Below are 57,671 nucleotides of genomic sequence, written 5' to 3' on the forward strand. Positions count from 1 at the left end.
GTCATATCTCATTTTATATGACTTCTTATAACTACCGCATAATTCAGTTAACAGCGGCGATTAAACCTTCATTAAAAATCGACCATAAACAGTGATAATAATGCACTTTATCGCAAATAAGTCCTTAAAGTGATGTAAGCAGCATTTTTGAAAGAAATCCAAGTTCTACTGTACGCACAATTAAGCACACAATTAAGCGCATAAGTTAAGCACATAAGTTTATGTGCAGGTTTCAGCAATTAATTTCAAACACAAGTTTAGAAGAGACAACTTAGCACACATGAGTTCAGAGGGAGGGTTGTGAACCTAACTCAAGCAGCAAAAGATGCTGAGAATGAATCAAACTAGAGCAAATAAAGTACACTCAGCCAGCCCATTTACTCGAAGCGAATCAAGGGAAAACAAGGTAAAAAACCTTAATCAAGAAAGGTGAAAATTATTTATATCTAAAACAGAATAGCAGTGATAAATTGCTGATGTTGGCACAGTGGTATTAAGAGAATGCTTCTTAATCTGTGGTTGGCAATACATAACTAAAGGAAATAAAATGAATAAGTTATCAGCTGTTTTTACTCTATTGGCATTAGTAAGTTTCACTTCCTTTGCTGACGACTCCTCTTTACCGCCTGCACCAGCAGCCGATCTCGCTCAGCTGAAAGAAGTGTGCCAGCAGATGGCCTCTGAAGATCAAGTCGAAAATGCTGAGCTAAAACAATATGTGCTTGATTGTGTAAACGATCAATTGACAGAAATGGGCTACAAGTCAGTTACTGAGGTCAATTAATCTTCATTCTAATCTCTGTGTTATTACCGCAAAGTAGGTTATTCGGCTTCAGTCTGTGCCATTCACACTTGCGAATGGCATTATTATTTCCAAGCAACACAGCTTTTACATCATAATTAACATCATTTCAGTTACACTCGAAACTTATAAAACACAAAATTTAACATCCACAATTAACCGTACGAAAGCTGCCAAGATAAGCTTTTAGTATGACTATCAACATATTGTGCAATTCATAAATTTATTATTTAATTGATAGCTGTATCATTTTGCATCTCCGTGAATGAAACCACTGTTGAATTGAGCATAAAATGCTAATCTGTTTTCCTGTATTGTTAACCTCAGCCCTTAATCGTTAAATCATGTATCGTATTCTTTTTGTCCTCATTACAAGTTTAAGTATTTTGCCTGCAATCGGAATGGCGAAAGAAACCTGCGCACCAGAAAATCAATGTATTGAGATGAACAACTGGGATCTAGGCATCGCCATAGGCTGGGGACAAAAAAGCAATCCACTCAGGGATTTTGACGATATTCCATTGTTCTTTATTCCAACTGTGGCCTATTACGGCGAACACTGGTTCTTCGACAATGGTAATTTAGGTTATACCTTAGCCGAGCAAGAAAGCTTTACAATTAACTTAGTAACAAGTTATAGCTTAGATAGGGCCTACTTCTATCAATGGGACCCATCGAATATCTTTTTGAATCGTGGCACTCAAGTTGAAGCCAAAGCCATAAATAGTATGGCTTTGTCGACTGAGCCAGAGCCTGAGTTTAATTCCTTAGAGACTCGGAACTTCACCTTACTTGGCGGTGCCGAAGCATTCATCTATACGCGGCTCGGTATTATTAGATTGGCGTACACCCATGATATGTTTAATGTTCATCAAGGTTCAGAAGCACAAATAAAATGGACCTATGGCTGGGATTACGATCGTTTCATTTTTGAGTTTGCGTTGGTATTTGATTGGAAAAGCCAAGCCGTAGTGGATTATTATTACAGCGTTAGACCCAGTGAAAACGCCTATTGGAGCGAAAGATATCAAGCAAAATCAGGTTGGGATAAAGGTGCGGAAATGACGGCCCGTTACATATTAACTGACAATTGGGATCTACTGTTGGCAGTTCGTTACACTCTAATTGCCGATGAGATTGCCGCCAGTCCCTTGTTAGACCAAGACTATAGCAGCACCTACTTTATCGGCGCAGCCTATAGGTTCTAACGTTAGTGACACTGCCTCAGTTAAGCTTGCTTTGCTTTATAGGTCTAAGCCTCGGCTTGATGGGCCAAAGTTCAGCACAAGCCAAAACTCGCGACTCGGCACTCAAACTCACACCCGAAATTTGCATCACAAGTTCAGAAACTGAGGCCTGTGACGTCTATATAGAACTACAGTGGGAACTCGCTAAAGATGAGCTGATCTGTATCTTGTCCGACAACGCCGCCTATCCCAAATGGTGCAGTGATTCAGTTTCAACCCATACATTAAGCATGAAAATCCACACTATGACGGATATTCAATTTGTCATGGTGAGTAAAGACAGTAACCAAACTTTGGCTGGTGCCAAACTTAAAATCACTTCTGCATCACAACCTCAGGTTCGCAGACGTTACCGCAACCCTTGGAGTTTATTTTAATGACAAGCCCACAATCGAACCACAGAGTATTATTGGTTGAAGACGACGTTCGCCTAGCAAACTTGATTGTAGATTACCTAAAATCCCATGGTATGCATGTTGAAGTTGAACGCCGTGGCGATACAGTGCTAACACGATTAATCAATTACAAGCCAGATATCATACTGTTAGACATTATGCTACCGGGCATGGATGGCCTCACTCTGTGTGAGAAACTGCCCGATTATTTTGCAGGTCCAATCCTATTGATGAGCGCACTTGGCTCAAGTGAAGATCAAATCAAAGGACTAGAACTCGGTGCCGATGACTATGTAGTCAAGCCTGTCGATCCTGCTCTGTTAGTTGCGCGGATCAACAACTTACTTCGCCGTCAGAATCAGCCACCACAGGCAGAATCACACTGTCTAACCTTCGGTAAATTGAGTATCGACCCGCATACCCATGCGATTCGTCTTAATGAAACTGAAATTGATCTCACCAGCCATGAATTCGAATTGCTGTGGTTACTGGCCTCGCAAGCGGGCCAAGTGCTCAGCCGTCAGTATATTTATCAGTTGTTACTCAATATTGATTTCGATGGTAAAGATCGAAAAATTGACGTGCGGATCTCTAGATTACGTAAAAAACTCAACGATAATATTGAGACACCTTTCAGAATTAAAACCGTTTGGGGACAAGGTTATCTCTTTGCTCCTGAAGCTTGGAATAACTAAGCACAAATACAGTGAAACGTCTCTTTATTAGTTTATATCTGCTACTCAGTCTCAGCGTGCTAGGGATTGGCTGGACACTCGACAGCCTGTGGCAGAAGAATGTTGATGACAATAATGCCCTCGATGCGCCGTTAGTGGCATTGGCGCAATTATTAGCGGAATTACCTCCCGATGCCCGCCAACGGTATCTGGAGGCGATCCCAGCGAACCCTGTGATGCCACTGCAATTACTCAATGCAGATCAAGTCGCGCTGGCAGATAATCAAGCGTTAAGCACAAGCAAGGTGTTCACCACCACGGCCAATGATGATAGCTTGCTGCAATTTATTCGAGTAGACGATCAAGTCTTAATGGCGGGGCCGCTGGACATAGATCCCAGAGCCAACCTTCGCAGCCTGTTCACCCTGTTCTTTTATTTATCACTCGCCCTTGTTGCGCTAATTTGGGTCGGCCCGCTTTCACGGGATTTGAGCATACTGCGTAAGGCCACCAAAGAATTTGGCGAAGCCAAATGGGACACGCGGATTACCCTGTCAAATCGCTCCCAAGTTAAGCCCTTAGCCAATACGTTTAACGAAATGGCGCGACATATCAGCGCCTTGATTGAGAACCAGAAACACCTCTCTAATGCGGTATCCCATGAGATCCGCACGCCACTGGCGAGGCTCAAATTTGCTCTTGCACTTATGCCTATGTATTGTCAGCAAGATTCGGACGAACAGAAGCGACAAGACTTTCTCGATGAAATGCAGCTCGACATCAAAGAAATGGAAGACTTACTTCAAGAACTGCTGACCTACGCCAGCTTAGAGTCACAGCGAGAAGGTATCCAGTTGGATGAGTACGATTTAATTAATCTCATCAATCAAAGTATTAAGCGCCTAGAAACCTTAAGTCCAACGCCTATAACGCTCAAGGCCGAAGTCGAAAAACTGCCCTTATTCGGAGAACCCGCATTAATCGAACGGGCACTACAGAATTTACTGACCAATGCACAACGCTTTGCCCGCACTGAAATCATCATTGAAGTTAAGCAGACCCAGCACAGGGTCAATTTAAGTGTGAGTAACGACGGCGAACCTATCCCTGCGGTGGATTTACCGAAAGTGTTCGAGCCATTTTATCGAAGCCAATCGGTACAGAATGGCAATAAAGGACATGGTTTAGGCCTTGCGATCATCAAACGGATTATGCAACGACATCAAGGGAATGTAAGTGTTACCAGTGATGCACAACATACTCGATTTAGTTTAATCTGGCCGAAGAAGCGCAAGCTGTAATAGGGATTGGGATTAAACGACTGCGCATCTGTAATTCATCAACGCGCTAATTCTACAAGCGAGTGAAACAAGCCTATTTAACTGACTTATTTAACATGCTTATTTAACAGGCTTATTTAAAATATCAGTCTAGCTCGAAGCCACCAAAATCGAGATCGGCTTCGGGCTCAGGCTCAAAATTCAACTGCGGATTTAACGCCGCCCTTTCTTGCTCTATTTGCGTTTGCCTTGCTTTCATCACCGCCAACTGGCGACGGCGTTTACGTTGAGTGCACAGGCGAATGACATCATACTTTTGCGCATCTGAAAACGTTAACCAATTGAATCTTTCGTCACGGCTTCGCAGGCAACCATTACAGTAACCGCGCGCATCGGTAACACACACACCGATACAAGGACTCGGGATATCAAAAAAGGCTAACTGTTCCATAACCCGCCGCTATTCCTATCTAAAAATGAACCATACTCAAAACGACCCGCGCTAAAAAAGATACCGTTGGATTGCATTCAAAGCGATTCAAATACAACACACTTATCTAAAGTACTTGCAGAAACAACCTTAATCAAGGCACATTGAACAGAGTTTGTACAACTTGGAGCACTATCATGGGATACCGTCACTTTGCCAGTCTGCTCGTCGCTGTTGCCTTATTAAGCGCTTGCAGCAGTAAACCGAAAAACGATTATGATCTCAATTACGACTTCACCGCACTACGCAGCTTTACCCAGTTAACACCACAGCCGACGGATGACCCGTTAAGCGCCCAGCGTATTCAAGTAGAAATTAACAACCAATTGACTCAAAAAGGGTTTGTAGAAAATACAGCGTCACCCGACTTTAACGTCGCCTACGCCTTACTCACCCAAGATAAGCCCAAAGATTCAGGGCTATCCATTGGATTAGGCACAGGCACATTCGGAAGTTCGGGCGGGATTGGAATAGGCACCAGTGTTGGCGTGCCGCTGGGGAGTGATACCGCTAAAATTCAAACCATTCAGATAGATATTGTCGATCCTAAGACCAAAGCTCTTATTTGGCGTGGCAGCGACAGCTATGATTTCGATGCAGGCGGTAACGAGAAAGCCCAAGATACCGCCAAAGCCGTCAACCGAATTTTGGCGCAATTCCCACCGAAAAAATGATCACGTTTTAAAGGATAAAAATGGGCGTGTCTCGCCCATTTTCACCCATCAAACATTCATATCGCTCAATATGCTTAAAGTAAAAATCTAGGACTCAGGAAAAAAGCCCTGACGAAAGGTAACGATCGCCCCTATCACAGACAATCGCCACGACCACAGAACCCGGATATTGTTTAGCAATCTCCAGCGCAGCAAACACGGCACCGCCCGAACTGACTCCAGCACAAATCCCTTCCTCTCGCGCTAAGGTTCTCGCCATGGCTTTTGCATCTTTCTCTTCAATATCCATAACTAAATCAACCCAAGAAGCATCAAAAATCCCAGGCAAATATGCCTGCGGCCAACGCCGAATCCCAGGAATAGCACTGCCATCGGCAGGCTGAAGGCCGACGATAGTAATGTCGGGATTACAACTTTTAAGGTATTTAGACACACCCATTATGGTACCTGTCGTCCCCATACTTGACACAAAGTGGGTAATTTTGCCTAGACTCTGTTGCCAGATCTCAGGGCCTGTCGTGAGGAAATGGGCATTAGCGTTATCTTGGTTATTAAATTGATCCAGCACCTTACCTTTGCCTTCGCTTTGTAACTGCAGCGCCAAATCCCGCGCAGTCTCCATGTTATCCACTAGCATGAGCTCTGCGCCATAGGCTTGCATCGCATCCTTACGCTCCTGAGTCGAATTATTCGGCATAATCAGGATCATCTTGTATCCTTTGATTGCCGCCGCCATCGCCAGCGCAATCCCAGTATTGCCACTCGTTGCCTCAATAAGCGTATCACCAGGGCTTATTTCTTGGCGAAGTTCGGCCTGAATAATCATATTGAGTGCAGGACGATCTTTTACTGAACCCGCGGGGTTATTGCCTTCCAATTTTAACAGTACAGTGGAAGTACCACAGTTAAGCCGCTGCAAGCGAACCAGCGGAGTTTGCCCGATGTAGGCTTCAATTGTCGGAAAGTCAGACACTAGGATTATCCTTTACTTGATAAAAACAACTAAGCGATAGCCTATTCTAAGTCGGTTACCACTGACAAACACGGTGAATACTGCTTATAACATAAAATAAATCGCTCATAGTTATTCAAAAAAGTTCTATTCAACTGGCTTTTTATAAACAATTAATTCTATTACTCTAGGTGCCATAACGCTGACAAAATTGCCAGATTAAGGAGTTAAAAATGTCCGTAAAATTGATAAAGGCCCTGCTAGGAACCCTCATTCTGGGAACCTCACTCAATGTGACTGCCGCAGATCAAACCCTGCTTAATTCCTCTTATGATATCGCACGGGAATTATTCAATGCCTACAACCCAGTTTTTGCCAAACATTGGGAAGAGAAAACAGGTAAAACCGTCGAAATTAAACAATCCCATGCAGGATCATCTGCACAGGCACGCTCTATTCTGCAGGGATTACCCGCAGATGTGGTGACCTTTAACCAAGTAACAGACGTTCAGGTCCTCCATGACCGCGGTAAATTGATCCCAGAAAATTGGCAACAATTACTCCCTAACGCCAGTTCACCTTACTATTCCACCATTGCATTTTTGGTGCGTAAAGGTAACCCAAAGCAAATCAGCGACTGGGGCGATTTAGCTAAAGATGACGTTAAACTGGTCTTTCCTAACCCAAAAACCTCTGGTAATGCTCGCTACACTTATTTAGCCGCATTAGGTTATGCTCAGAAAAACTATGGTAAGGATAATCAGGCTAAACTGGATCAATTCCTGAAAAAATTCCTCGGTAATGTCGCAGTATTTGATACTGGCGGCCGCGGTGCGACCACCTCCTTTGTTGAACGTGGGATTGGTGATGTATTAATTACCTTTGAATCGGAAGTGAACAATATACGCCAGCAGTATGGTACGGACGATTACCAAGTGGTTGTACCAAAAACCTCGATTCTGGCAGAGTTCCCCGTCGCTGTAGTTGAGAAAAATGCTAAGCGTAACGGTACACAGGAACTCGCAACTGAGTATTTGAATTATCTCTACAGCGAAGAAGCGCAACGTCTACTGGCAGGATTCAGCTATCGTGTACACAACGAAAAGGTAAAAGCTGAGTTTGCTAAGCAGTTCCCTACCGTTGACCTGCTGACTGTTGAGCAAATCATCGGTGGTTGGGATAATGCGATGAAAACGCAGTTTGCTAACGGTGCAAAACTCGATGAGCTATTAAAGCGCTGATATCGTCCTTAATGTAGTAAGATATCAACATTGAACCCGAGCAAAGTCTCGGGTTTATCGCTAATTGGCATTTATCAATCAGTGTTAGCCGTAAAGATTGCATCCTACAAATGGCTTGAGCCAACAACGAGCGAACCGTATAAATAGTATTGGTTTAACGCAATTAACCTGATCGGGTGATTATTCTGTGATTCTTAATAACGGGCGTTTACGCCATAAGCGGGTTCTTCCCGGTTTTACCATCAGCTTAGGTGTGTCCCTGCTGTTTGTCAGCCTAATCCTATTATTGCCGACCACAGGCCTAATCATGCAGACCAGTTCAATGAGCTGGTCCGAATACTGGGGCGTGATTGCCGATCCCAGAGTGGTTGCCAGTTACCGAGTCACCATACTATCGGCGCTCGCGGCATCATTATTTAACTGCCTTTTCGGATTATTACTCGCATGGGTACTCGTGCGTTATGAATTTCCCGGCAAACGCATTTTAGATGCCTTGGTAGATTTGCCCTTTGCCTTGCCGACCGCCGTTGCCGGTATCACCTTAGCCACCCTTTATGCAGAAAACGGCCAAATCGGTAGTCTATTAGCTGAATGGGGCATAAAAGTCGCCTACACCCCGCTAGGCATAGTGGTCGCGATGATTTTCACCAGTATTCCCTTTGTGGTTCGTACGGTACAACCCGTTCTAGAAGAGTTATCCCACGAGGAAGAAGAAGCGGGAATGACGCTTGGCGCCTCGGATCGTTCGGTATTCTGGAGCGTTATTTTGCCCTCCCTTTGGCCAGCATTAATGATTGGAACGGCACTGTCTTTTACCCGCAGTCTGGGTGAGTTTGGTGCAGTGATCTTTATCGCTGGCAATATGCCTTATATCAGTGAAATCACTTCGTTAATGATCTTTGTCCGCCTGCAAGAATTTGATTTTGCAGGTGCCAGCGCCATTGCCTCAGTGGTTCTGATGACCTCGTTACTGCTATTACTGCTGATAAACCTGTGGCAGGCGCGTTATCTGCGCCGCATTCATGGACGATAAGGAGCAAATATGAACTCATTTAAACCCTTAAGAGTCGGTGAAGCGCCCCTGATCAAATGGAGCCTTATTACCCTCGCCGTGCTCTTGGGCTTGCTATTGTTGCTATTGCCGTTGGTGAGTATTTTTCAGCAGGCGTTTGTCGGAGGTTGGGAGCGTTATATTGGGCACCTAACTCAACCGGATTCGCTGCATGCGATTGGTTTAACACTGATGGTGGCAGCACTCACAGTACCAATCAATTTAGTGTTCGGAATCATGCTGGCGTGGAGCGTGACTCGTTTTGAATTCCCCGGTCGCAAATTACTGATCACGCTAATTGATATTCCATTTGCGGTCTCCCCTGTCGTCGCAGGTTTGCTCTATTTGCTGCTCTATGGCAACAGTGGCTGGTTGGGCGAATGGCTATATGAGCACGATCTGCAGATCATGTTTGCTTGGCCGGGAATACTATTAGTGACCATTTTTGTCACTTGCCCCTTTGTAGCCAGAGAACTGATCCCATTGATGCAACAACAGGGCGCATCGGAAGAAGAAGCTGCAGTGATCCTTGGAGCGTCATGGTGGCAACTCTTTCGCCGCGTGACCCTACCCAACATCAAATGGGCACTGATTTACGGTGTGATCCTCACCAATGCCAGAGCCGTAGGAGAATTTGGTGCCGTTGCTGTCGTGTCTGGCAACATTCGCGGCGAAACCAATACCTTACCTTTACATGTGCAATTATTGTACGAAGATTATCAGGCCGAAGCCGCCTTCGCGAGCGCGTCATTACTGGCCCTGATCGCCCTATTTACCCTAATGTTAAAAGCCGTAGTGGAATGGCGGCAACAACGCAGTTTAACCGCCAATGACAATAAAGAGCAGAGCCAACTATGAGTATTCGTCTTACTAATATTTCCAAGAAATTTGGCCAATTTCAGGCGCTTTCCCCACTTAATCTCGATATTCAAGAAGGGGAAATGATTGGTCTGCTGGGACCATCAGGTTCAGGCAAAACCACACTGCTGCGGATTATTGCCGGTCTTGAAGGAGCCGATAGCGGCCAAATTCAATTCGGCAACCGAGATGTCACTCAAGTGCATGTGCGTGAAAGACGCGTAGGTTTTGTGTTTCAAAACTACGCGCTGTTTCGCCATATGACGGTCGCCGATAACGTCGCCTTTGGACTCGAAGTCATGCCGAAAAAACAAAGGCCTTCAGCGGCAGAAATTCATAAGCGAGTGACACAACTGCTAGAAACAGTACAACTAGGCCATCTCGCACAGCGCTATCCTGAACAACTCTCGGGAGGACAAAAACAGCGCATTGCATTGGCCCGTGCACTCGCAACCCAACCAGAAGTCTTGCTACTGGATGAACCCTTTGGCGCCTTGGATGCTAAAGTGCGTAAAGAACTACGCCGCTGGCTACGCAGCCTGCATGATGAATTGAAATTCACCAGCGTGTTTGTGACCCACGATCAGGATGAGGCGCTTGAGCTCTCAGATAGAGTGGTAGTGATGAGTAATGGTCATATAGAGCAGATTAATACACCTGCTGAGCTATACTCGCACCCCAATAGTCGCTTTGTGTTTGATTTTCTTGGTAACGTCAATGTCTTTGAAGCCAGTTGGCAACAAAAACGTTGGGAAAATGGTCAAGCATTTTTAACACCTCCAGAACAGCCAGCACTGCAGCAAGATGGTGTTCTCTATGTACGCAGTCACGAATTAGCGCTGTCAAATAAGCCTAATAGTCAGGCCAATTTGCCGTTCAATATTGTCGCCATGACCCCCATTGGCGCCGAAGTTAGATTGGAATTAGCCCCACACGGCTGGCATAGTGAAGAGCTGTGGGAAGCCAAATTCACCCACCATAATCTGCAGGAACTCGGGTTGCAAAAAGGCAGTGTAGTTTACGCTACCCCAAGAACAGCTTACTTCTTTGGTGCGCAGGGTGAGAGTTCACCAACGCGTCTAAGTTGGCCATTCCTGACTCCGGGCAGTCTCGCCTTTGATATCTAATGTCATCATAATAGGAATAAGCAGCATTAGCGGTACCACAGGGAGTGGATACCGCTAAGATTCAAACCATTTAGAGAGATATTGTCACGCCAAACACTGAAGCACTCATTAGGCATTGCCGCGACAACTTTTGGTGATAGCGACAGCTTTGATTTTTGATGCAAGCGGTAACGAGAAAGCCCAAGATACCGCCAAAACGTCAGCTAGATCTTGGTGCTGTCCCCTCCGAAGAAGTAATTAATCATGGATGGCATATACAGCCCATCCATGTTGAATCAATAGAGCTGATAAGCAGGTTTACACCTAGTAATCAACACATTAGATGTTTATAACAAATAATTATTGCAGAAATACTCATAAAATCAGCGGGTAAACGAATTAACTAACCGAGGTTAATAATTCCAATTTCAGCCTATACATTTCATCAACTGACACCACTTTCACGCTGCTTATTTCAATAGAACCTTCTTTCGCCCATAAAAATGGATAAAAGCTCAGGCATTTATCTGTAGCTATCTGTGAATAGGTTTTTTGGAAGCGATCTTTACCTAAACTCGCATAAAACTCATTGATTCTCTTTGTAGCTGACCATTGAAAAAAATCTGTGAACCCGATTTCTAACGCTTCCCAATGAATTGAGTCTGGCGACCAATAGTATATATTCCCAACATCTGCGCCTAAACCGCCGCCGTTGATAGCAAAAAATCCACCAACTACGTCATTCGCCACTAAAAGATAATGTGCACTTCTATTCCAATCAGTAAGGTTTCTAGACAATCTTTCATGTCCAGAGCCGAAAAATCGAATCCATCCATTGTCGATCAAAATCCCACCGGTTTCGTAGGCAATAGCCCCTAATACCGAACGAGTCGATACCTGAAGGGATTCAAGTACTTCAACCCGATCCTTTGAAGGCGGCAGTATCTCTACACAATGCTCAGCACCAGCAACCATTTCATTGACTACTTTTATGCCAGAGTCTTCGATATCAATCAGTTCATATATACTTTTCAATCTCTTATCCTTGTATCACTAATATCCAGTAAAACGACTCATCATTCATGACAGTACCTTGGGAATCTCGAAAATAACTAAGCCAATATAGCGTTTAAAAATGCTAGTTAGCACTCATGGTACTAAGCAAAAATCTTACTCATGGGCATTCACGGTTCGGCCTGCTGCCCATTGTCGTAGCGCATTGATTTTATCGCTCATGACCACAGATAAAGGCCGTGTCTTACTAAGTTCTTCAAGTAATAGCACTTGGTCGACACTGCACTCGACACTTCTTGCGGTATACATGGCAGCAATAACGGCTTGTTCGATTTCGGCGCCGGAAAATCCTTGGCTACGAGCTGATAAAAGGGCGAGATCTAAGCTCGCCACATCGATTCCACGGCGCTTACAGTGGATTAAGAAGATAGCTTTACGTATGGCTTCGTCGGGTAAATCGACAAAAAAGATTTCATCCATCCTGCCCTTTCGCATCAACTCTGGCGGCAGAACTTGAATATCATTAGCGGTAGCCACCACAAACACTTCAGATTTACGCTCCGCCATCCAAGTGAGTAAGGTGCCGAGGATCCGCGTCGATGTTCCCTCATCACTGCTACTCCCGCTTAAGCCTTTTTCAATTTCATCTATCCAAAGCACACAGGGCGACATCATGTCAGCCAGATCCAGTGCATTACGCAGGTTCTTCTCGGTTTCGCCTATGTATTTGTTATATAAGGCTGCCATATCGAGCCTAAGCAAAGGTCGTTGCCAAACGCCCGCAACCGCCTTAGCCGCGAGGCTCTTACCACTGCCCTGAACGCCCAGCAGTAAAATCCCCTTGGGCGCATCGAGCGCATCGAGCGCTTTGACGTGCTGAACTGGAGTCGGCTGGCCGCCTTGGTCAATGGCGCTGACAGCCACTATGGGCGAGCGCTGCTTGAGCCATTTTTTAAGATTATGTAGTCCTGCGACCTGTGAAAAATCACTGGTGTCGTATTCAAATTGCAGCACACCATTAAGATCGAGTAGCTGAAACTTGGCTTTATTGATGGCGTCGATATCTGACAAGGTAATAGCACCGTCATTGACTATGGCTTTGCGTACGAGACGACGGGCATCGTCTAAAGTCACGCCCCGCAGATTATCGGCTAATTTGACCACAGCCGCATCATCGACCTGTAGCGGCGTACCTTGGTGACGAATTTTATCAACTTCAAGATAAATCAGATTTTGCAATTGCACTGTACTTGGCAAAGTTAAGTGAAAATATGCGCAATAACGTTTGATTTCAGGCGGGATTTCAAAGGCGTGGCTCACCAGCACTAAGGTGTGCTGCAGCGTCTCATACTCAAGGGCTATCTCTTTGAGTAAGCGTACGTTCTTTGGCGCGTCAACCACAAAGGGATGGAAGTCGCACAGCACATAAATTCCCTGCTGCGAGGTTGATTTAATTTGCCCGAGCAGATCTGTAGGTTCGCTATTAAACTTTTGCGCCGCCAAGGGCTTATCGACCCGTGCTAGGCCTTGGGTTATGCTCCATGTAAACACAGGTTGATAGAGCACACTGGCGACCCGCTTAAGCAACTCAACCACGCGATATTCTTCATAGGTTTCAATCACTACGATTGGCGTATTGGAGCGCAGCACTGAGGTTAAATCGTGAATATCTTGCATGCTTTCAAATTCCTTTTTATTCACCCCAAATGGGTCACAAAAAAGTCCAGCGAACTGGACTTGATACAACAGACAAAAGTTAACCGATTAAGGGTTAATGTCCATCAAAAAACAAGTAATTCAGCCAACCTTGCATCCTCAGCAATACTTTACGCATCACAGCGACATGATGGAAATGTTCAGTATAAATTGCAACCTGCCCAGAAACACCCGCAGGAAATTGCTTACGGATGGCATCATCTTCGATATCAATCAGCACAATAACGCGACCATTTTGAAATAAACGAGCCGATGACTGCAGCGCGCCGCCCATTTGAACTTCACCTTCAGCCATAGCGGGTAATATTTTCGCCACTTTCCCCTTAAAGATTTGTCCTGGAGCGGCATCCAATATCACTTCAGCTTCATCACCTTCCTGCAAACGCATTAACGAGTTTTGCCAGAATGCCCCCGCAAAGTAGCGCTGCTCGTCGGGAATAAAGCTCATTACGGGACGTAATGGTAAAGGCACAGCCATCGCTCCCGCACGAAGTGCCATTTGCGTCACCACACCATCAGCAGGTGCCCGCACGACTGTCTGTTCTAAATCGTAGAGTGCACTGGCTAAATCAGCTTGCAAGCCAGCTACTTTAGTATTGACACCATCAATATTAGATTCATAGGCCAGCCTGACACGCAGTTCTTCAGCATTCGCGACGGTCAGTTGTGCCTCTGAGGCTAAGTACAATTGACGCCTATTATCGAGTTCCAGTTCAGTAAAAGGCGAATTCGCGCCCCCTTTCTTGCGGCCTAACTCATAACGCTCGAAGGCAGATTTATTACGGTCTTTATCGGCCCTAGCGCGCTCTACATTAGCCTTAGCAGACTCCCACGCCGCGGCGAGTTGTGGCACTTGGAGCTCTGCTTCCATCAAAGCTGCGCGTTTACGTTTAACAACGGCCTCGAAGGGAATAGGATCGAGACGAAATAACACATCCCCTTGTTTAACTGGCACATTAGGCTGCACTTCCACCGAAGTCACTAAGCCTTTTACTGCGGGGGTTATAGGGATAGTGACAAAATATTCACGGGCAAAACGAGAATAAGGATGGTTGTAATTCATCACGAGCAATAAGGTACCAATAATGAACACTCCACCCAGCACTGCGGTGGGAACAGTCCATTTATTCATCGGAATTTTAAAGACTTTAAAGATAGCAATACACACGGCCGCATAGGTGAGTATGAGTAATAAATCCATGTTATACCTCAACTTTGTCTGTTTTTATCGCATCCACAGCAGGCGCTATATTCATGGGAGTTATTTGCTCTAACTGTTCAAGCCGAGTCTGAAGCCCTCTGACCGTCTCGCGCAATGAATTCACATCCTCCTCTAAAACTAATTCTCGCTTCATTACAGTATTGAACCCCCAACCGCGATCTTCACGGTATAAAGTCGCCCAGATCCATAAAAATGGCCAAATAGCATGTAGGGTGAATAGACTCACCCACCCGGCGATATGCAATGCATCTTGCTGGGGATGATTACGTTTTTTGGCTATTTCATAGGGGATATCATGAATGGCTATGACACCATAAAACATGATAATGATGACAAAAAACAAAATACCTAACGCAAAGTAATCTAAGAACATCCGCATCTCCTTGTATTAATAATATCTATTCCATCCCAAAGATTAGTGGATGGCCCCCGAACATGCCACCAACATGACATTAACATTTGACTTTGCTCTCAACCTCAACATTAACCAAAGATATGCTGTTTCGTTTTTGCCCCCAGTGATCCGGGACACACTTGTCAATTTACTCCATGATCCTAAAGCCTGTTCAGGCTAAACTAACCACATCATTGCGGCATAGAACGCAAGCATAAAACCCATCATCCCTACAATCTCAAAGGTACCCACACATGATAGGCACTCCCTACACTGAGGGCGCACGACGCGCCATGTTGCTCGGCTGCGGTGAACTTGGCAAAGAAGTGGCCATTGAACTGCAACGCTTAGGCGTTGAAGTGATTGGCGTTGACCGTTACGCCAACGCCCCCGCCATGCAAGTCGCGCATCGCTCCCATGTGATCAATATGCTCGATGCCAACGCCCTGCGTGCGGTTATCGAGTTAGAAAAACCGCACTTAGTCATCCCAGAAATTGAAGCCATCGCCACCCAAACCTTAGTGGACATGGAAGCCGAAGGGGTGAATATTATCCCAACAGCTCGGGCAACAAAGCTCACTATGGACAGGGAAGGTATTCGTCGTCTCGCCGCTGAAACCTTAGGTTTACCGACTTCTCCGTATTTTTTCTGTGATACCGAAACCGAATTTAATCAAGCGATTAGTGAAATTGGCGTTCCCTGTGTGGTGAAGCCAGTCATGAGTTCCTCGGGCAAAGGCCAAAGCGTTATTCGCGATATCGCCCTCAGCCATAAAGCGTGGCAATACGCCCAAGAAGGCGGACGCGCCGGCGGCGGTCGCGTGATAGTCGAAGGCTTTATTCCCTTCGATTATGAAATCACCCTGTTAACCATCAGCGCAGTCAACGGCATTCATTTTTGTGCGCCCATTGGCCACAGGCAAGAAGATGGCGATTATCGCGAGTCATGGCAGCCACAAGCCATGTCCGATGAAGTGCTAGCAAAATCCCAAGCGATTGCGAGCAAAGTCGTCGAAGCCCTTGGCGGTTATGGACTATTTGGCGTAGAACTGTTTGTTAAAGGCAATGAAGTATATTTCTCTGAAGTCTCGCCAAGACCCCACGACACAGGCTTAGTCACACTCATCAGCCAAGATTTATCAGAATTTGCCCTACATGTGAGAGCGATTCTCGGCCTGCCTATTCCCAATATCCATCAGCATGGTCCAAGTGCCTCGGCGGTTATTTTGGCCGAAGGTACCTCAAGCAATATCCGCTATCAAGGGATTGGTGCGGCATTAGAAGCGATCAACACTCAGCTTAGATTATTCGCCAAACCCGATATTGATGGTCGCCGCCGTTTAGGTGTCGCGCTTGCCCGTGATATCGATATCGACAGTGCAATCAGCAAAGCACTCGATAGCGCCAGTAAAGTGAAAGTCATCTTTTAAGCGGGTTGAACCGTTTAAAATTGGCTTTAAGCACAAGCGACACATCAAAGGGAAATGCGCTTTAATACCATTTCCCTTTTTCAACACAGAGCCGCACCAATAAAAAGTGACCGTCCCCAATAGGCGGAGTAAACTAGCGCCCTTTCTTGCCAGCCCTCAGCTTGCATTTAGGTAAATCCTAAGTTGTGGCTTAACTCTGATAATTAACCAAGATAAGTAAAACCAACAGTAGACCCCAATATGCATCTTCAGCCTTCTTGCTTTACCTCTTTCACACAAGCCATTGATGCCTATGCCCTACCGCAGCGTTTTACCTTTCCTTTCTATTACGAACCGCACCCACTGTGCGTGATCGCTGCCAACGAATTACAACGCCACCTTGAGACTCAAAACGATTGGCAACATAACTTTGGCCTCACGGGGGAGTTAACCGGTGCCATTGGTAAAATGTTTGGTGTACTTTTAGTGCAAGATCCGCAGGGAGATGTGGGCTATTTGTCGGCATTTTCGGGCAAGTTAGCTGAGCAGAACCATTGGTCACGCTTCGTTCCACCTGTGTTTGATATGCTGGCTAAGGACAATTTTTTCCACGCCGAAAATCTGCAAATCAACCAAATTAACGAGCAGCTACTTGCAGTAGAAAATCATCCCGATATTCCTCGGCTATCGAGCGAACTCAACGCTGAGCAAGCACAAGCACAAGCCAAGCTTGCCGCCCACAGGCAAGTGATGATTAACGGCCGTCAATCCCGCAAGACGCAGCGCAATCAACTCGCAGTGCAATGGGCTGCCAATCCAACTGATGAGACTTTACGTGAAAATACTGTAATCGAAGCTAAACTCAGCCAAGAAAGCATTAACGAAAAGAATCAGTTAAGAGATATTAAACGCTATTGGGATGAACGTATCCATGCCATCAGCCAAGCGTTAACTCTGCTCACTGATAAGCGTGACGCGTTAAGACTACAGCGTAAACAGCTCTCGGCGGCGCTGCAGCAAAAGCTGTTTGAGCAGTATCGTTTTTTGAATATTCGCGGCGCAGAAAAAAGCCTTAACGGCATATTTAACGGGACGGTTGAGTTAACACCGCCCGCAGGCTCAGGGGAATGTGCCGCCCCTAAGTTGCTACATTACGCCTTTAAACACGGTCTTAAACCATTGGCGATTGCCGAATTTTGGTGGGGGGCGCCGCCAAAATCAGAAATTCGCCAACATAAGCAGTTTTATCCTGCCTGTCTGCGCAAATGCCAGCCTATCTTGGGGCATATGCTCGAAGGGCTTGTTGTCGATGATAATCCGCTGCTGACGAACCCCGCCGAAGGCAAAACCTTAAGCATCCTCTACCAAGACGAGGCGATGGCGATTGTGAACAAACCCGCCGAGTTTTTATCAGTGCCCGGCAAAGAGATTGAAGACTCAGTGTATTCGCGCATGCGGCAAACGTTTCCCAATGCCACAGGGCCACTTATCGTCCACAGGCTCGATATGTCGACCTCGGGATTAATGGTGATCGCATTGACAAAAGACGCCCATAAACAGCTGCAAAAACAGTTTATCCAGCGCACAGTGACTAAGCGTTATGTGGCACTTTTAGCAGGGATCCCTACAGCAATGGCAGATAAACAGGCCGCAGGACAAATCTCTTTACCCCTACGTGGCGATTTAGACGATAGACCGAGACAACTCGTTTGCCATGAGTTTGGCAAAGCGGCCCAAACCTATTGGAAATTAAGCCATATCGATGAAATGGCACGTACAGCCCGCGTGTATCTATCCCCAAAAACGGGCCGAACCCATCAACTCAGAGTTCACTGCGCCCACTCAGAAGGGCTAAATACGCCCATTGTAGGTGACGATCTGTACGGCACTCGCGCCAATCGTCTGCATCTGCATGCCGATTTATTGATGCTTCAACATCCCGTCACCCGTGAACAGATGCACTTTCAAGTCGATCCTGATTTTTGAGATCTGAGTTCTGATATTGATTAACAAGGCACCAAAAGGAAAACCAAGCTTAGTGGGCATTATCAGAAGTTTGACCGCGATGTATAAGTGGCATTTTTCGGGCATAGTAATGCCTCACTCAAAACGGAATCGACAGCGGTAGTATGGGCATAGGCAATCTGGTTAAAAACATAAACCGAAATCAATGGTTCTTATTTGCTTTGTTGAGCGCCACCGTATTTATGAGCGCCTGTCAGCCAGCATCGAACGCTAATGAAACCACGGCTAGCCCAAATACCAGTGTCGCAGTAAAAGCCGCTACAGAAGCAACAACGCTTCGAGCGCCACTTTCGCAGGAAGTCTATATCTGGCAGCGCCAATGGCGCCCCGCCAATCAAACGGCATTAGTGCAAAGCCAAGATGCATTCCAAGGATTACGTATTTTAGCGCTGCAAGCGCATCCAAAACCCAATGGCGCAGACATTTGGTTTGAAGTTGCGGTCAATCATGCTTGGTTGCAGGCGGATCCTAGGCCAAAAATTGCCGTGATTCGCTTAGATGGTCAGTTCGTGCATTTAAATGATGAACAAGTGATCAATAAAATCAACCAAGTACTAGCAACTTGGCAGGCAAAAGGCACGCACATCGCGGGGGTTGAAATCGACCACGACAGTGCCAACAGTAAACTGCCAGCCTATCGGGATTTTCTTACAAAGCTTAAAGCGCAGTTACCCACGGAACTCAAACTCAGCATTACTGCACTGCCCGCTTGGCTCAATAGTGCCGATTTCCCCGCATTACTCACCAGTATTGATGAACTCGTGCTACAAATTCACAGCGTAAGCGATCCACGCCTCGGGCTATTCGATGCGACTCAAGGTTGGCAGTGGGTGCAGCAACTTTCAAATATCAGCACTGTGCCTTACCTTATTGCACTCCCCGCCTATGGTTCGGCGGTCATCAGTACAGCTTCAGATTATAAAGTTGAAAGTGAAACACCGCTGCGCGATCAACTCAAATCAGTCAATGTAGTACAGGAACTGATGGCCGATCCTCTAGTATTACAAGCCTTTGTGCAAAAACTACACACTCAAAAAGATGCCAAACTCAGAGGCATTATCTGGTTTCGGCTGCCGCTGGAAGGGGATAAAAGGGTTTGGCCACTCGACACCTTAATCGCCGTTGCACAGCAAGGTGAACTTGCCGCCAAGATTGAATTAGTGATCTCAAGCAATAACAAGGCCACAACCCAAACGACATTAGCCGCTGAAAATAAGCAAAAAAATCTGGAAATCCACAAGCCACAGCTATTCCAACTGAGCTTAATGAATCACGGTAATATTGCAGGTGAAGTTCCTCCTATTTTGTCGCTAGCGGGACAAGCTTGCAGCGGGTATGATGCGCAAAATGGCTATAGCGTAATACAAAAAGATGGGCTGTTAACGTGGCAATGGCGAGCTGAGAATACAGCAGTGTTGACACCAACTAAAACAGTTTCACGCACTGCAATCATGCCTATGCCGCAATCAAACAGAGACATTCAAACACACATGCTCAACCCTGGCGGCCAAAAAGTGATAGGCTGGGCACGTTGTGAGTCATTATATTTACAGGGAATTTATGCGCCATAAGCCAAAACTATCATTTACCATGGCAACACCCAATCGGGCTTTTATGCTTAAAAAGACCACGCTCATTTGTTTAAGCTTATTTTCCCCTATGCTATTGGCCTGCGGCCCCGATTTTCCTTTGCAACTCACTCAGGATAGGCAGAGCAATCTCAGTTATTTACCGCAAACCTCCTTTAGCCAACAGCTCACAGCCCTCGCAAAACCTTTGCCTTGGCAGTATCAAGATGCACCCGCTGCACAAGAATATCTCTGGGATGAAGTGCATAGCCGTTATCTTTCACAAACTCGCGCCTTTGAAAACAGCGAGTTAAGTGACGCCCATTTGGCCTTAGTAAACACCCTGCGGGATGCAACTGGCCCCATTGAAGCCGAGCAAATGGCCGCTAAGTTAGACAAAGATCTACCACAAGCGCTAACTTGGTACACCTTAGGTGCCGTAGCGTTTGAAGCAAAAGATTATGAGAGGGCGAGTAACTATTTCAGCAAAATCATTAAATTACCACAAAGTGAACGCGCATCTCGTAGCCTGTGGGCACTCTATTCGCTGTCGCGTATTGAGCTTATCTTAAGCAAGACTTCGGCTGATCCTGAACATTTTAATCGTGCCAATGCTTACCTGACACAATTACAAACCGAAGTCGCACAAGGCGCCGCCGATCCCCTGCGTTTGAGTTTAGCGAGCTTAGGTGAACAAGCCTATATCCTGCTACACCAAGGCCAGCCGCTCCCGCAATTGACCAATCAAGCTACAGGTGAAACTGAGTCAGAGCTGCAAATGACTCTCACCCCTGATGCACTAAATAAAGCTATTGAGCTCTATGCCACCCAATCGGTACAGGGCGATAGCGGCGGTTATGATTCCTTATTGATGTTAAGCCGCACTTTGATGGGTAAAGAGATTGCTGAACTTAAGCCGCTACTGCAACAGGCGAGCGTGCAGCAGTTATTGATTGCCTATTGGCAAAGCAGCACTAATGAATTCGCCTACAATGGCCAGCTTTCAGAAATGGGATTAAAGGTTGCTGAGCTCCTTAAAGTATTTCCAACCGATGGCTTACAGCTCAACCATGGCGATAAATTAGCGGCGATTTATTACCAGTTAGGGGATTATGCCAGTGCTGAGCGCCTATTAACGCTAGCGAAACCGAGCGGCCTCACTTGGTGGCTCAACGCAAAATTAATGCTACAAAAGGGCGATCAAGCAGAAGCGGCCAAGGCCTATGCTCAGGCAGCGCGTCACTTCCCTGAGCAGCTCAATAAGATCTCGGCCACAGTTGACGCTAAAGAAACTCAGCAACAAGCCATTAATGCCGATGAAGATACAGCCACTTACTGCCGTATTCGTGCCGAGCAAGGGGTGTTGTCACTAGAGCGTGGCGAATATGTCGATGCGCTCAATCACTTACTCGCCAGCGGTGATGAGTACTGGCAAGACATCGCCTATGTGGCGGAGCGCGTACTCACCACGGCTGAACTTAAGCTATTTGTTGACGAACATGTGCCATTTATCGCCTTTGAATACCCTAAAGACAGCGACTGGTACGATAATATTGAGCCAATTAACAACCGCTTGCGCTACTTGTTAGGTCGCAGGCTATTACGCGAAGGCGCGATAGCTGAAGCGCCGGTTTACTTCCCTAATCCTAAACTGAATGCCAGCGCCCTTGCCTACGGCACAGAGCTGAATGCAGCAAAAAAAACAAAAGGCATTGATAGCGCGAAAGCCTATTGGGCTGTTGCCGAACTTGCTCGCCACCAAGGCATGGAACTCTTAGGATTTGAATTAGCCCCGGATTACACTATTTACCAAGGTGTGTTCGATCTAAGTGATTGGAATGAGCCGAGCAAACTGGCTGAGAAAGAACAACTGCGGATCAGCGCCAGCCAAGCAATTCCCGATAAACGCTTCCATTATCGCTACACGGCAGCAGAACTAGCCAACAAGGCATCGGATCATGTACCCCACAACAGCCAAGCCTATGCAGCGCTACTCTGCCAAGCCACAGGTTGGGTCTTGTATCGAGATCAAGAACTTGCCCTACGTTACTATAAAAAATACGTCGCCAACGGCCCCTTTGTGCCTTGGGCCGAGAACTTTGGTTTGCAGTGTGAAGCGCCCGATTTTGACGGTGCAGTAAAACGAGCGCAGGCGAATGAAATGGCAGAATGGAACGCCCTGTACCACAAGCTGAAAAAGCCCGTCGTATTTGGCGTATTAGCCCTCACAGGCTTATTGGGTGTGTGGTGGATGCGTAGAAGAAAAACTCAATAATAAATAAGCATTTACGTCTTTCTCTCTCAACGTCGATATGATGAAAAGAGAGAAAGACGCATACCGCTTTACTTGTTCACGCAGTTAATCACTTCCCCCTTCAAATAACCGTTCAAATTCGCCACTGCGATATTGAGTAGACTTTGCCTTGCTTCCTTCGTCGCCCACGCATTATGCGGGCTGATGCTGATATTAGGCGCATGCAGTAAGGGATTATCTGCAGTGGGCGGCTCGGTCGATAACACATCCACGCCGGCAAATAACTTGCCTTGAGCCAGCGCAGCAGCAAGCGCGGCTTCATCAATTAATCCACCGCGCGCTGTATTAATCAGCAGCGCATTAGGCTTCATCAAGGCGAGGGTTTGTTGATTGATAAATTGCTCAGTTTCTGGAGTAAGCGGACAATGGAGCGAAATAATATCTGATTCGCTAAGCACAGTATCACGTTGCGCCCACGTCACGCCTTGGGGTAAATCCTTGATGATTGAACGAGTATTGACAAGAACTTTCATCCCGAATGCGAGGGCGAGTGTTCCCACCTGCTGACCGATATCGCCATAACCTATTAAGCCTAAAGTCTTGCCTTTTAAAGATTGCAACGGCATTAAAGTAAAACAAAAATCTTGGCAGTTCACCCACTGGCCATCGACCACAGCTTGATGATGGGCGGCCACGGCTTGGGTGTGATGCAGAATATGGGCAAACACCATTTGCGCAACGGCATCAGGCGCATAAGCGGGCACATTAGTGACCACTATACCTTGCGCTTTAGCTGCCGCGATATCGACAACGTTCGTGCCCGTGGCCAATACGCCTATGTATTTGAGACTAGGAAGCTGTGCTAGCGTCTTTGCAGTCAACGGCGTTTTATTGGTGAGAATGACTTCAGCACCTTGGGCTCGCGCGACAATATCAGTGCCACTCGTGCGGGAAAAACACGCAAACTCGCCTAATTCATTTAAGGATTGCCAGCTGAGATCGCCAGGATTTAAGGTTTCACCATCAAGTACGACTATTTTCATGCCACTAAATCTCCTTTTAAGACGATGCGTTAAATCTAAAAACTGACTTTGAGCCCAAGGTTAGCCTGAGCCTGCCACATCACATCCGACGTAATGTGCCATAGGCATTCATCTTCATTGCAAAACAGCGAAGTGTCACTGTTGATAAAAGTCGCATAACCCCGAATATCCGCAAACAAGCCAAAGTGTGGCGTTACTTGATACTCTACCCCGCCACCAATCCCCATGGAGAAACGCGTTTCGCTCGACCAACCGCTGGGCAGCATGCGAGTGATCCCCGCGCTGGCAGTGACATAGGGCTGGATATCGCCACGGGGGAAATATAAAGTGCCACCCAAATGGATATAATCTAAATCTAACGAGGTAAGAAAGTCTGGCGTAAACAAGCCGCCACTTTTCAGTTCAGAGGCTTGATGACTATATAAAAGATAAATATTACCGGGATCATTCGTACCAATACCCACCATCAAACCGTAATGGCTCGACTCCTCGACCTTCACATCGGCCTTATCACCAGTTTGATCTGTGTTGACCTCATATTGATTCACATCAAATTGACCGCCCCCAAAACTATAACCACCAAAAGGAGCGATAAACACCTCGGCCCGCGTAGACATAGCCACAGGTAACAAACTCGCCAACAGCAACAAACGGTAAGTGTTTTTCATAATGAATTCCTTATCTTTTACAAAAACCAATTTAATCAAGGCTAACGCATACCGCGCTCAGACTTGACTCTGTCATAGGCTGCTTGAATATCCTGAGCCTTACGATTAGCTAGCTCCATCATTTCCGGTGGCAACCCTTTCGCCACTAACTTATCGGGATGATGTTCATTCATCAATTTACGGTAAGCCCGCTTAACTTCTTGGTCGCTAGCTTCGTTCGTAATGCCAAGTAAACTGTAGGCATCAGTAATTGATGTTTTATTGCCACTCGATGTTTGATGGAAACGAAACTCCGCCTGCCAGCGTTTAAGTAATTCATCTAACTGCGCTCGACCATAACCTAACTCTTGAGCAATCGTCATCAAGATAGCGTGCTCAGCGGGATCCAATTCACCATCAGACAGTGCCGTTTGGATCTGGATTTCGATGAACATCTGCACTAACTCTTTGCGTCCCATCGTAATAACACGGAAAGCTTGTAAGCTGCTGCGCAGATCAAAATCCGCCGATTTACCCTCACGAAATGCCTGTTGCGCCTCTTTACGGGCTTCCCCCGTTAAACGCATTTGATCCATTAATAAGGTCGCAATGCGAATATCGGTTTCGGTAACATGTCCTGATGCTTTCGCCACATGCCCCATTACTGCAAATGTGGTATTAAAGAAAATGGCTTGGCGATTCTTAGCCTGCCCTAGAATCTGTCGAAAACCCACGCCCGATGCTGCACGCTTATCGTAAAGATGACCGAGCCACAAACCTAGCAGCGCACCAAAAATACGGCCGAACATAAAGCCAATGACAAATCCAAAAAACTTACCCCAAAGCCGCATCTTATTTCCTGATTTCTATTATGTATTTGATGCACTAGCTTAATCCTATGGATATGCCAGCACCGAAATTTACTTGTTACTTTGTAACCTTAGTTCAAGCGCTTGCAATCGTGCAATGGTACCGACATCACACCAAAATCCATTAAACAAGGCACCACTAACTCTGTCTTGAGCCATTTGCGATCGGAGCAACGGACCCAGTGCAAAGGCGCCCTGCGGCGTGTCATGAAATAGCGCAGGGTGATAAATACCCATGCCCGAAAACGTGTACTTAACATCGCCACGCTCCTGCACTTGATGACCATTCAAAGCAAAATCGCCATTTGGATGCTGCTCAGGATTAGGCACTAACCATAAGTGAGCGAGCCTATCCGCTGCCAGTTGCGTGATTGGCGGTAAAGCATCAATAAACACATCACCATTAATCACTAAAAAAGGTTCGTCGCTTCCGTCCTCACACAATAAAGACAAAGCGCGTTTAATACCGCCGCCGGTTTCTAACGCACTCTCTTCAGCGCTATACTGAATGCGCACCCCAAAAGTGCTGCCATCGCCCAGAGCTTCGACTAACTTATGCCCTAGCCAAGCATGGTTGATGACGATATCGACTATGCCTATCGCGGCAAGTTTTTCAATATGATAAACAATCAGTGGCTTACCTAACACTGGCACCATAGGTTTAGGCAAACTGTCCGTTAACGGCCGTAACCTTTCCCCTCGTCCAGCGGCCAAGATCATGGCTTTCATTGCTTAACCTCAGATGAAGACTGACTCACAGTAAACGCAGGTAACACACGACGAGTTAACCAGTGTGCAAATGGCACGAGTTCGGGATACTGCAGCGAGATGTCGACAATATACGTTAATGTCAGTGGAATATCCGCCATATACGCAGGTTTACTATCGCGATAGTTTAACCGTGCAAAAATCCCTACCGCCTTAATGTGACGCTGTAAGCCCATGAGATCAAACCAAGTTTGATATTGCTCAAAAGGAGTCTGTGCGGGAATAAAACCAAGCGCTAATGCTTGCTGATAATGATACCGCATCAAGTCTGCAACTAACGGCTGTGGCCAACGAATATAACAATCGCGTAGTAGTGATACCGCATCGTAAGTCACAGGACCAACGACAGCATCCTGAAAATCAATCACGCACAGCTTGTCCGCTTGCAGCATAAGATTACGGCTATGGAAATCCCTATGCATTCCCACACTAGGTTGAGATAACGCATTGCCGACGAGGCGATCAAAAGTATCATTCAGCAATTGCAACTCTGCCGCGTCCAAAGACAAATTAAGATGTGTTCCTAACAGCCACTCAGTAAAAATGTGTAATTCACGGCGCACAAAGGCTTCATCGTAGTTAGGTAATGCCTGAACTAAACCGCTATCAAGATTCTTGCACTCAATCACAGCAGCCACTTGCGGTAATAAATCAAGCGCCTGACGGTAAAAGCGTTCCACATTTTGTACCGTCAATACAGATAAGAGTTGGGTATCGCCCAAATCACTCATCAACATAAAACCCAAATCAGCATCGGCGTGGATTACTTTTGGAACTGTCAGTCCCACGGCTGAATAAGCATTCGACAGGGCAATAAAGGGGGCGATAGGCACTAACTGAGGCGGTGAATCGGCGGCGATAAAGGTAGCATCAGGCATCGAAATCCGAAAGTAACGCCTAAAACTTGCGTCTCCGGAAATCAACACAGGCATCACCTCACAGGAAAAATAAGCATTCAGCCACTGATTAAGGGAAAGAAATCTCGGATCGGATAAAGTCATTTCATGGCTCTTAAAGAAAAATTGCTTTATTATAGCTGGCATAGAATTTGGAAACAGCTAAGAAATTGAGAGATTTATTAAGCGATGTTGCGTTTGTCAATTGCAACTTTCCCCATCCATACTTGTCCAGAATAAGAAATCATAATTACTGACCTAAAGATGCAGATCCGATACCTTCTGGCCCTGAGCCTGTTACCGCAATTAGTCCTGGCAGACGACTCTCTAACCGCTTCGGCATCCCAATGCTTAATCGAACCGCCAGTACCCCGTATCGTATCTCAAACCCAAGGGATGAGTGCGGCTGAACTCAACAAAATTCGTATTGCGTCTGATAACACCAATGCCGAAATGGGGAAGCAGGCGATTTTCCGTGGCGATGTGGTTTTTAGCCAAGGCGATAGGCACATAGCAGCCGATGAGGCGATTTTAGATCAAGCTACTGAACAGTTTGATGCCAATGGTAATTTAGTCTTTCAAGACAGTAACTTCACCGTTACAGCCGAATCCTTACAAGCTCAAATGCGGACAAACCGTGCCACCCTTAAAGGCGCACAATATTGGATCCATGGCCAACAAGTTCACGGTGATGCCGAAAAACTGCAAATTACTATCAATAACAATTTAATTTTAACGAATACCAACTTCACTACTTGCCCTCCTGACAATGTGTCTTGGCTACTCGAGGCCGAAAAGATCAAGATCAACAGTGAAGAAGAATGGGGCGAAATTTGGAATGCCAAACTAAGAATTGGCGGTGTACCTGTATTCTATATTCCCTACATGACAGTTCCCGTTTCAGAAAAACGTAAATCTGGCTTTCTCTACCCTAGTTTTAGCACTAGCACTACTGATGGTGTCGAAATTTCTGCACCCTATTATTGGAATATTGCCCCAGAGTACGATTTAACATTTACACCTAGCTATATGTCAAACCGTGGTTTATTCACTAAAACAGAGTTTGGTTATCTGGCGGGTGAGGCCCAAAATGGCCGAGTCAATTTAGAATATCTAGGCAATGACAAATTGATCGATGGTAGCCCGAATCGCTACTTATATAACTGGCAGCATCAAGGGGCGATCGACAAAAATTGGCGCGTATTAGCGAATTTTACCGATGTATCAGATAACAATTATTTCAATGACTTAAAGTCAGATGTTAACCGTGCAACCGATAACCAGTTATCACGCATAGGTGAAATCAGCTACTTCGAAAGTAACTGGGATCTAAGCACCCGAGTACAAGATATTAAAGTACTGGGTGAGGATGAAAAACCATATCAAGTCATGCCTCAGGTTAACTTTAACTATCGTGCCGCTGATTTTTGGAACAATTTAGATTTTGGTTTCAATTCAGAGCTAACGAATTTTGCCCATCAGGACAACAATGTTAATACGGCGACTCGTTTGCACATGTCACCGAGCATAACTCTGCCAATACATGGACCTTCAGGCTCGCTCACCAGCCAAGTTAAGCTGATGCAGACCAATTATTGGCAGCAAAATAACAATCCAAGTGAAGAACTAGACGACACAGTGAATCGCACCATCCCGCAGGTACGGATTAATGGTCAAATCAACTTCGAACGTTTTACTGAGCTTTTCGATCAAAACTACCGCCAAACGCTCGAGCCACAATTTCAATATCTTTATGTCGGCTACGAAGATCAACGCAACATAGGCATTTATGATACGGCTCAATTACAGGACGACTACTTTGGTCTATTCCGTGATCGTCGCTTCTCGGGTCTGGATCGGATTTCCGATGCAAATCAAGTCACTCTAGGTGTTACTACACGCCTGTTTGATAGTCACAACCAAGAAGCCACTAAATTCAGCCTAGGACAAATTTTTTACCTGCAAGACAGTAAAGTCGGTTACGAAGACAGTATTTTTGAGTCTAATCAATCAACTTCAGTACTTGCTGCAGAGTTAGATACCCGCTTGTCCCATGATTGGTATATGGGGGCTGCGATTCAGTACGATACCAACACCAGTGACAATAAAAAATCTGAAGTCACCTTAGATTTCAGACCTGAAGCGAATAAATTGCTGCAATTTAGCTATCGCTATGTCCCAGATTTATTGAACTCAAATACCAATGATACAGTGAACATCTCCCAAGCGGGCGTTCGTGGCGCTTGGCCAATCAGTGACGACCTCTACTTTGTTGGTAATTGGTATTATGACCTTAACGAAAGTCGCAGTATTGAAACTTACACAGGTATCCAGTACGAATCATGCTGTTACGCAGTAAGACTTAGTTATCATTACCGTATTAAAACCAACTATGACGACAATATAGGTTCTGCCACAATTGATCCTCGTGAGCAGTTTGATAGTGGTGTCTACCTGAACTTAATCATTAAGGGACTCGGTGGTTCTGGCCCATTAGGCGTATCCGATATGCTCAATGACGGCCTGTTTAACTACAGAAAACCGCTTTATCTGAGGAATTAGCAAAGAATTGTGATAGATTGCTGAACCTCAACAAGGACTCAGAGTCCAAACAGATTAATGAGTGCTTTACCGTTCACCTTTTGCTAAAGCGAATAAAAACGGATCTTAAGGTCTAACCTTGCACTCAAATGCGTCGCCAAAAAATTACATTAGGGCAACTCACTGTAATTTCGATATAAATGGTAAAGTTATTTCAATTAAGCCGTCGAACCTGACCTTAGAACGTGCCAAGGATTTTGTGGATGAAACCCAGTAAACATCTGATTTTTGCTTTATTTGCACTCGCGATCAGCCAACCTACATTGGCCGCACCCCAGCCGCTCGACCGCGTTGCAGTCCAAATTAACGACGGCATAGTGCTCGAAAGTGAAATCACTAACATGATTGACACTGTTAAAGCGAATGCCAAAGCAGCAAACCAATCGTTACCTTCTGACAGTGCCCTGCGCACTCAGGTGATTGAGCGTTTAATCTTAACTCGCCTACAATTGCAAATGGCCAGTCGTATAGGGCTGAATATTGGTGACTTACAACTAGACCAAGCGATTGAAAACATCGCGCGCGAACAAAAAATGTCTGTCGCGCAGATGCAACAAAAAATTGAAAGCGAAGGGTTAAGTTTCAGCCAATACCGCGAACAATTGCGCGAAGAAATCACTCTAGGTGAAATTCAACGTATTCAAGTACAACGCCGTATTCAAGTATCACCACAGGAAATTACTAGCCTAGTCAAACTCATCCAAGAACAAGGGATGAAAGATGTGGAATACCAAATTGGCCATATCCTGATTGACGTGCCTAATAACCCCACCAGTGAGCAACTCGAAGCATCAAGCAAACGCGCCAATATCGTATTAGAACGTTTGAAGAGTGGTGAGGATTTCCGTCGTACCGCTATCGCTTCTTCTTCAGGTCCTAAAGCACTCGAAGGTGGTATTTGGGATTATATGAACATCAACGAAATGCCAACTCTGTTCGCCGAAGTGATCAACGGTGCAAAAATGGGTGACATTATCGGCCCGATTAAGAGTGGTGCAGGTTTCCATATTATTAAGATCATGGATGCTCGCGGCCTACAAACCAAAGAAATCGAAGAAGTTAGAGCGCGCCACATTTTGCTCAAGCCATCGCCGATTCTGTCAGAAGACCGCGCTAAAGCCATGCTTGAGCAATTCCTGAAGCAAATCCGCTCAGGTGAAGCTAAGTTTGAAGACCTAGCGCGTCAGTACTCAGAAGACCCTGGTTCGGCCACAAAAGGTGGTGAATTAGGTTGGGCAGAACCAAGCATTTACGTACCTGAGTTTGCTCAAACGCTCAATAGTTTGAAAAACGACCAAATTAGTGAGCCATTCCGTACGACTCACGGTTGGCATATCACTCAGTTAGAAGAACGCAGAAAAACCGACGCCACGGATCAGTTCAATAGCAACCGTGCGCACCAGTTGATCTTCCGTCGCAAATTTAACGAAGAACTGCAAAACTGGCTAGACGAAATGCGTTCAGACGCATACATTGAAATCTTCCAGCCAGAGACCAATCGAGGTTAATTCTAATTGAGCACTAAACGTATTGCCGTTACCCCAGGCGAACCCGCAGGTATTGGCCCCGATTTAGTCGTACAACTCGCTCAGCAGGCTTGGCCTGTTGAGTTAGTCGTTTGTGCGGATCCAGAATTACTTGCGAGCCGTGCGAAACGACTCGGTTTGCAAGTGACTTTCCGCCCTTACCAGCCAAATCAAGCTCCTAAACCGCAAGAAGCGGGCACATTAACCATAGCGCCCTTTAAGTTAGTGAGCGAATCGATTTGCGGTCAGCTCGATGAGCAAAACAGCACTTATGTAGTTGAAACCTTGCGTTATGCGGGCGAAAAAAACATGAGCGGCGAGTTTGATGCTGTCGTGACAGGCCCAGTGCATAAAGGCATTATCAATCAAGCAGGTATTTCCTTTAGTGGCCATACAGAGTTTTTTGCCCATCAAGCAAATTGCCCCGATGTAGTGATGATGCTGGCAACACCAGGTTTGCAAGTGGCACTCGTGACCACCCATATTCCTCTGGCCTATGTTGCAAAAGCTATAACGCGTCAACGCTTACAGCATATTATCAAGATTCTACATGCCGATCTCATCAGCAAATTTGGCATAGTTTCACCGAAAATTTATGTCTGTGGTCTCAATCCACACGCAGGTGAAGACGGCCATTTAGGGCGTGAAGAAATCGACGTGATTATTCCTGCACTCAACGAGTTGCGAGAAGAGTTCCAGATGAATATTGTCGGCCCATTACCGGCCGATACTCTGTTCCAACCTAAATATTTACAGGACGCCGATGTCGTCTTGGCCATGTACCATGACCAAGGACTTCCCGTTCTCAAGTCACAAGGATTTGGCAAATCGGTAAACATCACCTTAGGTTTACCTTATATTCGTACCTCGGTTGACCACGGTACGGCGCTCGATCTCGCGGGTACAGGCAAGGCCGATATTGGCAGTTTTGTCTGTGCTCTGAATAAAGCCATTGAGTTATCCTCAAAGAACTAAACGATTACATTATTAATGAGCAACAAAGTACATTTAGGCCACACGGCCAGAAAGCGTTTCGGACAAAACTTCCTTACCGACGGCAATGTGATTGACCGCATTGTGGGTGCAATTGCACCCGATAATCACCATGTGATGGTCGAAATCGGCCCTGGCCTTGGTGCCTTAACTGAACCTGTAGCCGATGCTGTGGATAATCTGACTGTCGTCGAACTCGACCGCGATCTGGTTGAACGCTTACATCAACACCCAGTCCTTAAAGATAAACTGACCATCCACCAAGGTGATGCACTGCAGTTTGATTTTGGCCAACTGAGTGTGCCAGGCAAAAAGATGAAAGTGTTCGGTAACTTACCTTACAACATTTCAACGCCGCTGATGTTCCACCTGTTCGAATTTGCCGAACAGATTGAAACGATGCACTTTATGCTACAAAAAGAAGTGGTACTGCGCTTATCGGCAAGCCCAGGCTGTAAAGCCTATGGCCGTTTAACGGTCATGGCACAATACTTCTGCCAAGTGGTTCCGGTTCTCGAAGTGCCGCCCCACAGCTTTACCCCTGCCCCTAAAGTGGACTCAGCAGTCGTACGCTTATTGCCATACGCCGTAAAGCCGTTCCCTTGTAAAGATGTGACCGTACTACGCCACCTTTGTACTACCGCATTCAACATGCGTCGTAAGACTCTGCGTAATAACTTAAAGCACATGTTATCTGACGATGAGTTCGAGCAGTTAGGGATTGACTCAAGTCAACGCCCAGAACAGATTAGCGTGCAGCAGTATGTTGCTATGGCTAACATGGTTTGCGATAAGAAAGCATAAATATGTCAGGGCACTTAGGTGCCCTTAGACCAGAGCCTAGGAACAAGAATGAGCGCATTGGACACCTCCATTCGGGTCGAAGTCAAAACTGAGTATATAGAGCAGCAGTCCTCGCCCGAGGATAAAAAGTACCTCTTCAGTTACACCATCACTATCATTAATTTAGGTGAGCAAGCGGCTAAACTTGAAACTCGTCACTGGATAATCACTGATGCCAATGGCAACACCAGTGAAGTCCAAGGTGCTGGTGTTGTCGGTGAAACACCAACCATAGCGCCGAATACTGCCTATCAATACACCAGTGGTACTGTGCTCGATACGCCACTTGGCATAATGCACGGCACTTATGGTATGGTCAGCGAATCGGGTGAGCGTTTCCAGGCGACAATCCGTCCCTTCCGTTTAGCGACCCCAGGCTTACTACATTAATATCGTTAGGAAAGGGGTACTGTGGCGCATTATTTTGTTGGTGATATTCAAGGCTGTTTCGCTGAGTTACAAAAATTACTCGCTAAGGTCGATTTTAATCCTTCCCGCGATGAACTCTGGGCTGTAGGTGATCTTGTTGCACGTGGACCTGACTCCTTAGCTACGCTACGTTTTTTTCGCTCCTTAGGTGATTCCGCTAAAACGGTTTTAGGTAACCACGATCTCCATCTAATGGCATTACACGGTAAGCTCAAGCGCGCTAAACCCAGCGATAATCTCACTGAAATTCTAGAATCCCCCGATATCTCAGCCTCAATTGACTGGCTGAGACAACAACCTCTTATGCGTGAATTACCTGAACACCAACTCATTATGAGTCATGCGGGTGTACCACCTCAGTGGTCGCTGGAGGTATTAAGAGAAGAATCCGCACTCGTCAGTCGCGCCCTCAAGCACGATGATTATCTTGAGACATTAATAAGCCAAATGTATTCAGATACCGCCGAGCAATGGGATCCAAGTGCAATTGGCATAGAACGCTTACGTTATTGCATCAATGCATTAACACGCATGCGCTATCTTTATGTCGATGGCCGACTTGATTTTGATTGCAAACAACCTCCTGAAAACTGTACTAATCCACAACTCAAACCTTGGTTTGAGTTTGCTTCGCCGCTGCGCCAAAGTTATACCTTAGTATTTGGCCATTGGGCTGCGTTGATGGGCAAGGTCGACGATACTAAATTAAAGGCTTTAGATACAGGCTGTTGCTGGGGTGAGCACTTAACCTTATGGCATCTTGAAAAAGACCAAAAAATTACGCAAAAAAAGTTAAAAAAGAGTTAAACTAAAACAGCTTAAAGTCGATAACAGACTGAGCCGCCTAACCCTGAATATCACCCTGTTTTCATTTGGAAAAATATAATAAAAATCGGAGTATCCTATGAAATTTAATGTAGCCACCAGAGTGATTGGCGGATTTGGTATTGTCACACTTTTACTCGTGTTGCTAGGATTTACATCTTATTTAACCAACAATAGCCTAAAAGCCAGCTCTGCTATGATGCAAGAATTAAGCTTGCCCGCGCTGAAATCGACAAACCACCTTAGTGAAGCATTGAGTGAGCAACAAAGACAAATCCTCATTGCCTATAACACCCCTAGATCAGCAAATATCCCGAATATTCGTAAAGTGTTTGAAGACCACGGGACTCAGTTCAAAAACGAAATTGCCACCCTGACTCAGTTAGTCAAGAGCCAGCAGAATCTATCTTCTTTAATTGCCCAATTAAGCGGCAGCTTTGCCACCTTTGAGCGAGATAGTATTGCCATGATCGCCGAACGTGAGGCCTCATTGAGCAAGCAAGAACAGCTCGTTGAACTAAAGAAAAAGCTCGAAAATGCCGCCGATGATGCCTCATCAGAACTGCTCGATATTGTTGATTTAGAAAGCAGTCAAAATCCCGATGAGCAGAGTCTTGCTGCATCAGCCAGCGCTATTGATACTAGTCTCGGAAATATCATCACCACTATTGCAGATTTAGTAACAAATGACGAAGACAGTAAGCACGAACTGATCTCAAAGGAACTTGACTACATTATCAGCGAAACCAAGAACAAACTTGAATATGTGAATCGTCACGGTCAAGGTATCGTCGAAGCGGATACCTTAAGCTCGGTCACTAAAGATATCGAAAAAGTATTAGCGCTCGTCACCGGTCCGCAATCTATGTTGCTGCTAAAATCGAGTCAGCTCTCCCACTCCAAAGAAGCTGTGATAAAACTTGGCATTATCGAAAATGATGTAAAAGTCATCAATTCCAACATGAATGATGTCAGCGATAACATCGAACTTGTTGCCGCGAACATGAGCAATGACACTATAGCCAAGATTGACTCTGCCAGCATACAAACCATGATTGTCGTGTTAATAGCAATCGTTGTCGCTGTGATTGTGAGTTTTGCTGTGGTGAATCCGTTAAAACGCTCACTCAGCCAAGTGAACAATGCCCTGAACGTCTTAGCCTCAGGTAACCTTACCCATAAACTAGATGACTCTGGACACGATGAATTTGCCGAACTAGCAAAAAACTGTAATCGTCTCGTCGATAGCTTACGCAGTTTAATCATAGGTATTTTAGATAGGTCAAATCAACTTGCCGCGGCAGCCGAACAAACATCAGCAATCACAGCGCAAACCACCTCAGGCATACAAGAACAAAAAAGCCAAGTTGACCAAGTGGCTACTGCGACAACTGAACTTAGCTCTAGTGCTCAGCAGGTGTCTTTAAGTGCCAATCAAGCCCTTGAGCAAATCAAACAGGCTGATCAAGAAACTCAGCACATGCGTGCCATTGCACAAGAGAACAAACTGACTATTTTGGCTTTAGCCGATGAAGTGGCCAAAGCGGGCGTTGTGATCAATAAAGTGCAGTCGGACAGCGCCTCTATTGGCTCAATTTTGGATGTGATCCGTGGTATTGCAGAACAGACTAACCTACTCGCCCTTAACGCCGCTATTGAAGCCGCCCGTGCGGGTGAACAAGGTCGTGGTTTTGCGGTAGTTGCCGATGAAGTGCGTAGTTTAGCCTCACGCACTCAAGTGTCGACCCGAGAGATCCAACAGATGATCGAAGTGTTGCAGCAAGGTGCAGAGCAAGCCGTTGCCGCCATGGATATGGGGCGTGCTCAAGCCAACGCCTGTGTTGAAAAAACGGAGCAAGCCAACATTGCCCTCGAGACCATTAGCCAATCTGTGCATAAGGCCTATGATTCTGGCACCCATATCGCCCATGCTGCGCAGGAACAGAATTTAGTAAGCCAGCAAGTTTCTGAAAAACTAGAGCATATTGCAGCAATTTCAGAAGAAACCGCTATCGGTGCAGATCAAACGGCTCAGTCTAGCCATCAAGTCGCCAAATTAGCCGAAGAACTCCAAGCTTCGGTCGGTGAATTTAGAGTCTAATGTTTATCACCACTAAAACCTAGGGTCGCTTAGCGGCCCTTTCTTTTGAGACGAATTCACTTGCCTATCTTACTGACGACTCGAACTGTCCGGCCTTTGCACAAATTAAGGCCATAAAAAATGCCAAACTTAAGTTTGGCATTTTTATCTAGCTTAATGCTAGATACTTGATATTAGACGTTTAATATAACGTAGCCGCAAATAGGGCTAAAGTGCCGCTAAGTTCAAATCCGCATTACTCTTCTTCACCGCCAGCTGCAGCGCCAAGACGCTCTTTCACTGCAGCGGTAATTGGGCTAGCACCATGGCCGTTTGCTTCAGCCCAAGCTTGGATAGTCATCCCATCAGCTTCAGCGACACTCAATTCAGTCGCCGACAAACGCTTAGCCACAAACTCACCGGTATCGTTCGCACTCGCACCGTAAGCGGTGCGCAATAGACTTGCACCATCGCAACTGATACCACTGTAAATCTGACGTAACTTAACGCGGCTTTCTTTTAACTTTTTACGTAAGCGGTTTTTGTCGTTAGCTTTTACATAATCACAAAGACTCGCTACGAGTGGATCTTCCCCCGCAACAGCAGAGGTTGGTACAGCAATAGAACTAAATCCAATCAACGCAGCCAAGGCCACAGGCATAAGACGCATCCGATACTCCTTAATACTTTCTTATAGTTTTATTATCAATTCTGTATGGGCTGCATCTATTGTCTAAATGATATTGACCTCTTGGCTTTAGCTCTCGTTCGAAATCTAGGATAACGAAATAGGCTATCTCTTTCCGTGAAAACTAAATGTCCGATATGATGCAATACGTTAGATAAACTGACGCCCCATACACACAGGGTATACAACAGAAGCTGCAATTTAACATTTTTTTACCAAATTGATAAAGCGATATTCCAAACCAGCCGCATTTATACTCGACAAAGATTCAGTTTCCTTCCAAGTCCCATCGGCCCAGTGGGGGAAAAATGTATCGCCTTTCACCTCAAGATTGATTTGCGTCAAATATAAGATATCGGCGCAGGGCAATAACTCGGCATAAAGCTGGCCACCACCTATAACCACTAACTCTTCACACTCACCAGCAGCTTGTTTGGCTGCATCAAATGAGGTCACACAGGTCACGCCCTCAATCACAAGATCCGTTTGGCGTGAAATCACTATGTTATGTCGACCAGGAAGGGGCCTACCGATTGACTCAAAGGTCTTACGTCCCATCACAACAGGCTTGCCTAGGGTCATCGCTTTAAAGTGACGCAGATCTTCTGGAAGATGCCATGGCATTTTATTATCTTTTCCGATGACTCGATTGTTTGCCATCGCGGCTATCATAGCAATGCGCATGCTCACTCCTGTTTTATAGAAATAGAATTATTGAATGACGGGGCGGGTCCTGAAATACAGCAAACTCGGCATGGCCAAACCCACAGCTAACGCCCCTAGAATAAAGACAGTTTTGAGGCCATTACTAATCACTTGCCCCGTCAGTTCAGGACTGACTTGAGATTGAGCGGTCAATTGCACTAAGGCAATCACAGTATTAAATGCATAAGTGCCTGGGATCATAGGAATAATCGCAGCGACAGCATACATTAAAGGTGGCGCTAAGTGGCGCTTACCAAACCCTATGGTAATAATCCCTACTAATGCCGCGGCGGCGAAGGTTGCCCACTCGATTGGCAGACCAAACTGTAACATTAAAGTACGGGAACTATGGCCAATGGCTCCCGCTAAAGCGCAGTAAGGAAGAAATCGTTTAGGAACATTAAATACCATAGCAAATCCTACGGCGGGGATGGCAGAGAAAAAAGCATCGTGCAGCAGCGTTATCAGTAATTCCATCATAGGAAAATTCCGCCGATCTGCATCGCAATCGTAATGCCAATCACAGAAGAAACGGTCAGCAAAGTAGCATGACCCCAGCGGGATATACCGACATTCATGTGCCCTTTTACCATGTCGGAAATCGCATTAATCATCGGAAAACCCGGCACTAACATCAGCACACTCGCGGCCATAGCAGCCTTAGGAGTTTCACTTAACTCAAACAAATAACCCGTTTGAGCCAGCATGCTGGTGACGAAAGCTGTGATGGCAAAATTGACTAATAAATTAAAATGCCGCTTAGCAATTGCTAAACGTACCGACATACCCACTGCCGCGGCAAAAAAAGTAATCACGCATGCAGTGAGATCGCCATTAAATAAATGACAGAAGCTAGCACACGACAGGCCAATCATGAATACCACTAAGCTAGGAGGATAGGTTTTAGGTTCAATCCGCGCCAAGCGTTTACGCACTTCATTTGGGCCATACAGCCCTTTTTCAGCGAGTAAACAGATACGTTGTAATTCACAGACGACTGTCATGTTAATGCCATGCTCACGAATACGACGAGTAGTTGTGATACAGCGACCATGAACCAAACTGGTTAACACGAGGGAATTTGAGGAAATAGAGAGTTCTACGCTAGCAAGACCTAAAGCCTGGCCTAGACGCTGGCTGATTTCTTCAACTAAATCAGATTCCGCGCCGTAGGCCAGTAGCAATTGTGCAGCACGCACAACTTGCCGAGTAATATCATTTTGAGTATCAGCGTACACAGAACTCTCAAAACTCAAAGATTACTATTATCTTTGGTAAATAACTTCTACGTCGTAGTCGTCATCATCAAAGTCGTCGTCATCATCTTCATCAACATAATCTTCATTCAATGAATCAAGGTTTGCTTGATGATAATTATCCCACTTGAACTCAACTTCACTATCTGGGTCGACTTCATTGTCTTCAGGTGGAAGACTCGCAATATAATCGAGGAGTTTTAATGCCAACTCACTGGTACCGTCGCGGTTATAGGCGGAGATAGTATAAACATCGCCTTCCCAACCCATTTCTTTAACGATACGATCAACCTTCTCTTGCAGCTCTTCTTCAAGCAGCAGATCGGTTTTGTTAAAGACTAACCAACGCGGCTTACTCGCCAACTTTGGAGAATATTTCTCAAGCTCACCTACGATAGCGCGCGCAGACTCAACCGGATCGGTTCCGTCAATCGGCTCAATATCTATGATGTGCAGCAGAATACGACAACGCTCAAGATGCTTTAAGAAGCGAATACCTAAACCCGCACCATCGGCAGCACCTTCGATGAGACCAGGAATGTCCGCAATCACAAAACTTTGCCCAGGACGTGGATTAACCACACCTAAGTTAGGCACCAGTGTTGTAAACGGATAATCAGCCACTTTCGGCGTTGCACGGGAAACCGCACGAATGAATGTCGACTTACCCGCGTTAGGCATGCCAAGCAAACCAACGTCAGCCAGCAGTAACAACTCTAATTTAAGGCTACGAACTTCACCAGGTGTCCCTAACGTCTTTTGACGTGGAGCACGGTTAGTACTGCTCTTAAAACGAGTGTTACCTAAACCATGGAAACCACCTTTGGCAACCAATAGCTTTTGACCGTGGGTTGTTAAATCCCCAAGGACTTCTTCAGTATCATGATCGACCGCGCGAGTACCAACAGGAACTTTTAAGATCAGATCTTTACCGCTATGACCAGTACAATCACGGCCACGACCATTTTCGCCACGTTCAGCCATGTGAAAACGTTCAAAACGGAACTCGATCAAAGTGTTGAAGTTTTCGTCAGCCTGCAGAAAAACACTGCCACCGTCGCCACCATCACCACCATCAGGACCACCATCAGGTACATACTTTTCGCGCCTAAAGCTAACACAACCGCTACCGCCGTCGCCTGCTTCGACCCTAATTACTGCCTCATCGACAAACTTCATACTTACTCCTGGCACCACTGAATGAAGCAATTATACCGTCTAACTTCATTGGTCGCCAAAAAACTCGAGATACTTTGCTCCCAATCTTACCTGTCAATGCTCATTCTTGGTAATCATTTACCAACTCAAGCATCTACACGGCGTAAATAGAAGCACAAAAAACAGAAAGCCCCACCAATGGCGGGGCTTTAACAGTATAAGCTAGGTTCGAAAGTTAAGCTTCGATGCTAATAAACTTACGGTTATTAGCGCCTTTAACTTCGAATTTAACTTTACCGTCAGTCAGAGCAAACAGAGTATGGTCACGACCAATACCTACGTTTACACCAGCGTGGAATTTAGTACCACGTTGACGAACAATAATGTTACCAGCTAGAACTGATTCACCGCCAAAGCGCTTAACACCTAGACGTTTACTTTCTGAATCGCGGCCGTTACGAGTAGAACCGCCAGCTTTTTTATGTGCCATGAGTTAGACTCCTATTATGCGTTGATAGCAGTAATTTTAACTTCAGTGAACCACTGACGGTGGCCCATTTTCTTGTCGTGGTGCTTACGACGACGGAACTTAACGATAGTAACTTTATCGCCACGACCGTGACTTACAACTTCAGCAACGACTTTTCCGCCAGCTACTAAAGGAGCACCAACATGCACTGTTTCGCCATCAGCGATCAAAAGAACTTGATCGAACTCGATAGTTTCGCCAGTTGCAACTTCTAACTTTTCTAAACGTACTGTGTGGCCTTCAGCTACACGGTGTTGTTTACCACCACTTTGAAAAACAGCGTACATAGCTATTTTACTCCAATTCCTAACACGCGGGCTCATTCTTGGATGAGGCAGGGTGCTACAAAAACTTTATTGACAATGGGCGCGGAGTTTACGCGAAGAATCTAACTCTGGCAAGCCCTAATTAGGAAAGAATAAAAAAAGACCGGATTAACTCTCACATTAGTTGAGCTAGTGCTGTCATATGTCAGAATTTTAGGTAAAATTCATTTCATTATAACACGTGAGCCTAAACAGGGGCCGGGTACGTAATGACCCCACAACCAGAGTCTATTATGGATTTAAACGCTATTCGTCAACTGGCTGACACTGATATGCAAGCAGTCAATCAGCTGATATATAAACAGCTTGAATCAGATGTCGCCCTAATTAATCAATTAGGTTTTTACATTATTAATGGTGGTGGTAAACGTCTTCGTCCTCTGCTGTCGGTTTTAGCCGCACGTGCGGTGAGCTACGAAGGCGAAGCACATCTTAAGCTAGCGGCGATTATTGAGTTTATCCATACAGCCTCATTGCTCCACGATGATGTCGTTGATGAATCGACGTTACGCCGCGGACGAGAAACCGCCAATGCACTGTTTGGCAATAGTGCCAGTGTGCTAGTCGGGGATTTCCTTTATACCCGCTCATTCCAGATGATGACTGAACTTGACAACATGAAAGTGCTCAGAGTGTTAGCTGATACGACTAACGTGTTGGCCGAGGGTGAAGTCTTACAGCTGATGAATTGTAATGACCCAGACACCACTGAAGAAAGCTATATGCGGGTCATTTATTGCAAAACAGCCAAGTTATTTGAAGCCGCTACGCTACTCGCGGGCGTGCTAGCAGGTGCAACGCCTGAGCAAGAAACCGCCTTAGGCAACTATGGTAAGTATCTCGGCACCGCCTTTCAGCTTACCGACGACTTACTCGACTATACCGCCGACAGTGACGAGCTAGGTAAGAATATCGGTGATGACCTTGCCGAAGGTAAACCGACGCTGCCACTCATCTATGCCATTGCCCATGGCACAGACGAAGAGAAACAGCTCATACGTCAAGCAATTGAGCAAGGTGATGGTACTCAGGCCATAGATAAAATCGTAGCAGCACTGCACCATTGCGGCGCGTTAAACTACACCCAACAAAAAGCAATTGAAGAATCAGAGAAAGCGATCGCGGCGTTATCTGCTTTACCCGATAGCGACTATAAGCAAGCCTTAGTAACGCTAGCTAAGATTTCGGTCGACAGAAACCACTGACTTGCTAACTAATGTAGTTTCGCCCCAATAAAAAAGGTCTTACTCAGTAAGACCTTTTTTATTGCTTTAACCACAATCCTAAAATCAAACCTGCCAAAGGATCGGCGTTTCGCCCCGCTCAAGCAATAATTGATTCACTTGAGAGAAATGCCCACAACCAAAGAAACCGCGATAAGCCGATAAAGGTGAAGGATGCGGTCCTGTGAGCACTTGATGTTGCGGTGCGTTAACGACTTGACCCTTTTTAATGGCATGACTGCCCCAAAGCACGAAAATAATCGGCTGAGTCTGCCGATTTAATAATTCCAGCACCGCAGTCGTAAAGACTTCCCACCCGGCTTTGGCATGGGAATGCGCCTTGCCTTGCTCAACGGTCAGCACCGTATTGAGCATCAATATCCCCTGCTCCGCCCATGCGGATAAATCGCCATGGGATGGCACAACAAAACCTTCAATATCCGTCGCTAATTCTTTGTACATATTGGCTAAAGATGGCGGTGGTTTTATCCCGCGTTTAACCGAAAAACATAAACCATGGGCTTGATCTGGGCCGTGATAGGGATCCTGGCCAATCAAAACCACTCTGACTTGTTCAAGGGGCGTCATACTAAAAGCATTGAAAACATCAACTTCGGGTGGATAAACCACTTTCCCAGCCCTGCGTTCATTGTCAACAAATGCGCTTAGTTGCTGAAAATAAGGCAAAGCTCTTTGCTCATCGATAAATGTTTGCCATGTCGCCTGAGTCACTATTTTACTTCCTCAATTCTATAATCGGGTTAGCTTAAAAGTCCTGTAGTGGTATGGCAAGTTTGCAGACCTTACCTGCCGCTAGGTAATACCACTAAACCTGCTAGGTCTCACGTTAAGACTTTCAATTTAAAACATTCGAAATTAAGTGATATAGTGCGCCCATTCTCGCACACTCTGATACGTAATGATGATCCAACATTCTGATAAATCAATTCAAAGACATCAAACGGGTTTCACCTTAATTGAACTTGTGGTGGTCATCATAGTGCTCGGTATTTTAGCCGTAGTGGCCCTGCCAAAATTTATCAATGTGCAACAAGATGCGCAAATTGCAACAGTTAAAGCGGCAGGCGGAGGCTTTAAATCAGCCATCAATCTGGCACGTTCCGTATGGGCTGTAAAAGTAGGCTCAGGTCCAAAAGAGGATTTACCCGTATTTGGTACGGCACAATCCGAACAAATAGATTTCAACGCCTTCGGTTGGCCAGCACAACACTATATCCATGGCAATGAGGCCTCTCCGGCACTCGATAATGTCGAAGACTGTATATCGGTATGGGAAGTATTATTTCAAAATGCCCAGCCGAGTGTCTCGCGCTTGGATATTGATGCGACTGAAACCGACTATAAAGCCAGTTATACCGATCCTGGCCAGTGCACTTATTTGTATCGAACAAACGATAAACTGTCGATTAATTATGACTCCCACTCAGGAGTCGTCATTACCGACACAGATCCCAATAGTTAATGCCTGACGATTCCTTCTTACACCAATTAAGTTAGAATCGAACTTTAATCTGTTACTTTTTTAGAGTGAACGCCATGACCGACACGAGCAGCACCACCATTTACGAACTTGCCGATCAGTTTATTGCCTTAGCCAATCAGCTAAGCCAACAAGAAGCAGATGTAGGTAAAGTTGGCACAGCACTCCGTTTTGCCGCAGCACGTTTTAATGCCTTCGAAGCCGCGATTAAATCAGCGGATCTCGGTGCAGAAAAAGAGAGCGCATTAGAATGGTTTAGCAGTGAATTCAAAGAAATGCTGAGTGACAACTTAGACGACCACATTGCCAATCCACCCATTATCCAAGAAAGTGTGGCAGAAGAAGCTGATAATTCTGTGCAAATGTTTAAAGGCTAATCACGCCTTGATTTAAATGCATAGCCATAAACAAACACGCCATCGATTGATGGCGTGTTTGTTATTTAAAACCAATGATTTTAGATAGATCGCTAAAGCGTGTACACCACACGGATCGCCAGCAATATCAATACTACGCCGGACAACTTATCAATTAACCCCGCCTTTTCTCTCAACTTAGGCAACACACTCGAGTGGGATAGCAATAAGGCTATCAAAGTGTACCAAAGACCATCGACTACTAACGGTGTAAAAACAATTAATGCTTTAGCCGTCATGCTATCAGCGACCATCACAAATTGGCTGAATAACGCAAGAAAAAATAGCATTATCTTAGGGTTGAATAAAGAAATAGCGATACCATCACGGGCTGCAGTTAAGGTATCTGTCGCCTCCCCTGCAGCCAATTTAGCTTGCATACCGCCATTGGAACGCAGCGCTTGAACTCCCATCCAAGCAAGGTATAAGGCACCGAGAATCGCAATGCCATTAAAGATTAAGGGTGCCTTTTTAAGCACTACGGCTAAGCCTAGTAACGTCACCAGCGCATAGATCCCAATCCCTATCGAGTGTGCCCAAGCACAGACGATACCCTTCCCCCGCCCACCACCTAAAGTATGACGTACTACCATAGTCAAACTTGGGCCCGGCGACATAGCCCCCAAACAACAAATAGCCAATAAACCTAACCAAGTACTCCAACTCATTGATGACACCTTTCGCCGAATAAAAAAGCCCACTGCTGGGCCTTAAACTTGCTTGCTATTCTAACATCGCGTCATCAAGGCGTTAACGCTAATAAATCCATTTTCAATAAATGAACAGTCATTTAAGAGAACCCCAAATGCGATAATCCCATAAATTCACACTGATTTAAGCCGTTAACCGCTAAGATTAGCGCTAACCTAAGTCTTTATAGCCAAACCTTAATACCTAAGCCTTCATCGCTATTATCACAAAGGCGATTCTCAATCAGGAAATTTTATGAACACTATAACGCTGATCAGTATTTTTATTCTTTGCCTATTAATAGGTGCGATCTTATTACTGCTTTGGCAAAGACAAAAAGGTAAAACCATACCGCTGACGGTGATTTTTGTGCTGGGATTTTTCGCCTTAGGGCTCAGTGCTATTATTGGATTTGTGCACAAAAGCGAGGATTACCAAGCCTATCAAAAACTACAATGGCACACCTTAGCCCCAGAGAAAATCGCGCCTCTGGTTGCCCAAGGCTATACCGTCTTTGTCGATATTACCTCTGATTGGTGCACCATCTGCCAAACGAATAAAGCGGAAGTCACCCACAGGGAGCAAATTGTAAATGCCTTGATGGCCGACAATATCATTCTGATGCAAGGAAACTGGAGTGAGGCGAATAAAACGATTGAAACCTATATGCGCCACGAAGGAGTGCCCGGCACGCCCTACAATAAAATTTATGGTCCAAGCGCCCCCAATGGAATTCTCTTACCGCCAAAACTCAGTATGAGTGATGTGTTAAATGGTTTAGTTGCCGCGCAAACGAATCGTAGCTAAGTACTAAACCATATTTAAGACGAGTCAAATACGAATAAAAAAAGGCTGCATTGCAGCCTTTTTGCTTACTTCACTTCTATTTATAAAAGCCAAATTTCTTGAAAGGTGGGTTAGAAATTGCTTCTATAAATTGGCTTACTCATTAAAAACGGTAATTCACTCGACCATAGTAGAAACCGCCGTTGTAATCGAATGGCCCACTTTCATAGTAAACGCCACCGAGTTCACCCAAGGTCCCTTCTTTCAGCTTTTGCGCTTCTTGATCAAATAGATTATTAGCCCCCACCGCCAGTGTTAAGCCATCAAGTAATTGATAGCTCATTTCAAGATCGACGGTCACTGCAGCATCAGCCATTTCTGAACCCCAATCAGAGGTATCATCAGCGTGAGTCGCATAGTACTCACCAAAATAGTTACCACGCAGTGACAGGGTTAACTTGTCCCAAGACTGTGCCCAAGTTAAGGTGGCACGATGTGCAGGGATACCATCTTCTAGACGGCGAACCTTGCCTTCATCAGTGGTTTCGGGATCGTACTTATCAACGCTGGTATCGGTCCAACCATAGGCAAGACTGAACTTAGCATTACCTGATAGGATTTCCGCATCATAGGAAGCGACGATATCGATACCTTGAGTAGTAGTATCAAAGTCATTGGTGTAATAGCTCACACCTTGGATTAACTCAGGGAACTCAACCCCAGCGGCACGTAAGGCATCATAATCTTTAGCCTCAACATCAATCTTACTCGACTGTGCAATACGGCCCTCTACGCCAATGTTGTAGTAATCGACCGTTAAGAAGAAGCTTTCGTACTCATATACAGCCCCAATCGCATAACTAATCGACTCTTCTGGCTTTAACACTTCACCACCGTAAAATGCCGCAAGCGGATCGGTTGGGGGGGCAATAAAGGTCTGGATCAATTCACCATCGATGATCGATGTCTGGGTATTCACCACGTTTTCTTGGCCAACCGTTGGAGCACGAAAGCCGGTGCTGTGTGAGGCGCGGAACGACAATTCATCCGTTGCAGAATACTGCAACGTCAATTTGTAATTTAACGTATCACCAAAGGTTGAAAAGTCTTCGTAGCGCAGTGCTAAACCGAGTAACCAGTCATCACTTAAATAAGCTTCTAAATCAGTATAAATACCTATGTTATGACGTGAGTTTTTACCCGCAGACTCTGGGCCAAAGCCTTTAAAACCATGCGCACCAATGTTGAAACCTTGACTAGCATAAGGGCCAGCAATCCACGAGGCTTCATCACCTTGAGAAATCTCAAACGACTCATTTCGCCATTCAAAACCAGAAGCAAAACTAATGTCTTCAATGCCTCCTAAGGTTATGAAGCGCGAGAAATCGAGGTTAACGGTAGTTTCAACTTGCTCATAAGCTCCCGTATCGAAATCCGTCGGGGTATCTAATCCCAGTGATGGATTCAACGAATTTTTAAGACCAAAACTGGCTTTGTTCGCCCCCGTACCAGCACTGAAATCATAATTCCATTCACCGATATCGCCTTTTACACCTGCGAAGAAGGACATATCTTCAATGGTGCCGGTGAACTGTGGCGTATAGCCACCTGGAAATATCTGGTTCATAGCAAAGCAATTTGGGTCGGCAACCATCGCCTTGTATGCATCAGTGTCGAGTACGTTGCCGTCACTTCCATCAGCATTTTTAGGGATCGGTACGAGTCCACATGTTGATGGATCACCATTTACAGCGCCCACAAGTAAATTCTGACCACCATCATTGGAATACACATTGCTACGATTTTGCGGGTAACGATAATAGAAACCTCCCACGGCATCGCGGGAAGACAGATTACCAAAGGCATAGGCATGCATATTGGCATTAATGTCTAAGCCTGAGTTGATGAACACTGAATAGTCATCATTAATCTCAGGATTACCCCACACTTGAGCGGGGTCATTGATCGCGGTATTACCCTGCTCGGCTAAGTTAGCCGCATCAGGACGCTGCACACTACGACTAGTGGAGTCAGCATTTTTATACTGGAAGCTCAAATTGACGAAGCCATTTTCAGTCACAGGTAAACCGACATCACCTTCGACCGTAGTTGTAGCACCATCACCCTCGTAATATTCTCCTTGGGTCACAGTGATGGAACCACCCTCGGAATTATCTTTTAAAACAAAGTTCATGACTCCGGCAATCGCATCCGACCCATACTGCGCCGCAGCGCCGTCGCGTAACACTTCAACTTGCTTTAATGCAGAACCAGGAATAACTGAGATATCAGGACCTTGAGCGCCATCGTTAATACCACCACCTTGAAACGCAATCACAGATGCACGGTGACGACGCTTACCGTTGACTAGCACTAGCGTACTGTCTGATGGCAAACCCCGTAAATTAACGGGACGAACTAAGGTTGCTGCATCACTAATGGGTTGAGCGCGTGAGTTAAACGATGGCACCGAAGTCACTAACATATCAATCATGTCAGTCGAACCATTCTTTTTAAGGTCGTCACTACTAATAATATCAATAGGAACGGGGGAATCGCCGATTGAGCGTGGCGCAGCACGGGACCCTACAACTGCAATTTTTTCAACGTTCTCATTTTTAACAGCCGTCTCATCTTCTTCTGCTATTGCCTGCGGACTGATTAAACTACCAGACAAGGCTAGAGTAATCGCCAAACTCACTGCACTTAATCCAAACTTCTGCTTCTTTGAGGTCATCATATTCATCCCAACTGCTTATTATTTTTAGAATACCTGACCTGCTTTGTGCGATTCTCGTCCCTAAACCTTGCTACCACGGCCAACACAAAATCACATTGCACAAACATTTTTATAACATAAATTAAACAATATCCAATGTTAAATCAGACTTTTGAATGAATATTAGTCATTTATCTTTTATATCAATTTCTTAGATGAAAATATTTTTTAGAGGATGGCATCAAGTAAAATGTATTCGAACGGCAAAAAGTGTGAGCAGAAAAATCACCAAAGAAAAAATGCTTAAAGGGCATAATCAAAAACACGATATATCGCGTCACAGTACTTAAGGTATACTCAGAAAATACCGCCAAAATCAGAGTAAGACAGATGACCAATAAGATTTCAGTCAATAATGAAAAATCAATAGATAAGCATTTCTTACCGGAAAACCAGTTACTGCTCAACGCTGTCGGCGAAGGTATTTATGGATTTGATTTAAGCGGTAATGCGGTGTTTATCAATCCGGCAGCCGAACGCATGACGGGTTGGAAGAATGAAGAGCTACTCGGTAAAAACATCCATAACTGCCATCATCACAGTCATGCAGATGGCAGTCATTATCCCCAAGAGGATTGTCCAATTTACAACACCTTAAAGGATGGGATCACCCGAGAAATCACCCACGATGTATTTTGGCGTAAAGATGGCAGTAGCTTCCCCGTTCATTACAGTTCCACCCCTGTTTACCGTGACAATCAACTGATTGGCGTAGTCGCGATATTTCGCGACATTAGTATTCAAAAACAAACAGAGCAGTCATTACGCCAAGCCCTAGCCCAAGTACAAGCACTCTCGGAGCGACTCGCCTCTGAAAATCATTATCTACAGGCAGAGTTGGCAGACAAAACGGGTGATGTGGATATTTCGGGTGCCAGTACAGTGATCCGCCATATGATCCAGCAATTGCACATGGTGGCCAATACCGACAGTACTGTGCTCATTTGTGGTGAAAATGGCACAGGAAAAGAACTCGTTGCCCGTAACTTACATCAGCTCAGTCGCCGCAAAGATAAACCCATGATCAGTGTCAACTGTGCCGCGTTTTCGGCATCTTTACTAGAAAGTGAACTCTTTGGTCACGAGAAGGGGGCATTTACTGGTGCCACAAGCCGCCGTAAAGGTCGCTTCGAACTTGCTCATCAAGGCACACTGTTCCTCGACGAAGTCGCTGAACTCAGTTTAGAAGCCCAATCAAAGCTACTGCGAGTCATCCAAGAACAATCCTTTGAACGTCTCGGTGGCAGCGAAACCATTCAAGTGGATATTCGCTTAGTCGCCGCCAGTCACCACGATTTACTCAAGCGAGTCGAACAGGGATTATTTAGGATGGATCTCTATTACCGTTTGAATGTATTCCCTATTCAAGTACCACCACTGCGCGCAAGAATCGAAGATATTCCCGAACTCGTCAGCCATATTCTGCACAACTTGAATCGTAAGCTAGGTAAAAAAATTCGTGGAGTGAGCCAAAAAGGGCTACAAAAACTCATGGCTTATACTTGGCCCGGCAATGTGCGCGAACTGCAAAATATCCTCGAACGCGAAGCCATTCTATCCCAAGGAGATATTCTGCAGATCCACGCTATGCCGAGCAATAATCCCTTAGCTCAAACCCAAGGGCAAACCTTAGCGGAAGCGGAAGCGCTGCATATAGAACAAACCCTTAAGCGCTTAAACTGGCGCATATCCGGCCCACTCGGCGCAGCGAATGTCCTCGGTGTGCCCGCAAGTACACTGAGATCACGAATGAAAAAACTGGGGATCCAGCGTCAATCGAGTGAAATCTAATTCAAAACGAGCACACTAAAAACGCGATATATCGCCAATGTGTGATATATCGTGATCCGCATCTAGTTCCAATCACAAAATAATCATAAATATCATGATGTTGAGCCAATTAAAACTTGGCCTAGCGCTTGCTATAGGGAGGCGAATCTTATTTAAGCCGTTAGGACCCTTTATGCCCAAGAGCGAAGTTACCCCAAATTCTCCAAGTGTAAATAAGAGTGTGGGCGCGAAACCTGCCTCAGTAGAGCTACACATTCCGGTTAAAAACCTCTCTACTGAAACCGCAGCAAAGAGTCGTCTCCCCTCTGGCAATATCCATTTCCGTGAGCAAAAAGGTGATTTTCAGCGCCTGCGAACCATGATGAATAGCCTATTGATCGTGATGTTTTTCGCCCTGCCGTTTATTTCTATTGATGGCCGCCAAGCAATACTGTTAGATATCAGCCAACAACAGTTTTTTTTCTTTGGTATCACGCTCTGGCCACAGGACTTTACCTTGCTGGCATGGATTTTTATCGCCGCCGCCTTCGGTCTGTTTTTCATTACCGTATTTTGGGGCCGTGTTTGGTGCGGTTACCTTTGCCCACAAACAGCGTGGACCTTTATCTATGTGTGGATAGAAACGCGCATCGAAGGCAGCAGTAATAAACGTAAGCAGCTCGATAAAGCCCCTTGGACTAGCAGTAAAATCGGTAAAAGAAGTGCAAAACACCTACTTTGGGGTCTAACAGCTCTGCTCACTGGCTGTGGTTTTATCGGTTATTTTATTCCCGCCCGCGAACTTTATGTGGACATTTTGACGGGTAATGCCAGCTTCTGGGTGACAAGCTGGGTGTGGTTTTTCGCCATTTGTACTTATCTCAATGCGGGCTGGATGCGCGAGCAAATGTGCTTACATTGCTGCCCCTATTCACGTTTCCAAGCTGTGATGTTTGATGCCAACACTAAAACCGTGACCTATGATGCACAGCGCGGTGAAGCCCGTGGCCCTCGCAAACGTAAACAAGAGAACAGTCAAGATGGCCATACTTTAGGTGACTGTGTTGACTGTAATTTGTGTGTCGAAGTTTGCCCAACAGGGATAGATATTCGTAACGGCTTGCAATATGAGTGCATCAACTGCGGCGCCTGTGTCGATGCCTGTAATGAGACTATGTTGAAGTTCGATTACAAGCAGAATCTTATCGGCTATATGAGTGAAAATGATCTTAAGGGAGTGAATTACTCCTATTGGCGCTCGCCGCGTTTCTTAGGCTACGGTGCAGCGGTCATTATCATGTTTATCGTCATAGGGTTAGACTTAAATAGCCGCAGCGAGATCCAGCTTAACGTGATCCGTGATCGTCAAAGCTTGTACCGTGAAACCTCGGATAATAAAGTTGAAAATACCTATCAGCTGAAGATCCGAAACAAGACACAAGATACTAAGCAATATCAACTCGCCGTCGACAGTGAAATGCCCTTTAGCTTGATTGCCGATCCTATTATTACCTTGGCAGCGGGTGAACAAGTGGACTATCCCGTCACAGTATTAGCCGATAAGGATGCCATCCCCTCGGGGCGCAAAATTATCCAATTCTCGGTGACGGATGTTAAACAGCCAACACAACAAGTAAGCCAAGAAACCGGATTCTTCAGTCCTTAGCACTAAGCTTTTAGCGCTTAATATGAGTTACCGTAACATTGGTCATCATCAAATTAACTACCCAATCGGCGCTTGAGGAATCAACTCAAGCGCCGGTTAAAGGCAGAAATTTATCCCCAAATGACAACCTGATCTTTAACGTCTCATACATCGGAATCAAACCTTAAACACCTACAAAGCTGAAAATTTCCCCGTTAAACGGCGCATAGACAAAGCAAATTGAGCACATTCAATCTTAATCCTTAGAAACATAACGGTTACAAATTTTAAATTGTCTTTCCTTCAACTCTTATTTAGGTTTTGTGGTTCATTAGATAACTAAGCTTCTAAGATAACTAAGCTATAGTTAAGCACTCAGCTTTAGAGTAAAAATACTATTTGTTACATAAAGATACCGTTATTGGCATAAAGATGTTTTTCGCGATAAGCATTGACCTCTAGTGCTAACACCCTCTAATCTAAACACCTGTTTAACTCCAAAATAATAACAACTAAACATCATCTTTGAGGTAGTTCAGCATGGCATACGATCAAGACTCTCAACTCAAACTAAACTACTCATCACTGGTCGATCTGATCGAGAAAACCAGCTTGCGTTACGGTGATAAACCCGCCTATGCCTGTCTCGGTAAAACCAGCAGTTTTAACGAGATAGAACGCGATTCTCGTTACTTTGCCGCCTATTTACAAAATAAGACCACACTCAAACCGGGCGATCGCATCGCCATTCAATTGCCTAATATCACCCAATTTGTCATCGCGGCCTACGGCGCAATCAGGGCTGGGCTTATCCTTGTTAACACTAATCCCCTATATACCGAGCGTGAGCTCATCCATCAGTTCAATGATTCTGGTGCCAAAGCGATCGTGGTGTTATCCGATCTATTACCGACCTTAGCCAAAGTCATCGACAGCACCAAAATAGAATATGTCATTTCAACCCACCCTTTAGATTTGATCGATCCGCACGTACAACCTAAGACAGGCCTGAAGAATGTGGAGTTTTGCCAAATTTTAAAACAAGGCGCAGAGCTCCCCTTTAGCCGATTCATACCAAAACTCGACGACCTCTCGGCGTTGCAATATACGGGCGGCACCACTGGATTATCTAAAGGTGCCATGTTGACCCACGGCAATATGCTCGCTAATGCGGCGCAGGTAAAATCCCGCATCGCGAGCGTGATTGCCGAAGGGGAAGATATCTTCGTTGCACCGCTACCGATTTACCATATTTATGCGTTTATGGTGAACTTAGTGCTGTATTTCGAGTGTGGCGGCTGCTCGGTATTAATTCCAAATCCACGGGATATTAGCGGCTTAATTAAGACACTCGCCAAATATCCCTTCACTGGATTTGCAGGACTCAATACTCTGTTTGTCGCCCTATGCCATCAACCCGAGTTTAAAGCACTCGACTTTAGCCATTTAAAAATCACCATCTCGGGCGGCACAGCACTGACGGCCGCGGCGGCCAACATTTGGCAACAGACGACAGGCAACATGATCAGTGAAGGTTATGGGCTATCTGAAACTTCGCCGGTGATTTCACTCAATGCACCCGGTTATCAAAAACTAGGTACTATTGGTAAACCAGTGATTGGCACTGAGGTTAAACTCTTAGATGAAAACGACATTGAAGTGCCCTTAGGTAAGGCCGGAGAATTAGCTGCGCGCGGCCCACAAGTTATGCGGGGATATTGGAATAATCCGCAGGAAACCGCCAATGCTATGACTCAAGATGGCTTCTTCAAAACCGGCGATATTGCCATAGCAACAGCAGAAGGTTTCCATCAAATTGTGGATCGCAAAAAGGATATGATCATAGTTTCAGGCTTTAACGTTTATCCCAACGAAGTGGAAAACGTCCTAGCAAGCCACCCTAATGTGATCGAATGCGCCGTGGTGGGAGTAAAAGATGAGCACTCGGGCGAAGCGGTTAAAGCCTTTATTGTGCTAAAGGATGATAGCCAAGATCATCAACAGGCTAAAGAGGCTATTCTAACCTATTGCCGCGAGCAGTTAACCGCCTATAAATTGCCAAAAGTCATTGAATTTATGGCGCAATTACCTAAAAGTACCGTCGGCAAAATTCTGCGCCGCGAGCTAAAAGATAAAGCTTAAAAAACGCATTTAAAGGCAAAGCTAAGAAACAAAAACACAATAAAAGACCCAGTAAGCTAGCCTGAGCGTTTCAGCTAGCGACTGGGTTTTATTTTACCTAAATGGTCTCATTCAAGGCGCTGGCATTGGCCTCTTCGGTTAACAATTGCAGACTGGCAAATTCACGATATAACGCATTAGATTGCATCAGCTCTTGGTGGCGACCGCTGGCGACAATCTCGCCCTTATCAAACACAAAAATCCTATCGGCATTGATTACCGTCGATAAACGGTGAGCAATAATCAAAGTCGTTTTACCCGCCATCAATACATCCAGCGCTTGCTTCACTTTCTGCTCGCTTACCGCATCTAAAGCGCTGGTCGCTTCATCGAGTAACAATATCGGTCTGTTGGCTAAAATCGCCCGCGCAATGGCAATACGTTGCTTTTGTCCACCAGAAAGCCGCACACCACGCTCACCTAAATAGGTTTGATAACCTTCAGTAAACTCGCTAATAAACTCGTGGGCACGGGCCGCAATACAGGCATCTATCACTTCTTGCTCGGTGGCATCGACTCGACCATAACGCACGTTTTCAAGTACGCTAGTCGCAAAAATCACCGAGTCCTGCGGCACTAGAGCAAACTGCGACCGCAACTCCTGCGGAAGAAGATTTGCAATATCAATACCTTCCAGTCGAATACTGCCAGCGCTAGGCACATAAAAGCGTTGCAATAACTGGAACAAGGTACTTTTACCCGCGCCACTTGGCCCGACTAAGGCAACCCGCTCACCCGCGGCAATAGCCATATTGAGCTGTTTTAGCACTAAGGCATCATGCTCTGGATAGGCAAAATTGAGCCCTTCAATCATTAACTCGCCACTGACCTTGGCGGGTAAACTCACAGGATGAGTTGCAACGGGAATATCCACTTGTGTTTCAGCCAGTTCGATTAAACGTTCTGCGGCGCCAGAAGCCCGCTGGATCTCGCCTATCACTTCGCTAATGGTCGCTACTGCGCCCGCGACCATGACAGCGTAAAACATAAAGGCAGATAACTCACCGCCCGTCATCTTACCCGCCATCACATCGTGGGCACCGACCCAAGTCACCATAGCAATCGCGGCGATACTTAAAAACATCACAGTTGAGATCAGCAAGGCACGGTAACGGATCCGGCCACTGGCCGCAGACATGACATCTTCGACGCGGCGATTGAACAAGCTACGGTCTTTATCTTCATGCCCATAGGCTTGTACCGTATGAATTTCATGAAGTGTTTCATCCACATAAGCGCCGAGATCAGCAACCCTATCTTGGCTTTCCCGTGCTAACACACGTACTTTGCGACCAAAAAAGATCACCGGCCCTAACACTAAGGGCACAGCCAACAACACCAGCAATGTCATCTTAACGCTAGTGATACCCATCATGACTAAACCACCAAGAACAGTTACGCTAGAGCGCAGCGCCATGGACAGACTCGAACCCACCACAGTTTGTAGCAAAGTAGAATCGGCGGTAAAACGGGAGATCACTTCACCAGTGCGTACCTTAGCGTAAAAGGCGGGAGAGAGTTTAAGTAGTTGATTGTAAACCGTTAGACGAATATCGGCGCTGACCCGCTCGCCAAGCCAAGTCATCAAGTAGAAGCGGCAAAACACAGCTGTGCCACTGACGGCGGTAATCCCGAGTACTAACAGTATGATTTCATTCAGCCGCTGCGCATTGTCACGCACAAAGCCTTCATCAACCATTAAGCGCACACCTTGGCCTAATGATAGCCAAGCGAGTGACCCTATCATCAAGCAGATAATCGCCGCGACAACTTTCAGTTTGTAGGGTTTAAGAAACCCCATAATCCAAGGCAATACCGATCTTTGCTGCGCCGAGGTCCATTTAGCCTTTGATGTATCAGCGCTTGTTGTAGGCGTGACTGGAATTAACTTTTCGGGCAATGGCTCAGCTCCCGCTTTAATGGGTTCAGATGATTTGGCGAGTTCGTGTGTCGGCTCGGTCACGGGTGGCATCCTTGAGGTAGGTAAGGCAATTCAAATATAACATCAGCATGAATGGGATCATCTGCAGCCGTAAACCGCGCAGCATGACTTAAAGCATATAAGTGAGATGCTACCTCTTGCAGTGGAATTCAAGGGCTGTGTGGTTTTACTCAAAAGAAAAGCATAAAAGAAACCCGCAGCGAGTGCGGGTTTCTTTTATTGCAATAGCTTAACGCGGCTTAAGCGACTTGCTTGTTTTCCGGCGTTTTTGGCGTGCCGTGGTGGCCATCGCGCTTCCAATCCACATCTAACAACTCTGCGCCGCTAAGGCTAAATGCTTGGCCAAAACCTTTCACGTAAAGACCTTGATGGGGCGCGAGCTTGTATAAGTTAAAATCGGTTAACGCCGCAAGGTTATCGGACATTTCGCCAAAACGTGCCGATAACACACCAACACCTTTGCTGAAGGCGGGCGTATCGCGGGGCACTGCCTCGGCAATCGCATCGAAGGTTAAACGCTTGCGGGCAAAAACCGATTTGGCCGCAGTTTCGTCTTCAACTAACATCACAGAAACCTTAGATGAGTGCTTTAAATTATGACCGTGACGGGCTAAGTCACTCACCAAAATATAAAAACCATCATCAGCCAGAGCGAAGGGCGCATAGCTCGCATTCGGCTGGCCATCTGTACCAATGGTGGCCAGTTGTAAGGTCTCGCGCTGCTGTTTAAAGGCTTCGATTTCGGGTAAGAGTTTGTCTCTTAAACGTTGTTCTTGTTCGGTAATTTCAGGCTTCATTTACTGTTTTCCTTAATACTTTTGTTAATGCTGCAATTCAGAGGTGTGATTGCACCGAGGCAAAGGCTGTCGCGAGCGCTTTAAATTGGCGAACTTGCTCAGGAAACAGTGCTCTTTGTTTATCACGACCTAAATATACTTTGAACACTACCTCACCTTCACTGCCGAAAAAGTTAATCGAATGGCTCTCGCTACCTCTAAAAGGTCTGCTGATCAAGGCGATGCCGCGCATGGCATCTAATTTGAGATGACCATGCAAACCGTCACCCTTGCTGTAGAGGTTGTAATAACCGTGGGCGTATTTTCCCTCGGGGAAATCCCCTTTAAATTCAAATACGCTGCCAGATAACATCACAATAGTGGTTAACTTTCCCCATTTGGGTAAGGCTTGCAGTAAGGTATCAAGCTGAGTTAACGGAACAAACACCACTTGTTCGGGCGGCAATGCAGCGACCACTTCAAGCTCGGCAATGCCTAATTCACTGGCGAGCTGCGCTGGCATTAAATCAGCTTGTTGTTCAAATCGTTGTCGCAATTGCGCCTGTTGCTCACTTAGCTGACGTTGCTCAGAGTTTAAATCTGGCGCGACATCGAGCTCGGTATCGAGTGTCATCTTCATTTTACTGTCTCCAGCGGTAGTGACTATTGAGTGGCTTGGCATTAAACGCTGACTCCCGTGTATTCTGGCACTTGGCGTGTGCTCAGATTGAACAACACTAAGCATTTGCCGAAACGGGAGTCAGCACTTTAATGCAGGGCTTAGAACATATAGCGCGCCGATAACTTCATATTACGACCCGGCTGATACAAGGTTTGCCACGCCTGTTGATACTTCTCATCACCGATATTTTCGATTGCGAAATCCACTCTCACACCCGCCATCGCGCCCATAGTCGGCTCCCACGCAACATACACATCCCATAGGGTGTAATCGTCGTATTTCGCCACTTTAAAGCCATCAGGCGTATTCGACTGAGTCGCCACATAAGTGACGCGAGTGCCCAGTTTCATGTCGCCTTCCATAATGCCTTGGGATAAATCGACATTGAACTTATTGGCGGGTATATTTTCTATATCATCGCCCGTTTGACGATCTTCGCCATGGGTTTGGCCGTAATTCATCGCTAAACGAGTTTGGCCAATACGGTAACGACCGCTAATTTCAAAACCTGTTAAACGTGCATCTTCAACGTTATTCCATGAGGTCGTTTGCTCGAATCCAGGAATGCCACGCCAAGGATTAGATACTTGCTGCACGATAAAATCGTCCACATCGTTACGGAAAACGTTAAACGTTAGCGCCAGTTCATCATCACCCGCTAACTCACTGAAACGTAAGTCCGCTTTGATTTCTTTATTGCGCGCAGTCTCTGCTTTTAGATCCGAA

Annotated in this window: 53 protein-coding genes (1 of these 53 running past the window's edge); 28 read left to right on the plus strand and 25 right to left on the minus strand. The window is 45.7% G+C overall.

The genetic code is table 11. The features are described from left to right. Nucleotides 1–547: 547 nt before the first annotated feature. From KFE26_RS10455 to KFE26_RS10475, 5 genes are all read left to right on the plus strand, one after another. Nucleotides 548–784: a hypothetical protein gene (locus KFE26_RS10455; RefSeq protein ID WP_028759260.1), complete on the plus strand. Its 237-nt coding sequence runs from the start codon at nt 548–550 to the stop codon at nt 782–784. A 362-nt stretch (nt 785–1,146) separates the two neighbouring features. Next, nucleotides 1,147–2,010: a MipA/OmpV family protein gene (locus KFE26_RS10460; RefSeq protein WP_212600361.1), complete on the plus strand. Its 864-nt coding sequence runs from the start codon at nt 1,147–1,149 to the stop codon at nt 2,008–2,010. A 5-nt stretch (nt 2,011–2,015) separates the two neighbouring features. Then, complete coding sequence (locus KFE26_RS10465; protein ID WP_028759258.1) at nt 2,016–2,426, plus strand: DUF3019 domain-containing protein; 411 nt, start codon at nt 2,016–2,018, stop codon at nt 2,424–2,426. Then, nucleotides 2,426–3,139 carry a response regulator gene (locus tag KFE26_RS10470; RefSeq protein WP_006080570.1) on the plus strand — a complete coding sequence of 238 codons (714 nt, stop codon included), beginning with the start codon at nt 2,426–2,428 and terminating at the stop codon, nt 3,137–3,139. The genes KFE26_RS10465 and KFE26_RS10470 overlap by 1 nt, the downstream gene beginning before the upstream one ends. Before the next feature lie 11 nt (nt 3,140–3,150). Further along, on the plus strand, nt 3,151–4,419 hold the full coding sequence (locus KFE26_RS10475) for an ATP-binding protein (RefSeq protein WP_212600362.1): 1,269 nt from the start codon (nt 3,151–3,153) through the stop codon (nt 4,417–4,419). A 124-nt stretch (nt 4,420–4,543) separates the two neighbouring features. Here the strand turns inward: KFE26_RS10475 and KFE26_RS10480 are convergent, their stop codons facing one another. Further along, nucleotides 4,544–4,849 (minus strand): DUF1289 domain-containing protein, encoded by a 306-nt coding sequence (locus KFE26_RS10480; RefSeq protein WP_212600363.1) that lies wholly within the window; start codon nt 4,847–4,849, stop codon nt 4,544–4,546. A 176-nt stretch (nt 4,850–5,025) separates the two neighbouring features. On the opposite strand from KFE26_RS10480, the gene KFE26_RS10485 reads away from it, so the two are divergent. Then, nucleotides 5,026–5,562 (plus strand): DUF4136 domain-containing protein, encoded by a 537-nt coding sequence (locus KFE26_RS10485; RefSeq protein WP_131523840.1) that lies wholly within the window; start codon nt 5,026–5,028, stop codon nt 5,560–5,562. Nucleotides 5,563–5,656: 94 nt separating this feature from the next. Here KFE26_RS10485 and cysM read toward each other — a convergent pair whose 3' ends face one another. Further along, a complete protein-coding gene (cysM, locus tag KFE26_RS10490) occupies nt 5,657–6,535 on the minus strand; it encodes a cysteine synthase CysM (RefSeq protein WP_212600364.1) in 879 nt (292 codons plus the stop codon). A 212-nt stretch (nt 6,536–6,747) separates the two neighbouring features. Between cysM and cysP the strand changes: the two genes are divergently transcribed. The 4 genes from cysP to KFE26_RS10510 all read left to right on the plus strand — a co-directional run bounded on the left by cysP (nt 6,748) and on the right by KFE26_RS10510 (nt 10,791). Further along, complete coding sequence (gene cysP, locus KFE26_RS10495; protein ID WP_168825039.1) at nt 6,748–7,755, plus strand: thiosulfate ABC transporter substrate-binding protein CysP; 1,008 nt, start codon at nt 6,748–6,750, stop codon at nt 7,753–7,755. 187 nt (nt 7,756–7,942) lie between these two features. Then, the gene (cysT, locus tag KFE26_RS10500; RefSeq protein WP_212600365.1) at nt 7,943–8,788 is read left to right on the plus strand and encodes a sulfate/thiosulfate ABC transporter permease CysT; all 846 of its coding nucleotides are present in this window, start codon (nt 7,943–7,945) and stop codon (nt 8,786–8,788) included. Nucleotides 8,789–8,797: 9 nt separating this feature from the next. Beyond that, the gene (gene cysW, locus KFE26_RS10505; protein ID WP_028759251.1) at nt 8,798–9,664 is read left to right on the plus strand and encodes a sulfate ABC transporter permease subunit CysW; all 867 of its coding nucleotides are present in this window, start codon (nt 8,798–8,800) and stop codon (nt 9,662–9,664) included. Beyond that, nucleotides 9,661–10,791: a sulfate/molybdate ABC transporter ATP-binding protein gene (locus KFE26_RS10510; RefSeq protein WP_028759250.1), complete on the plus strand. Its 1,131-nt coding sequence runs from the start codon at nt 9,661–9,663 to the stop codon at nt 10,789–10,791. The genes cysW and KFE26_RS10510 overlap by 4 nt, the downstream gene beginning before the upstream one ends. 378 nt (nt 10,792–11,169) lie before the next feature. Here the strand turns inward: KFE26_RS10510 and KFE26_RS10515 are convergent, their stop codons facing one another. From KFE26_RS10515 to KFE26_RS10530, 4 genes are all read right to left on the minus strand, one after another. After that, on the minus strand, nt 11,170–11,805 hold the full coding sequence (locus KFE26_RS10515) for a DUF2625 family protein (RefSeq protein ID WP_212600366.1): 636 nt from the start codon (nt 11,803–11,805) through the stop codon (nt 11,170–11,172). 135 nt (nt 11,806–11,940) lie between these two features. Further along, the gene (locus KFE26_RS10520) at nt 11,941–13,461 is read right to left on the minus strand and encodes an AAA family ATPase (protein WP_212600367.1); all 1,521 of its coding nucleotides are present in this window, start codon (nt 13,459–13,461) and stop codon (nt 11,941–11,943) included. A gap of 94 nt (nt 13,462–13,555) precedes the next feature. Further along, the gene (locus KFE26_RS10525) at nt 13,556–14,701 is read right to left on the minus strand and encodes an HlyD family secretion protein (RefSeq protein ID WP_105249984.1); all 1,146 of its coding nucleotides are present in this window, start codon (nt 14,699–14,701) and stop codon (nt 13,556–13,558) included. A gap of 1 nt (nt 14,702) precedes the next feature. Beyond that, a complete protein-coding gene (locus KFE26_RS10530) occupies nt 14,703–15,095 on the minus strand; it encodes a DUF3302 domain-containing protein (protein WP_028759246.1) in 393 nt (130 codons plus the stop codon). A 275-nt stretch (nt 15,096–15,370) separates the two neighbouring features. On the opposite strand from KFE26_RS10530, the gene purT reads away from it, so the two are divergent. From purT to KFE26_RS10550, 4 genes are all read left to right on the plus strand, one after another. Then, complete coding sequence (gene purT / locus KFE26_RS10535; RefSeq protein WP_212600368.1) at nt 15,371–16,546, plus strand: formate-dependent phosphoribosylglycinamide formyltransferase; 1,176 nt, start codon at nt 15,371–15,373, stop codon at nt 16,544–16,546. 240 nt (nt 16,547–16,786) lie between these two features. Beyond that, entirely contained in the window at nt 16,787–18,511 is a 1,725-nt protein-coding gene (locus KFE26_RS10540; RefSeq protein ID WP_212600369.1) for an RluA family pseudouridine synthase, read from the plus strand. Nucleotides 18,512–18,654: 143 nt separating this feature from the next. Next, the gene (locus tag KFE26_RS10545; RefSeq protein ID WP_212600370.1) at nt 18,655–20,121 is read left to right on the plus strand and encodes a DUF3142 domain-containing protein; all 1,467 of its coding nucleotides are present in this window, start codon (nt 18,655–18,657) and stop codon (nt 20,119–20,121) included. Continuing rightward, complete coding sequence (locus KFE26_RS10550; RefSeq protein WP_212600371.1) at nt 20,111–22,393, plus strand: hypothetical protein; 2,283 nt, start codon at nt 20,111–20,113, stop codon at nt 22,391–22,393. The genes KFE26_RS10545 and KFE26_RS10550 overlap by 11 nt, the downstream gene beginning before the upstream one ends. Nucleotides 22,394–22,461: 68 nt before the next feature. On the opposite strand, the gene KFE26_RS10555 is transcribed toward KFE26_RS10550, so the two are convergent. From KFE26_RS10555 to KFE26_RS10575, 5 genes are all read right to left on the minus strand, one after another. Further along, nucleotides 22,462–23,415 (minus strand): D-2-hydroxyacid dehydrogenase, encoded by a 954-nt coding sequence (locus KFE26_RS10555; RefSeq protein WP_212600372.1) that lies wholly within the window; start codon nt 23,413–23,415, stop codon nt 22,462–22,464. Nucleotides 23,416–23,450: 35 nt separating this feature from the next. Beyond that, nucleotides 23,451–24,083: an outer membrane beta-barrel protein gene (locus KFE26_RS10560; protein WP_212600373.1), complete on the minus strand. Its 633-nt coding sequence runs from the start codon at nt 24,081–24,083 to the stop codon at nt 23,451–23,453. 41 nt (nt 24,084–24,124) lie between these two features. Beyond that, nucleotides 24,125–24,913, minus strand: coding sequence for a co-chaperone DjlA (gene djlA / locus KFE26_RS10565; RefSeq protein ID WP_113939902.1), 789 nt, complete (start codon nt 24,911–24,913; stop codon nt 24,125–24,127). A gap of 69 nt (nt 24,914–24,982) precedes the next feature. Further along, nucleotides 24,983–25,660: an N-acetylmuramate alpha-1-phosphate uridylyltransferase MurU gene (gene murU, locus KFE26_RS10570; RefSeq protein ID WP_212600374.1), complete on the minus strand. Its 678-nt coding sequence runs from the start codon at nt 25,658–25,660 to the stop codon at nt 24,983–24,985. Further along, a complete protein-coding gene (locus tag KFE26_RS10575) occupies nt 25,657–26,742 on the minus strand; it encodes an aminoglycoside phosphotransferase family protein (RefSeq protein WP_181800851.1) in 1,086 nt (361 codons plus the stop codon). Before KFE26_RS10575 ends, murU begins: the two co-directional genes overlap by 4 nt. Before the next feature lie 117 nt (nt 26,743–26,859). On the opposite strand from KFE26_RS10575, the gene lptD reads away from it, so the two are divergent. The 7 genes from lptD to KFE26_RS10610 all read left to right on the plus strand — a co-directional run bounded on the left by lptD (nt 26,860) and on the right by KFE26_RS10610 (nt 35,913). Then, nucleotides 26,860–29,157: an LPS assembly protein LptD gene (gene lptD / locus KFE26_RS10580; RefSeq protein WP_131523851.1), complete on the plus strand. Its 2,298-nt coding sequence runs from the start codon at nt 26,860–26,862 to the stop codon at nt 29,155–29,157. Nucleotides 29,158–29,399: 242 nt separating this feature from the next. After that, nucleotides 29,400–30,704: a peptidylprolyl isomerase SurA gene (gene surA / locus KFE26_RS10585; protein WP_105249993.1), complete on the plus strand. Its 1,305-nt coding sequence runs from the start codon at nt 29,400–29,402 to the stop codon at nt 30,702–30,704. Between the two features lie 6 nt (nt 30,705–30,710). Next, nucleotides 30,711–31,697: a 4-hydroxythreonine-4-phosphate dehydrogenase PdxA gene (gene pdxA, locus KFE26_RS10590; RefSeq protein WP_212600375.1), complete on the plus strand. Its 987-nt coding sequence runs from the start codon at nt 30,711–30,713 to the stop codon at nt 31,695–31,697. A gap of 15 nt (nt 31,698–31,712) precedes the next feature. Continuing rightward, nucleotides 31,713–32,519, plus strand: coding sequence for a 16S rRNA (adenine(1518)-N(6)/adenine(1519)-N(6))-dimethyltransferase RsmA (gene rsmA / locus KFE26_RS10595; RefSeq protein ID WP_212600376.1), 807 nt, complete (start codon nt 31,713–31,715; stop codon nt 32,517–32,519). A 48-nt stretch (nt 32,520–32,567) separates the two neighbouring features. Next, nucleotides 32,568–32,948 (plus strand): Co2+/Mg2+ efflux protein ApaG, encoded by a 381-nt coding sequence (gene apaG / locus KFE26_RS10600; protein WP_212600377.1) that lies wholly within the window; start codon nt 32,568–32,570, stop codon nt 32,946–32,948. 21 nt (nt 32,949–32,969) lie between these two features. Beyond that, on the plus strand, nt 32,970–33,794 hold the full coding sequence (locus tag KFE26_RS10605) for a symmetrical bis(5'-nucleosyl)-tetraphosphatase (RefSeq protein ID WP_212600378.1): 825 nt from the start codon (nt 32,970–32,972) through the stop codon (nt 33,792–33,794). A 97-nt stretch (nt 33,795–33,891) separates the two neighbouring features. Beyond that, a complete protein-coding gene (locus KFE26_RS10610; RefSeq protein ID WP_198572988.1) occupies nt 33,892–35,913 on the plus strand; it encodes a methyl-accepting chemotaxis protein in 2,022 nt (673 codons plus the stop codon). A 235-nt stretch (nt 35,914–36,148) separates the two neighbouring features. On the opposite strand, the gene KFE26_RS10615 is transcribed toward KFE26_RS10610, so the two are convergent. The 7 genes from KFE26_RS10615 to rplU form a co-directional block, all read right to left on the minus strand. Then, the gene (locus KFE26_RS10615; RefSeq protein ID WP_105249997.1) at nt 36,149–36,562 is read right to left on the minus strand and encodes a DUF3718 domain-containing protein; all 414 of its coding nucleotides are present in this window, start codon (nt 36,560–36,562) and stop codon (nt 36,149–36,151) included. A 219-nt stretch (nt 36,563–36,781) separates the two neighbouring features. Then, nucleotides 36,782–37,264 (minus strand): type 3 dihydrofolate reductase, encoded by a 483-nt coding sequence (gene folA, locus KFE26_RS10620; protein WP_212600379.1) that lies wholly within the window; start codon nt 37,262–37,264, stop codon nt 36,782–36,784. A gap of 27 nt (nt 37,265–37,291) precedes the next feature. Continuing rightward, nucleotides 37,292–37,765 (minus strand): threonine/serine exporter family protein, encoded by a 474-nt coding sequence (locus KFE26_RS10625; RefSeq protein ID WP_113939894.1) that lies wholly within the window; start codon nt 37,763–37,765, stop codon nt 37,292–37,294. Continuing rightward, on the minus strand, nt 37,762–38,523 hold the full coding sequence (locus KFE26_RS10630; RefSeq protein ID WP_113939893.1) for a threonine/serine exporter family protein: 762 nt from the start codon (nt 38,521–38,523) through the stop codon (nt 37,762–37,764). The genes KFE26_RS10625 and KFE26_RS10630 overlap by 4 nt, the downstream gene beginning before the upstream one ends. A 27-nt stretch (nt 38,524–38,550) precedes the next feature. Continuing rightward, nucleotides 38,551–39,720 (minus strand): Obg family GTPase CgtA, encoded by a 1,170-nt coding sequence (gene cgtA / locus KFE26_RS10635; RefSeq protein WP_105250000.1) that lies wholly within the window; start codon nt 39,718–39,720, stop codon nt 38,551–38,553. Nucleotides 39,721–39,934: 214 nt separating this feature from the next. Continuing rightward, the gene (gene rpmA, locus KFE26_RS10640; RefSeq protein ID WP_006080527.1) at nt 39,935–40,189 is read right to left on the minus strand and encodes a 50S ribosomal protein L27; all 255 of its coding nucleotides are present in this window, start codon (nt 40,187–40,189) and stop codon (nt 39,935–39,937) included. Between the two features lie 14 nt (nt 40,190–40,203). After that, on the minus strand, nt 40,204–40,515 hold the full coding sequence (gene rplU / locus KFE26_RS10645) for a 50S ribosomal protein L21 (protein WP_006080526.1): 312 nt from the start codon (nt 40,513–40,515) through the stop codon (nt 40,204–40,206). Between the two features lie 272 nt (nt 40,516–40,787). Between rplU and ispB the strand changes: the two genes are divergently transcribed. After that, nucleotides 40,788–41,759: an octaprenyl diphosphate synthase gene (gene ispB / locus KFE26_RS10650; RefSeq protein WP_049821790.1), complete on the plus strand. Its 972-nt coding sequence runs from the start codon at nt 40,788–40,790 to the stop codon at nt 41,757–41,759. Between the two features lie 84 nt (nt 41,760–41,843). Here ispB and ung read toward each other — a convergent pair whose 3' ends face one another. After that, a complete protein-coding gene (gene ung / locus KFE26_RS10655; RefSeq protein ID WP_168825006.1) occupies nt 41,844–42,509 on the minus strand; it encodes a uracil-DNA glycosylase in 666 nt (221 codons plus the stop codon). 187 nt (nt 42,510–42,696) lie between these two features. Here ung and KFE26_RS10660 point away from each other — a divergent pair, with 187 nt between their 5' ends. After that, a complete protein-coding gene (locus KFE26_RS10660) occupies nt 42,697–43,260 on the plus strand; it encodes a Tfp pilus assembly protein FimT/FimU (protein WP_212600380.1) in 564 nt (187 codons plus the stop codon). A 74-nt stretch (nt 43,261–43,334) separates the two neighbouring features. Next, complete coding sequence (locus KFE26_RS10665; RefSeq protein ID WP_105250001.1) at nt 43,335–43,655, plus strand: DUF3144 domain-containing protein; 321 nt, start codon at nt 43,335–43,337, stop codon at nt 43,653–43,655. A gap of 92 nt (nt 43,656–43,747) precedes the next feature. Here the strand turns inward: KFE26_RS10665 and KFE26_RS10670 are convergent, their stop codons facing one another. Continuing rightward, the gene (locus KFE26_RS10670; protein WP_212600381.1) at nt 43,748–44,362 is read right to left on the minus strand and encodes a LysE family translocator; all 615 of its coding nucleotides are present in this window, start codon (nt 44,360–44,362) and stop codon (nt 43,748–43,750) included. A gap of 277 nt (nt 44,363–44,639) precedes the next feature. On the opposite strand from KFE26_RS10670, the gene KFE26_RS10675 reads away from it, so the two are divergent. Then, nucleotides 44,640–45,191 carry a thioredoxin family protein gene (locus tag KFE26_RS10675; RefSeq protein ID WP_212600382.1) on the plus strand — a complete coding sequence of 184 codons (552 nt, stop codon included), beginning with the start codon at nt 44,640–44,642 and terminating at the stop codon, nt 45,189–45,191. Between the two features lie 142 nt (nt 45,192–45,333). Here the strand turns inward: KFE26_RS10675 and KFE26_RS10680 are convergent, their stop codons facing one another. Continuing rightward, complete coding sequence (locus KFE26_RS10680; RefSeq protein ID WP_212600417.1) at nt 45,334–47,910, minus strand: TonB-dependent siderophore receptor; 2,577 nt, start codon at nt 47,908–47,910, stop codon at nt 45,334–45,336. 369 nt (nt 47,911–48,279) lie between these two features. Here KFE26_RS10680 and KFE26_RS10685 point away from each other — a divergent pair, with 369 nt between their 5' ends. From KFE26_RS10685 to KFE26_RS10695, 3 genes are all read left to right on the plus strand, one after another. Next, nucleotides 48,280–49,740 carry a sigma-54 interaction domain-containing protein gene (locus KFE26_RS10685; RefSeq protein WP_105250005.1) on the plus strand — a complete coding sequence of 487 codons (1,461 nt, stop codon included), beginning with the start codon at nt 48,280–48,282 and terminating at the stop codon, nt 49,738–49,740. 172 nt (nt 49,741–49,912) lie between these two features. After that, nucleotides 49,913–51,385 carry a cytochrome c oxidase accessory protein CcoG gene (ccoG, locus tag KFE26_RS10690; RefSeq protein ID WP_212600383.1) on the plus strand — a complete coding sequence of 491 codons (1,473 nt, stop codon included), beginning with the start codon at nt 49,913–49,915 and terminating at the stop codon, nt 51,383–51,385. 519 nt (nt 51,386–51,904) lie between these two features. Next, complete coding sequence (locus KFE26_RS10695) at nt 51,905–53,506, plus strand: AMP-binding protein (protein WP_212600384.1); 1,602 nt, start codon at nt 51,905–51,907, stop codon at nt 53,504–53,506. A 97-nt stretch (nt 53,507–53,603) separates the two neighbouring features. Here the strand turns inward: KFE26_RS10695 and KFE26_RS10700 are convergent, their stop codons facing one another. The 4 genes from KFE26_RS10700 to KFE26_RS10715 all read right to left on the minus strand — a co-directional run. Then, the gene (locus KFE26_RS10700; protein ID WP_212600385.1) at nt 53,604–55,508 is read right to left on the minus strand and encodes an ABC transporter transmembrane domain-containing protein; all 1,905 of its coding nucleotides are present in this window, start codon (nt 55,506–55,508) and stop codon (nt 53,604–53,606) included. Between the two features lie 218 nt (nt 55,509–55,726). Further along, complete coding sequence (hutZ, locus tag KFE26_RS10705) at nt 55,727–56,284, minus strand: heme utilization protein HutZ (protein WP_028761546.1); 558 nt, start codon at nt 56,282–56,284, stop codon at nt 55,727–55,729. A 37-nt stretch (nt 56,285–56,321) separates the two neighbouring features. Beyond that, entirely contained in the window at nt 56,322–56,903 is a 582-nt protein-coding gene (gene hutX / locus KFE26_RS10710) for a heme utilization cystosolic carrier protein HutX (protein ID WP_283090730.1), read from the minus strand. A gap of 140 nt (nt 56,904–57,043) precedes the next feature. Further along, nucleotides 57,044–57,671 carry the 3' portion of a TonB-dependent hemoglobin/transferrin/lactoferrin family receptor gene (locus tag KFE26_RS10715; RefSeq protein WP_212600387.1) on the minus strand. The gene runs 1,463 nt beyond the window's last position, so 628 of the gene's 2,091 nt are visible here — the last part of the coding sequence; the start codon falls outside the window, past its right edge — the gene reads right to left on this strand; the stop codon is at nt 57,044–57,046.

This window comes from Shewanella sp. M16, from assembly GCF_018224605.1.
GTDB lineage: Bacteria > Pseudomonadota > Gammaproteobacteria > Enterobacterales > Shewanellaceae > Shewanella > Shewanella oncorhynchi.

Bases quoted from the DNA above. Each gene is read 5' to 3' on its own strand.
- KFE26_RS10455 (WP_028759260.1), top strand. From the start codon at position 548: ATGAATAAGTTATCAGCTGTTTTTACTCTATTGGCATTAGTAAGTTTC.
- KFE26_RS10460 (WP_212600361.1), top strand. From the start codon at position 1,147: ATGTATCGTATTCTTTTTGTCCTCATTACAAGTTTAAGTATTTTGCCT.
- KFE26_RS10470 (WP_006080570.1), top strand. From the start codon at position 2,426: ATGACAAGCCCACAATCGAACCACAGAGTATTATTGGTTGAAGACGAC.
- KFE26_RS10480 (WP_212600363.1), bottom strand. From the start codon at position 4,849: ATGGAACAGTTAGCCTTTTTTGATATCCCGAGTCCTTGTATCGGTGTG.
- KFE26_RS10485 (WP_131523840.1), top strand. From the start codon at position 5,026: ATGGGATACCGTCACTTTGCCAGTCTGCTCGTCGCTGTTGCCTTATTA.
- cysP (WP_168825039.1), top strand. From the start codon at position 6,748: ATGTCCGTAAAATTGATAAAGGCCCTGCTAGGAACCCTCATTCTGGGA.
- cysW (WP_028759251.1), top strand. From the start codon at position 8,798: ATGAACTCATTTAAACCCTTAAGAGTCGGTGAAGCGCCCCTGATCAAA.
- KFE26_RS10510 (WP_028759250.1), top strand. From the start codon at position 9,661: ATGAGTATTCGTCTTACTAATATTTCCAAGAAATTTGGCCAATTTCAG.
- KFE26_RS10520 (WP_212600367.1), bottom strand. From the start codon at position 13,461: ATGCAAGATATTCACGATTTAACCTCAGTGCTGCGCTCCAATACGCCA.
- KFE26_RS10525 (WP_105249984.1), bottom strand. From the start codon at position 14,701: ATGGATTTATTACTCATACTCACCTATGCGGCCGTGTGTATTGCTATC.
- KFE26_RS10530 (WP_028759246.1), bottom strand. From the start codon at position 15,095: ATGTTCTTAGATTACTTTGCGTTAGGTATTTTGTTTTTTGTCATCATT.
- purT (WP_212600368.1), top strand. From the start codon at position 15,371: ATGATAGGCACTCCCTACACTGAGGGCGCACGACGCGCCATGTTGCTC.
- KFE26_RS10540 (WP_212600369.1), top strand. From the start codon at position 16,787: ATGCATCTTCAGCCTTCTTGCTTTACCTCTTTCACACAAGCCATTGAT.
- KFE26_RS10545 (WP_212600370.1), top strand. From the start codon at position 18,655: ATGGGCATAGGCAATCTGGTTAAAAACATAAACCGAAATCAATGGTTC.
- KFE26_RS10550 (WP_212600371.1), top strand. From the start codon at position 20,111: ATGCGCCATAAGCCAAAACTATCATTTACCATGGCAACACCCAATCGG.
- KFE26_RS10555 (WP_212600372.1), bottom strand. From the start codon at position 23,415: ATGAAAATAGTCGTACTTGATGGTGAAACCTTAAATCCTGGCGATCTC.
- KFE26_RS10560 (WP_212600373.1), bottom strand. From the start codon at position 24,083: ATGAAAAACACTTACCGTTTGTTGCTGTTGGCGAGTTTGTTACCTGTG.
- djlA (WP_113939902.1), bottom strand. From the start codon at position 24,913: ATGCGGCTTTGGGGTAAGTTTTTTGGATTTGTCATTGGCTTTATGTTC.
- murU (WP_212600374.1), bottom strand. From the start codon at position 25,660: ATGAAAGCCATGATCTTGGCCGCTGGACGAGGGGAAAGGTTACGGCCG.
- KFE26_RS10575 (WP_181800851.1), bottom strand. From the start codon at position 26,742: ATGCCAGCTATAATAAAGCAATTTTTCTTTAAGAGCCATGAAATGACT.
- lptD (WP_131523851.1), top strand. From the start codon at position 26,860: ATGCAGATCCGATACCTTCTGGCCCTGAGCCTGTTACCGCAATTAGTC.
- surA (WP_105249993.1), top strand. From the start codon at position 29,400: ATGAAACCCAGTAAACATCTGATTTTTGCTTTATTTGCACTCGCGATC.
- rsmA (WP_212600376.1), top strand. From the start codon at position 31,713: ATGAGCAACAAAGTACATTTAGGCCACACGGCCAGAAAGCGTTTCGGA.
- apaG (WP_212600377.1), top strand. From the start codon at position 32,568: ATGAGCGCATTGGACACCTCCATTCGGGTCGAAGTCAAAACTGAGTAT.
- KFE26_RS10610 (WP_198572988.1), top strand. From the start codon at position 33,892: ATGAAATTTAATGTAGCCACCAGAGTGATTGGCGGATTTGGTATTGTC.
- KFE26_RS10615 (WP_105249997.1), bottom strand. From the start codon at position 36,562: ATGCGTCTTATGCCTGTGGCCTTGGCTGCGTTGATTGGATTTAGTTCT.
- folA (WP_212600379.1), bottom strand. From the start codon at position 37,264: ATGCGCATTGCTATGATAGCCGCGATGGCAAACAATCGAGTCATCGGA.
- KFE26_RS10625 (WP_113939894.1), bottom strand. From the start codon at position 37,765: ATGATGGAATTACTGATAACGCTGCTGCACGATGCTTTTTTCTCTGCC.
- cgtA (WP_105250000.1), bottom strand. From the start codon at position 39,720: ATGAAGTTTGTCGATGAGGCAGTAATTAGGGTCGAAGCAGGCGACGGC.
- rpmA (WP_006080527.1), bottom strand. From the start codon at position 40,189: ATGGCACATAAAAAAGCTGGCGGTTCTACTCGTAACGGCCGCGATTCA.
- rplU (WP_006080526.1), bottom strand. From the start codon at position 40,515: ATGTACGCTGTTTTTCAAAGTGGTGGTAAACAACACCGTGTAGCTGAA.
- ispB (WP_049821790.1), top strand. From the start codon at position 40,788: ATGGATTTAAACGCTATTCGTCAACTGGCTGACACTGATATGCAAGCA.
- KFE26_RS10660 (WP_212600380.1), top strand. From the start codon at position 42,697: ATGATGATCCAACATTCTGATAAATCAATTCAAAGACATCAAACGGGT.
- KFE26_RS10665 (WP_105250001.1), top strand. From the start codon at position 43,335: ATGACCGACACGAGCAGCACCACCATTTACGAACTTGCCGATCAGTTT.
- KFE26_RS10670 (WP_212600381.1), bottom strand. From the start codon at position 44,362: ATGAGTTGGAGTACTTGGTTAGGTTTATTGGCTATTTGTTGTTTGGGG.
- KFE26_RS10675 (WP_212600382.1), top strand. From the start codon at position 44,640: ATGAACACTATAACGCTGATCAGTATTTTTATTCTTTGCCTATTAATA.
- KFE26_RS10680 (WP_212600417.1), bottom strand. From the start codon at position 47,910: ATGATGACCTCAAAGAAGCAGAAGTTTGGATTAAGTGCAGTGAGTTTG.
- KFE26_RS10685 (WP_105250005.1), top strand. From the start codon at position 48,280: ATGACCAATAAGATTTCAGTCAATAATGAAAAATCAATAGATAAGCAT.
- ccoG (WP_212600383.1), top strand. From the start codon at position 49,913: ATGCCCAAGAGCGAAGTTACCCCAAATTCTCCAAGTGTAAATAAGAGT.
- KFE26_RS10695 (WP_212600384.1), top strand. From the start codon at position 51,905: ATGGCATACGATCAAGACTCTCAACTCAAACTAAACTACTCATCACTG.
- hutZ (WP_028761546.1), bottom strand. From the start codon at position 56,284: ATGAAGCCTGAAATTACCGAACAAGAACAACGTTTAAGAGACAAACTC.
- hutX (WP_283090730.1), bottom strand. From the start codon at position 56,903: ATGAAGATGACACTCGATACCGAGCTCGATGTCGCGCCAGATTTAAAC.